This window comes from Rhodococcus globerulus NBRC 14531 (assembly GCF_001894805.1).
GTDB classification, from domain to species: Bacteria; Actinomycetota; Actinomycetes; order Mycobacteriales; family Mycobacteriaceae; genus Rhodococcus_F; species Rhodococcus_F globerula.
The window spans coordinates 171,086-225,962 of the sequence record NZ_BCWX01000004.1; the positions used below are offsets into that span (position 1 = coordinate 171,086).

Consider the following 54,877-nt stretch of genomic DNA (forward strand, 5'->3'; position numbering starts at 1 on the left):
GGCAAGTCGTCGGACACACCGATACCACCGCACATCTGGATGGACCGATCGACGATACGGAAGATCGCCTCCGCTGCATACGTTTTTGCGATCGACGTGGAGTTGCTTGCATGTCCACCCTGATCCAGCTCCCAGCACGCTTGAACCAGCAGCGCGCGAGTGGCCGCGATGTCGATTTCGTTGTCCGCGATCATCTTCTGGATCATCCCGAGGTCACCGAGCTTGGAACCGAATCCTTCACGCTCCGCCACCCGGGCCACGGCGATGTCGTGCCCCCGACGCGCGGCGCCCAGCCACCGCATCACGTGTGTCATGCGGGCGGGGCCGAGACGCACCTGTGCGTAGGCGAAGCCCTGGTCGACCTCGCCCAGAACAGCCTCGTCGGGAACAAAGAGATCTTCGAAAGTGACCTCGCAGTGGCCACCGATCATGGACTTGTCGAGGGTTCCGATATGACGACCGACGATCAATCCCGGGGACTCTGCCGGCGCGAGAAACATTGTGGCACCGCCACGTTGGCCGGGTTCACCCGACGTGCGCGCCATGATGATGAAGAAGCCTGCGCCGTCAGCGCCGGTGATGAACCACTTCTTGCCGTTGATCTTCCAGCCACCCGGGGCCTTCTCGGCGCGGGTGTTGAGGGCCGACGGATCGGATCCGGCACCGGGCGCCGGTTCTGTCATCGCAAAAGCCGAACGCTTGTCACCACGGGCGAGCGGCGCGAGGAACTGTTCCTTCTGCGCCGCGCTTGCCACGTGGGCCAGCATGTGGACGTTGCCCTCGTCCGGGGCGGCGATGTTCAGTGCGGTCGGACCGAACAGTGAGTAGCCGGCCTCCTCGAATACCGGCGCACGATCACTCATGTTGAGCCCGTGCCCGCCGTATTCGATCGGCGCATGGGGAGCGAAGACGCCTGCAGCCTTTGCCGCGGTCTGCATCTCGATGCGAGTTGCGTCGCCGCCTGCAACGGCAATGTCGCCGCCGTGCTTGTCCTCGATCGGGAGAACGACATCCCGAGTGAAGGCGCGCGTCTTCTCGATCAGCGCGGTCACCTCCGGCGCATACGTCAGATCGATTGCCACCATCCACCTCCAAGTGAGACCGACCGAGCGATCGCTCGGTACCAGCACTCTCGCACATGCCGACTCATCGGGTCAACAATCTTCGAGCAATGCCTCCGAATGATCGAGGCGACCGGCAACCACCATGTCCCGGTACAGGTCGTCCTTGTTCATGAGCTCGTCGTGGTTGCCGATGTTGCGAATCCGGCCGGCTTCCATGACCACGATCCAGTCGGCGTCGCGCACGGTCGAGAGTCGATGTGCGATCGTCACTACAGCCCCGGTGCGCGCACGTTCGTTGATCGCATCGACTATCGCGGCCTCGGTGAGAGTGTCGACCTGGGCAGTGGCTTCGTCGAGGAGGAGCAACGCACTCGGCCGCAGAACTGCACGTGCCATCGCGATCCGCTGACGTTGGCCGCCGGACAGCGACGTGGCGGTCAGAGCGGTGTCGAGTCCGTTCGGCAGGGCCTCGATCGCGTCGTCGAGCCGGAGCAGACGTAGTACTGCCTGCACCTCGTCATCGGTCGCGTCGGGATGACTGAAGACCACGTTCTCTCGGATCGTTCCCGGCACCACCGGCGTCTCCTGCTCGACATACGCCAGGCTTTCGCGCACTGCTCGGTGATCGAGCGCGTTGTATCCGACTCCGCGCAGAAGAACCTCACCGGCTCCTGGTTCGACAAATCGCAGCACGGTCGAGAGCAACGTGGTCTTTCCTGCACCCGACGGTCCGACGATCGCCATATGTCCCCGCTGCGGGATGACCAGCGAGACGTCGCTCAGCGCGGGCTCGGTCGAGCCGTGGTAGCTGACCGTGACGTTGCGCAATTCGATCAACGGCGCGACCGGGTCGGTTTTCTGGACAACTCCCAAGGCGACGTCATGCGTCTCCGTAGGCATCGACTGCATCTCTCGAATCCTGATGGCTGCCGCGATTCCCGACTGAACAGAGGTGACGTTCTGCGCAAGCTCCGAGACCGGACCCATCAGCGTGAAGGCGTAGAGCAGAAAAGCGATGAGTGTGGAGACTGCCATTTCACCGTCGGCGACGCGCCAGGCACCGAACCCCAAGATGGCAATGATCGACCCTTGAATGGCGGTCCACGCGACAGTCCATGCGGTCGCGGATACTCGAACCGCTGTGACTGCATGCTTTTTTGCATCGGCCGCATTGTTCGTCACGAGAGCGCCGACTCGGTCCTCCGCGAGTGACACCTTGACCGTCCGGATTGCTCGCAAACCACCTTCGAGAACTCCACCGAGCTTGCCGAGCGATTCCTGGGTTCTGGCCTCCGCTGCGGAAATCCGGGGCATCAGAACGGCAAAGAGGATGGAGGCGAACACGATTGCCACCATGGTCACGCCCAGCAACGGCAGATCGAGAACACCCATCAGGACAATCGTTCCGATGGTCAGGGCGGCGGCATTGAGAATGTTCACCGCGGCTGACGACGCGGCCTCGCGCAACAGCAAGGTGTCCGACGTGACTCGGGTGACCAACTCTCCCACCGACCGCGATTGCAACGAGGGCACGGTCGCGGCCAGGAACCGCCGGACCAGCGAGGACCTGGCGTCGAACACGACCTTCTCGGCGGCAGTGCCGAGCACGATCCATTGAGCGCAGCCGAGCACTGCGCCCACCACGAGAAGGACGACCAGTGTCAGGATCGGCCCTTGCAGCGAAGCGCCGGTGTCGAGCGTATCGAGAACCCACTTGGTGACCATCGGCGTCGCCAGCGTCGCCGCTGAGCCACACAGGGCCAAGACCAACCCGAGCAGGAGCGACGCCAGGTGTGGGCGAGCGAACTCGGCGAGAACGCGGAGATTGCTCCATTTCGGCGTGGATTTGCGAACGTCAGATTCGAGCATGAATTTATGGAACACGAATGTTCCAAAAAGGGCAAGGGAATTCCGATACGGAAAGACTGGATACCGAAACCGGACACGGCTACGCTTCGAATTCGTGACAACGATCCACAGCGCACCAGAACAAAGCGCAACCCGCGAGCGCACTCGCAAGGCAATCCTCGATGCCGCCATTTCAGTGTTCGCGTCCAAACCCGCCGCGACGCTCAGCGAAATCGCATCGGCCGCAAAAGTCGGCCGGACCACCCTGCACCGCTACTTTCCCGAACGGTCAGACCTGGTCGAAGCTGTCGCGTCAGAGGCCACCCACGCCGTCGACAAAGCTGGCGCAGCGGCGAGACTCGGTGATGGCACCGGTGCCGAAGCACTGGTTCGCCTGTGCCACGAGTACTTCGAACTGGCCGACCTTCTGACGGTCCTGTTCTTCACACCCGGTGTGTATCAAGAAGATTCCTTTGCCGAATCCGCATCCAACGACAGCGGAGTCAGCGACGCCATCGAACGTGGACACTCCGACGGTTCCATCGATCCCGACATGAGTTCGGACTGGGTACAGAACCTGCTGTGGTCGCTGCTCTACACATCCATGGACTACGTCAATCGTGGCGCAGGCACCCGACTGCAAGCGTTGGATCTGACGGTTCGCAGTCTCCGTCGCGGAATTACGCCCGATCCCGCGGGCTAGGCCGTCACCGCCCGAACCCAAAGGAGTCAGCCATGCCAACTCACCCGCTCGATCGTCGCGTTCTCCTGAAGACCGCCCCGAACTTCCGCGACCTCGGCGGCATTGCCGTTGCAGGTGGCACCGTCCGTCCGGGCGCGCTCTACCGTTCGGCGACGCTCGCGAAACTCGACGGCGACGACGTTGCCGCGGTCGCCCGCTTGGACATTCGGACTGTGTACGACCTGAGGACCGCCGCCGAGCGCGACGGCGCACTCGACAATCTCCCCGACTCGACACGGACGGTCTGGCTCGACGTACTCGCCGACAATGCCCAGAACGCCGCAGCCACCGGACTACTCATGACGGACCCGGCCGCGTACGCCGAGACGATCAGTGGCGGGCGTGGGATCTCGCAGATGGAGGAAGCGAACCGCAACTTCGTCAGCCTGCCATCCGCGGCCTACCGCACGTTCTACCTCGACCTCATCGACGAAAAACGCACTGGGGCAGCACTTTTCCACTGCACCACCGGCAAGGATCGCACCGGATGGGCCGCAACCTCCTTCCTGCTCCTACTCGGCGCCGACGAAGCCGATGTACGCGCCGACTACCTGCAGACGAACACCGACCTGGCACCCATGACGGCACCGATACTCGACTTCGCCGCAAGCAAAGGCGTCGACGCCGAACTGCTCCGGCCCCTCCTCGGCGTCCGTGACAGCTACTTCGACGCCGCCCTCGACGAGATGCGCACACTCTTCGGCACCGTCGAGGACTACGCAATCAACGGACTCAAGCTCACCGCAGAGCAACTCACCGCGCTCCGCGAGCGGTTCACATCACGATCGGGCTTCATCAGCGCGACGTGATCGGGGCCCTGACCGGACAGGCATCTTCGCCCTCGTCCCGCTCCTTCGGGCGATTGCCCACCCGGGTGACCACGACGACGGCGAGGATGCCCACCGCCAAGCCGAGCGCGGTGAACGGAGTGAAGGATTCCCCGAACATCAGCGCACCCCAGACCGCGGTGACGGGAGCGATCAAGAACATCAACGTATTGACGGACGTAATGCCGACCCGACGGAGCAACAACCAGTACAGGCCGTAACCACCGAAGGTGGACAGCACGATCAACCAGAGCAATGCGATCCAGAATGTGTTGACACTCGGCGGTACGGCATTTCCGGAAGCGACCGCTAGAGCCGTGAAAACTATTGCGCTGGTTGAGCAGTGGATCGCAAGAGCTTGCAGCGGTGGTGTGGACATGGGAGCGCGTTGTTCGACGAAGGTGGATGCAACCAGGCTGAGCATCCCCAGGAACGGGATCGCGTACGACCACCACGGCGCCGCTGTACCGGCTCCGGCGTCGGCGGCGGTGACCATCGCGACGCCGCCCAGCCCGATCACCAACCCGACCCACTGTGTGCGCGGGACTGCGACACCGAGGACCGGGCCGAGCAGCGCGGCTGCCACCAGCGGCTGAATACCGTCGATCAGCGCAGTGGTTCCGGTGTTCACGCCGAGCTCGATTGCCCAGTACACAGACAACAGGTAGCCGCTCTGGGAGAGCATCCCGATCACCACCTGCCTGCCGAGAGTCCGCGGGGTCGGCATCATGTTCTGACGCCGGGCGGACAACCAGACAATCGGGACGAGTACTGCGGCGAGCGGGAGGAACCGCCACATCAGCACCGTGGGGATCTCGGCGCTGCCCGCGCCGAGTTTGGCTCCGATAAATCCCGAACTCCAGCACGCGACGAACAAGACCGACAAGGTAGCCGTCACGGCAGATCTCGGGATCGCGATCCGAGGTATACCGATCTGTTTACTCATGCCTCGACTATACAGATCGGTATACTTTTGGCCATGGCAGAGGAATCCGTACCCGAGTTGACTCCGAAAGCGCGTCGCATCCTGGAGTCGGCGTCGAAGTTGTTCTACGAACAGGGGATTCACGCCGTAGGTGTGGATACCGTCGCACTGGACGCCGGGGTCACGAAGAAGACTCTGTACGAGCGGTTCGGCTCGAAGGACGGTCTCGTCGTGGAATACCTGAAGGACCGAGATCGGCGGTGGCGAGCCTTTCGCGACAAGAAGCTGGCATCAGCCGGCAACACTCGCGCCGAACAGTTGAGTGCGGTGTTCGATGCTTCCGCCTCCTGGTCCAAGGCGAGCGGAGGCAAGGGGTGCAGCATGATCAACGCGCACGCCGAGTTCAGTGATCGCTCACATCAGGTGTTCGCTGTTATCGCCGACCAGAAGCAAGAAATGATGAATCTCTTTCGGCGCATCCTGGCGACAGAAGGGCAGGCCGACCAACGCCTCGTCGAGTCCCTCATGCTGCTTCACGAAGGTGCCCTCGTCGCAGACGGGATCGGTATAGGCACCGACCCCTTCGGCGTCGGCCGGGACGCGGCCCTCGAATTGCTGAAGAACTCCAGGTGATCGCCGCGCTACATCCCCACCCGCTTCGCCCCCACCGTTACTTCCCCACCCGCTTCGCCCCCACCGTGCACCTCGCAATCCCCAAATACCGCTCCACCAACTCCTCCGGCGACAATTCACCATCCGGCCGATACCACTGCGCCACCGCCACGCACATCGTCACGACGGCCCGACTCGCGTCCACTGGATACTCGGCGTCGAATTCACCCGCTCGAACTCCGTCGAGAATGATCCGGTCGACCTGCTTCTGCTGTTCGTCACGCTGAGCGATGTAGCTTGCCCGACCCTCCGGTTCCATACTCCGAAGCTCCGAAGACGCGATGAACGACTGCTCCCGTCGAAACATGTGGAACCGCAACAGTGATTCGATCACCGCGTCGAAGCGATCCGACGGATCTGCGCCGGCTTCGATCTCGGCGGCACGACTGCGTTCGAGCAACTCGCCCATCACCACCGTGGTCAAGCCGACGAGCAAGGCCTGCTTCGACGGATAGTGGTGGTACAGACCTGGCACCGAGAGCCCCGCTCGCGCTGCGATGTCCCGAATCGAGGCCCCGTGGTACCCCTGCTCGACAAACGCTTCCAGTGCCGCCGCGAGAGGCTTGGACAGACCCAGGTCTTCGTAGTGTCGCCAGGATTCGGGCATAGCAGGCTCGTTTGTCATAACCGTTACCGTAGATCCACTTGCGCCGACACCGAACATGTCACCGTCATTGGTTACAGTCGATGTCCACCGATAAACAAGGGACCAGTCATGATCCACGTTCGCCATTCCGCGGTTGCCGCCGTACCCGTTGACGTCGCGTTTGCCTACATAGACGACTACCGGAATGTCGTGAACTGGATGTACGGCGTCTCCGAGTTCTACCCCGACGGCGAGTTCGATCAAGGTCTGGGCGCAACATTCGACGCCGCAATCCAAATTGGTCCGAGCACCGTGCGCTCGAAGCTCGAAATCACCGAGTGGGAGAAAGACCGCATCATCACACTCTCGTCACTGGGAGATGTCGCCAATTCGTCTACCTGGGAATTCACGCGGGTAGACGACACCAAAACCGAGTTGGCGGTCGATTTTGCCTACAAGCTGCCCGACGGTCTGGCCGGCAAAGCCCTCGGCCTCGTAGTGGGTCCGTTCATCGAGAACGCGGTCCGCAACAGTGAGGAAACTCTGCGCCAGAATCTCGAAGCGGAGTTCGCACGCGGAACCCGCTGAGCCGCTGCTACCGCTGCAATCGGAGCGCGTTTGCCCAAATCTGGGTAGCGGTCTTGACCACTTCTTCGAAGGGCACCGGCTTGCCGTCTGAGCCCGGTTCCTCAGACACGAACACGCTGTAGGCGAAGCGGCTCACCATCGACGAGAGTGCCCGCGACGCCAACAACGGATCCAGCGACGTGTCGGCCTTCCCTTCCGTCTGCAACCGCTCGATGGCTTTTGCATTGCGCGTGATGAAGGTTGCACCACGATCGCGTCGTAGTTTCGCGAAGGCCGGATCGATCTGTGCCACCTGCTCGAGCAGACCCATCAATTTGGCATTGCGTTGGAAGGCAATCAGGTACGCGCGGTTGCTCGACTCGAGCACAGCGTAAGGGTTGTCCGCGTCGCGGACGCGACCCATGCCGGGGTGCAGCATGTCTTCCTGCGCGACTTCGAGGACAGCGGCAAAGATCTGCTCTTTGTTGTCGAAGTACGTGTAGAACGTGCCCGTGGAGCAGTTCGCTTCCTTCGTGATGTCGGTCAGCCGGGCGTCCAGGTACCCCGCTCGCTCGAACACCGTTCGGGCTGCCGCAACCAGAGAAGCCCTGGTCCGGACCCCGCGTGCCGTCACCGGGAGGTCACGTAAAAGCTCCGTTGCAGCCATGGACGGCGGCGGACGGTCTTCCCAGTTCTCCGAGGGGTCGGCGTTTGAAGTCACCTGCTACTTATACGGCAAACGGGATGACCTCCCGTCATCGACGTCAGGTGATCGTGATCCCGCCGTCGACGGCAATGGTCTGGCCGGTGACGTATCCGCCGGCCGGGGAGGCCAGCCACACCATGGTTGCCGCGAGTTCTTCCGGATCTCCCATTCGACCCATGATCAAGCGGGGAGCCATCGATTCGAGGTAGCCGTCGTTGTATTGGTCGGTCATTTCCGACTTGAAGAATCCCGGCGCGATGGCATTGACACGGATGCCCTTGCGGGTTCCCCACTGCTGAGCCAGGTCGCGGGTCAATCCGACGATGCCGGCTTTGCTGGCTGCGTAGGCGGCCTGCGGCAGTCCCGCCGTGGTCAACCCGAGAATGCTGGAGATATTGACGATGGAACTGCCCGGCAGCATCACTCGACCGCACGCCTGCGCAGCCCAGTACGAACCGTTGAGATTGATGTCGATGACGGAACGAAACTCGTCGGGAGTTTCACGGGTTGCCGGAACCGCGGTTCCGACGCCGGCGTTGTTGACGAGTACGTCCACGCGACCGAACTTCTCCATGGCTGCGTCGACCATGTGCTGGGCCTGTGCCGGATCGACAATGTCGGTGGCCACACACAACGCTTCACGGCCTGCATCACGCACGAGCTTGGCGGTGTCTTCGAGCTTGTCGACGCGCCTGGCTGCCAGCACGACGTCGGCTCCCGCCTCAGCTGCGGCTTTTGCAAATGCCACCCCGAGACCCGACGACGCACCGGTCACGATGACAACTCGATCTGTCAGAGAGAACTTGTCGAGAACAGACATACGCGGTGATGCTCCTGTGGTCGAAGGGCTCGGGAGGAAATAGCGCTTGCGGTCGAAACTACAGGCCGAGGTCGCGGCCGATGAGTTCCTTCATGATTTCGTTGGATCCGGCCCAGATCTTGGTGACGCGAGCGTCCATCCAGGCGCGAGCAGCCCGGTACTCGGTCATATAGCCGTAGCCACCGTGCAGTTGGACGCAGTGATCGAGGACCTCGTTCTGTACCTGCGCGGTCCACCACTTTGCCTTGGCTGCGTCGATGGCGGTCAGCTCGCCGGCCGCATGGGCGGCGACGCAGTTGTCGACGTAAGCCTGGGTGACCTCGACGCGGGTCACCAAATCTGCGAGCAGGAATTTGTTCCACTGCAGCGAGCCGATGGGCTGACCGAAAGCCTTGCGGTCCTTGGCATATTGCAGCGTTTCCTCGAGAATCGGAGCAGCGTGCGCAATGTTGGACACTGCAGCGCCGACGCGTTCCTGCGGCAGCATTTCCATCATGTGGATGAAGCCGCGGTCGATCTCGCCGATGATGTTGGTGGACGGCACGCGAACGTTCTCGAAGAACAGTTCCGCGGTGTCGGACTCGTGCTGGCCGACCTTGTCGAGCTTGCGTCCGCGCTCGAAACCGTCCATGCCGGTTTCGACGGCAAAGAGGGTGATGCCCTTGGACTTCTTCTCGGGGCTGGTGCGGGCTGCGACGATCACGAGATCAGCGTTGTAGCCGTTGGTAATGAAGGTCTTGGAGCCATTGATGATCCAGTCGTCGCCGTCCTTGACCGCCGTGGTCTTGAGCGAGGCGAGGTCGGATCCGCCGGAGGGCTCGGTCATGCCGATTGCGGTCAGCATTTCGCCGGTGCAGAACTTGGGCAGCCAACGCTGCTTCTGCTCTTCGGTGGTGAGCTGAACGAGGTAGGGAGCAACAACGTCGGCGTGGATGCCGAAACTCGAAGCAACCGCTGCACTTGCGCGCGAGAGTTCTTCTGCCAGCACCGCGTTGAAGCGGTAGTCACCGGCTTCGCTTCCGCCGTACGCCTCCGGGACCTCGAGACCGAGGAAGCCGTTGCGTCCCGCTTCGAGCCAGATCTCGCGGTCGATGAAGCGCTGATCGATCAGCTTCTCTGCGACCGGAAGGATGTTCCGGTTGACGAATTCGCGAGCCGATTCGCGAAACGCCTCGTGATCGGGTCCATACAGAGTGCGACGCATGAGGAGTTGCTTCCTTTCGGTGCGGCGTTCCCGCACGTGACGACCAATCTAAGCGCATGCTTAGAATCTAAGCACTTGCTTATAGTGGTTCGAGAGCGCGATATTGTCAACATCCGACATCCGTGACACCTGGAGGAACTGTGAGCGATTCACCTGACGTGGTGATCAGCCCCTCCAAAGCTGCAGCCCGCATCCGTGCTGCCGCCGTCGACGCGTTTGCCTCCGCCGGGTACGGCGGCACCACTACCCGTGACATCGCCGCGCGCCTCGACATGAGTCCCGCCGCCATGTATCCGCACTACCGCTCGAAAGAAGAGCTGCTTTTCGCGATCAGCTACGAAGGCCACACCGAAGCGTTGAAGGTTGTCGAGAGCGCTGACCGACCGGGTGAAGAACCGGCGGTTCGCCTGCGTGAACTGGTCGACACCTTCGCCAGTTGGCAGGCCGGGCACCATTCACTCGCGCGCGTCGTCCAATACGAACTCACCGCACTCACCCCCGAGCACTACCGGACTGTCGTCGCCCTTCGCCGCAGCACGACGCGAGTGGTCAGGGAAGTCGTCAACGCCGGAGTGCAGTCTGGCGATTTCACGATCCCCGACGCAGAAGGTGTCACGCTCGCACTGATGTCCCTGTGCGTCGACGTGTGCCGCTGGTTCCCGGCCGGCAACTACACGAATCCGGAAGACATCGGAAAGCTGTACGGAGACTTGGCCTTACGGATGGTCGGCGCGAGCGCGAAGTAGCTACTCCACTATCTCCCCGAGCCGACGCTCCAAGTAGACCCGCTCCGGTTCGGTACCAACCAGTTTCAGAGCTCGCCGGTACGCGGATTCGGCTGCATCGATGCGCCCCAACCGCGCGAGTAGTTCGGCGCGCGCGAGGTGATACGGGTGATAGTCGACAAGTTTAGGCTCCGCGGACAGCTCCTCCAGAGCCATCAATCCCGCCTCATCGCCGTCGCGCATCGCCAGTGCCACTGCTCGGTTGACTGCGACGACGGGCGAAGGCGTCAGCGTGAGGAGTACTCCGTACAGCGCGCAGATCTGCGGCCAGTCGGTGCTCTCCACATCCGCTGCCTCGTCGTGCAACGCCGCGATTGCGGCCTGCACTCCGTACGGACCAGGCGCTCCCCCGGTCAACGCGACCACGACGAGGTCGCTGCCTTCCTCGATCATCGGCTGGTCCCAGCACCCGCGATCTTGATCGTCGAGGAGCACGATCCCGCCACCGGTGTCGGTGCGGGCATCCCGACGCGCGTGGACGAGAAGCATCAGCGCAAGCAATCCGGCAATCTCGCGCTCATCGGGAAGCAATGCGCGCAAGATCCTCGCCAGCCTGATCGCCTCTACCGCCAAGTCGATACGTTGCAGATCCGGACCCGAGCTGGCGGCGTACCCCTCGGTGAACACCGAATAGATCACCTGCAGAACACCAGGAAGACGCTCCGGGAGTTCTTCGGCGCTGGGAGTTCGGAAGGGAATCCGAGCCTGACGGATCTTCTTCTTCGCGCGCACTATCCGCTGCGCCATCGTCGCCGAAGGCACCAGGAAGGCGCGGGCAACTTCAGGCGTCGTCAACCCGCCGAGGCAACGCAAGGTGAGGGCGATCCGGTCATCTTCCGCGAGTGCGGGATGTGAGCAGGTGAAGAAGAGCTGCAACCGCTCGTCGGGAAGTTCCCCGTCGACCACGGGCGGCGCCGGGTCGGCACGATCGGCGTCCACCTGCATCACGGCCAATCGCGCCGCATAGGCCTGATCACGCCGAAGCCTGTCGACGGCTTTGCGACGCGCTGTGGTCAGCAGCCACGCGCCGGGTTTTGCGGGCACTCCGTCCACCGGCCAATGCACCAACGCAGCCTCGACGGCTTCGGAGGTGACCTCTTCGGCCAGATCCAGATCACCGAAACGGCGGACGAGCGAGGCCAAGAGTCGTCCACGTTCCTCCCGGAACACGGACTCGACCGAGTTCTCAGCCTGCTCGTCCACGGCGAATCAGTCCCCGAACCCGGCCAGCGGACGCACCTCGACGCTGCCACCGTCACGGGCGCCGGGGCACCGCGCGGCCCAGGCCAGGGCAGCATCCAAATCAGGAACGTCGATGACGTCGTAGCCGCCGAGGATCTCGCGGGTTTCGGCAAACGGCCCGTCGGTGACGGTCTTTTCCCCGGACGGCGAGACCCGAACCGTCGTCGTGGTGGTCAGGTCAGCGAGGGCATCGCCGGACACCCAGATGCCGGCGTCCTTCATTTCCTTGTCGTAGATCTCCCAGTCCTCCATCGTGCACTGAGGTTCGGTGTCTCCGCCGGGTGCGGTGTAGATGAGCAACATGTACTTCATGGCTGAACTCCCTGGTCTGTTGTTTCGCTTCCGGCTTTCTTGCCTTACAACATGACGACGAACGGTTCTTCCTCAAATCGACAGACGACGCGAAAAAACTTTTGGCAGGCACTCCGACGAGCTGCCGCTAGGCTGAAGTTTATGTCCGAACGCGACCGCGATGTCGGCGGAAAGCCACTCAACGCACGCCCGCGCGACGGTCTCGGGCGCCCACTGTCCCGCGATTCCACCGAAGGTGTTCCCCGAATTCCGGACGACGTGCGTTTACCGCCGGACGAGGCGATCACCGAGGCACAACGCCTCCTCGATCACGGGATGCCCTTTCATGCACACGAAATTCTCGAAGGAACGTGGAAAAACGCACCCGCCGAGGAGCGCGACCTGTGGCAGGGAATGGCCCAACTTGCCGTCGGGCTCACGCACTTGCTGCGCGGCAACACCACCGGCGCGGTATCGCTGCTGACTCAAGGGCACGATCGGATCAGGCACTACGAGATCGAAAGTCCCCACGACCTCGACATTGCAGGTTTACTGACATGGTCCGAGCATTTGATCGCAGAGATCGATCGGCCCGGAGATTTCCCTGCCCCTCCGATTCCGAGGTTGAGAATTCCCTGATGCCTATCTTCCCGATGTTCCCGCTCGGCTCCGCGTTGCTACCGGGTGAATTGCTGCCGCTCAACATCTTCGAGCCCCGGTACCGGGCGCTGGTCGAGAACGTTCTCGCGGCCGCTGACGGTCCACTGTTCGGAGTTGTCCTCATCGCTCGAGGTCACGAGGTGGGCGGAGGGGAATCACGCCACGATGTCGGCACATTGGCACGCATAGAATCCCATGTCGAGATGGGTGCCGGGCGGTATCAGTTGTACTGCCGGACGGAAGACCGAATTCGCGTCAAACAGTGGCTACCGGACGATCCTTATCCGCTTGCGGAGGTCGAATTATGGCCGGACGAGAACAACGGAACACCGGTCACCGCCTACGAATACGACTCTTTGCTCGAGCGCATCGAGTTCATGTACGGAATGTTGGGAAAGCTTGCGCTGCGGGCCGGGGAACAGACTCCACGAATGCCTGCCCCACCGTCTGCATTGGATCCGTTGGGTTCGCGGCTGTACGCCCTGGCCCGCAGCATTCCGATGGGCGACGCCGACCGCCTGGCGATATTGACCGCGCCAGGCGCCGACGAACGTATCCGCACACTGTCCGAAGCAGTCGAAAACACCATCGAGGTGGCGCAGTTCAATCTGCTCTGAGTGCGATTACGCCATGGTCTGACCCATATCGATGACGATCTTCGTTCCGGTGACTGCGCGGGAGAGATCTGTCGCGAGGTAGACCACCGCATTGGAGATGTCCTCGACCGTCGTGCGCGGAACGGAAGTGAGGGGCCACTTGTAGGAATTCATGTACTCGGGATGCATTGTGAGCACCTTGCCGACGTTGGGATCGTTGCCCATCTCGGTCTCCACTGCGCCGGGGTGAATGCTGTTGACTCGAATGTCGAAGCTACCCAATTCCGTTGCTGCAGTGCGGGCCAAGCCCACGAGGCCGTGCTTGGCCGCCGAGTAGTGCGCACAACCGGGCGCTTCGGCGACGCCGGCAGCGCTGCTGACAAGCACAATGGAACCACCGTTGCCGGCCTCGATCATCGCGGGAACCGCAGCAGTCATCGTGCGCCAGACACCATTGAGATTGATGTCCACCAGCGTCGACCACTGCTCTTCCGGCATCTCCCAGAACCGGTTCCACGTTGCGATACCGGCATTCGCGATCACGACGTCGAGGCGACCGAACTTCTCGACGCCTGACGCCACTGCCGCGCGCAGAGCCTCGAGGTCACGCACATCCGCTACCGCGGTGACGATCTCGCGCCCCTCTGCTCGAACGAGGCGCGCCGTTTCTTCGAGGTCGGCCTCGGTTGCAGCTGCGTAACCCACATCCTCGGAGACGGACGCGCACACGTCGACGGCGATGACGTCGGCACCTTCCTGAGCGAGTCGAATCGCATGATTGCGGCCCTGACCCCGCGCTGCTCCGGTGATGAAAACGACCTTGCCTGCCAACAGTTGTGTCATTCCACGGACGGTAATGCGACTGCGACTGGGCGAGGTCGTCGACTCCCGGACAACGGGAGCGGGAAAGGAAGTCGAGACGACGTCCTCTGCGCCGCACCTCGCACTCGACTTCCGAACACCGGGACTGACGTTTGAATGTGTCCTGCATCACCGCCACTGTTGTCAGCGAGTGGCGGGATACTCCCTGCCTCCGACGCAGTTGAGGACACCAAAGTCGTGAATGGAACGGTCACAACCTCCAAGGTCAGGCGAGCTACCCGAGAATCCATGCTGGCTCGCGTGACGTCGATTGTCGATGCATACACCTCACCGCACGAGCGGCTCAACCTCGAAGAACTGGCACTGCGGACCGGTTTGCCGCGATCGACTACCCACCGGATTCTCCTGGAGATGGTCGAACTGGATTGGCTCATGCGACACGATCGTGCGTACCGCCTCGGCCCTCGGGCGCTGGGCACGGTCGGCCCGGAAGTGGCGCAAGCGCATGTGCGTATTGCGGCCAACGACATCATTCGCGAGCTCTATCTGCGCACCGGCATGGTGATTCATCTCGGTGTTCTCCACGGTGGACACGAGTACTTTCTGGACAAGATGGGTGGGCCGCTTGCCGCCGCGTTGCGCTCACGCGTCGGTGCACGATTTCCCGCGCACCGCGGCGCGGGTGGGCGTTCCATGCTGGCTCTGCTTTCCCCGGAAGAAGTCGATCCGATGATCGAGAGAAACCTTGCGGCTGTACCTTCCGACGACCCTCGAGAATTGGATGCCCTGCACGCCGAACTTGCACGTATTCGTACGTCGCACGGCATCGCCTATCAATCGACCGGGAGGGTCCCGGGGTTCGGTTCCGGAAGAATCTCCAGCTTGGGTTGCGCGATAAGAACTCCCGACGGCGCGGTGGTGTCACTGTGTGTCGCGGGCGAGGCTGAGAAGGTTCATCTCGACCGAGTCACGCCACTGGTCAGGAAGGCCGCCGACGACCTAGCAGCAGCCGTTTGACCTGCTCCATCTCGATAGTCGAGATGCACCGACTGTCCATACAGCGGCTTTGGCTTACTGATTCGAGTACGGCACTAACTGCCCAAGAGGTCGAGAGGAATCACCGTGGACGAATTCGAAGGCAAAGTTGCACTGATCACGGGAGCCGCACGAGGCCAAGGACGTTCTCACGCAGTGTCTTTTGCCGAGCGAGGCGCCGACGTCGTCATTGTCGATCGGTGCGAAGATCGTGAGACCGTCACATACCCCATGGCAACTGTCGAGGACCTGGACGAAACCGCACGGCTGATCGAGAAGACCGGACGCCGCGCGCTGATCGTACGGGCCGATGTGGCTGATCGAGCTGCGATGGACAGCGCGGTAGCGCAGGGAATCTCAGAATTCGGCCGTATCGACATCGCTGTCGCCAACGCCGGAGTGTCCGCAATGGGTGCCGTCCAAGCAACCTCGACAGCGCTGTGGGACGAAACAATCGGAAGCAATCTCACCGGGGTGTTCAATACCATCGGCGCCGTAGCACCGGGGATGATCGAACGCGGATACGGCCGGATCATCACCATCTCGTCGATGCTCGGCCGCCAAGGTGCGACAAACACCGCAGCCTACGTCGCGTCCAAGTGGGGCGTCATCGGGCTGAGCAAGAGTTCTGCGCTCGATCTCGCGCAGCACGGAATCACCGTCAATGTTGTTGCGCCAGGGAATATCAGCACTCCCATGATCCACAACGACAAGCTCTATCGGCACATGCGCCCCGACCTCGAATCCCCCACCGCCGACGATGTGGAACCCATCTTCCGGTCACTGCACAGCCAGCCTGTTGCCTGGCTTGATCCCTTCGAGATCACGCGCGCGGTGCTCTTTTTCGCTGCCGCGGGCAGCGCCCACATCAGCGGAACAGTCATGCCGGTCGACGCCGGTAACGCTGCCCGCGTCACCGGCTGATCACGCATCGCTCGAACAGTATTCGACCAAAGGAGCCTCACAATGACAACATCAGTACCCGACTCAGACGACGCTATCCGCGAGATTCAGGCCGGCGACGCCCCCACCCGATTTGCTCGCGGCTGGCACTGTCTTGGCCTCTCTCGCGAATTCAACGACGGAAAACCACACTCGATCAACGCTTTCGGCACCAAGCTGGTCGTCTTTGCCGGCGAGAGTGGTGACCTGAAGGTGTTGGACGCCTACTGCCGCCACATGGGTGGCGATCTGTCGCAAGGTGAGGTCAAGGGCGATTCGGTAGCGTGCCCCTTCCACGACTGGCGTTGGGGCGGCAATGGTAAATGCACAGGAATCCCCTACGCCCGCCGTGTACCTCCGCTGGCCAAAACTCGCTCCTGGCCGACGCTCGATCAGGACGGAATGCTGTTCGTCTACAACGACCCCGAAGGCAATCCTCCGCCGCCAGAGGTAGCACCGCCGCGCATTCTCGGCGCACTGTCCGACGAGTGGACGGATTGGAAGGGCTTCAAGCAGATCGTCGTCAACACGAACTGCCGCGAACTCATCGACAACAACGTCGACATGGCCCACTTCTTCTACATCCACAAGTCATTTCCGACGTACTTCAAGAATGTCTTCGAAGGCCACGTCGCGGCTCAGTACATGAACGGCGTTGGCCGTGACGATTTTCGTCGGCCCGCCGCGGCCGGTGAACCGAAACTGTCCGGAAACAGTTCTTCGGCAGCGTATTACGGCCCGTCGTTCATGATCGACGAGTTGACGTACCACTACGAGAACTTCGATATCGAGTCGATTCTGCTTAATTGCCATTACCCGATCGACGAGAACAGTTTCGTGTTGACGTACGGCGTGATCGTCAAGAACTCCGAGCATCTCGACGGTGAAGCCGCGACCAGTATGGCCGAGAGCATGAGCGGGTTCATCAGCACCGGTTTCGAGCAGGACGTCGAGATCTGGAAGAACAAGGCACGCATCGACAATCCGCTCCTCTGCGAACAGGACGGGCCGGTGTACCAGCTTCGCCGTTGGTACGAGCAGTTCTACGTCGACGTCGCCGACATCAGCCCGGACATGGTGGCCCGCTTCGAATACGAACTCGACACCACACGTCCCGTCGAGTCGTGGCGACAAGAGGTTGCCGACAACATGGCAGCACGTCAGTGAGCGAGGCTGTTCAGATCACCTGTGGGACATGCTCGGCCGAGGTTGTGGTGGAGAAGTTCAGTTGGCACCACACAACGGTGCAGTGGGACGCGGCGACGCTGTCCCACTGCACTGAACTCGGCGTTCCCGCAACCGCGACGCATGACATCGCCCCGATGCGCAGCTGCCCACGGCTACGCGACGCGATCAACGTGGCGGCAGTCGAAGGGAAGTTCGGCGACCTCGACTGACCCCCTCAGTCGACGATCACGACATGCAGATTTCGTGGGCCGTGAACACCTTCGACGCGTTCGAGTTCGATATCGGAAGTTGCCGACGGCCCACTGATCATGGTGGTGGGCCGTTCGGGGGTCAGCTTTGCCATCGCCTCGGGCACACCAACTTCCACGCTTGCGCGATGAACGACGCAAATGTGGGTATCAGGCACCAGAGTCAATGCGCGACGCCCCTGATCCGGACCGGCATCTAGAAAAATGGTGCCGGTCTCGGCGCAGGACACTCTGGACCCCGTAACCACCGCGTCCAGTCTCTCGAGCTCCGGCGCAGGCACCTCGGAGCTGTCGACCACCAGTTCGCCGCTGAAGCCTGCAACCCAGGAGCGGTCAAGGCCGACAGGTATACCCACGGTTTTCAGATCGTTCGCGATGAGAATGCCGTTGATCGTCTCCACGATATCTGTTGTGCTGCACTGATAGACATGCGCCTTGTAGTCCACCAAACGGTCGACAAGAAGCTCGATGCGCTCGGTATCGGGCAAGGTTCTGCCGGTGCGGTAGTGGCGCGGGATTTCGGCATCGCGAGCCGGAGCCAGTGTGATGGCGTCACGGATACGTCCGAGCACCACTTCGCGTGAGTTCATTTGCCTGCCTTACCTTCGCGACGAGCCTCGTCCAGCGCTGCTCGGCCTTCGTCGGAGTCCCACCAGGACCGGAAGGTCTGCTTGGGCGGCGCCGGGATATCCCTGGCCGCGGTCCAGCCGTTCAGCGGCGGCGGAAGCGTCGAGATCTTGCCCTTCTTGCCGGCTACGATGCGGCCCAGCCCAGCGGCCTTCTGCGCGGCAGTCCAGCGCGTCGACGAGGACATCGCGAACGAGGCTGCCTTCATCGCCACCGATTCAGCCGTCACACCGGCCTGTTCCACCTTCTGGTGTCTCAATTCGACAAGCAGCGAAGGGATATCGATCTTGACCGGGCAGGCGTCGAAGCATGCGCCACACAGGCTCGAGGCAAAGGGAAGCGTCGAGTTGGGGTCGTCTTTGCCGTGCATCCCGGCCAGCTGCGGTGTGAGCACTGCGCCGATCGGTCCCGGATACGTTGATCCGTAAGCGTGTCCACCCGTGCGCTCGTAGACAGGGCACACGTTGAGGCAGGCCGAGCATCGAATGCAGTTGAGTGCCTCGCGGCCGATCTTGTCGGCCAAGGCCGCGGTACGTCCGTTGTCGAGCAGCACCAGGTGAAACTCCTGCGGGCCGTCACCGGGCGTGACACCGGTCCACATCGAGGTGTACGGGTTCATCCGCTCACCCGTCGAGGATCGCGGGAGAAGTTGGAGGAAGACTTCGAGATCCTGATATGTCGGCAGGATCTTTTCGATGCCCATCACGGTGATCAGAGTTTTCGGCAGCGTCAGGCACATGCGTCCGTTGCCCTCGGACTCCACGACGGTCAGCGTGCCGGTGTCCGCGATCCCGAAGTTTGCACCCGAGATAGCTACCGGGGTGGTCATAAACTTGTGGCGCAGGAACTTTCGCGCAGCGCCGGCAAGGTCGGCCGGATTGTCCCCGAGATCGGGGTCCACATCGGGCATCTCACGCAGGAAGATCTCCCGGATCTCGGATCGATTGCGATGGATCGCGGGAACCAGAATGTGCGACGGTTTGTCGTGGCCGAGTTGGACGATCAATTCCGCAAGATCGGTCTCGTACGCCAAAATTCCCTGGGTTTCGAGGTGTTCGTTGAGTCCGATCTCCTGCGTTGCCATCGACTTGACCTTGATGACCTCGTCGGAGCCGGTAGCTTTGACAAGCTCGGACACAATAAAGTTGGCCTCGTTGGCATCTGCCGCCCAGTGAACGTGTCCGCCGCGAGCGATGACCGCAGCTTCGAACTGTTCGAGGAGTTCAGGCAACCGCGCCATGACGTCGGTTTTGATTGCAGATCCGGCGTCGCGCAACTCTTCCCAGTCCGGAAGCTCACCCGTTACATTGAGGCGCTTGGCGCGAATGGTGTGCGTGGCCTTGCCGATATTGCGTCGTAGTTGCGCATTGGCCAGCTCGTGATGCGCTGCGACGGGGAACTTTTCGGTTCCTCGCAGAAATCCCGCACCTTCGGGCGACCTCGGGGGAAAGCTGGGTAGACCCAGCGTCACGGCGCTCATGCGTGCACCCGGCTTTCCACAGATGCCAGGATCTCAGCGAGGTGAATGGTCTTGGCACCCATCTGCAGTCGCGACATTCCGCCGCCGATATGCATGAGACAGGACGAATCTCCGGCGCTGCAGAACTCTGCGCCGGTGTCGGCCACATGGCGAATCTTGTCGGCCAACATGGCCGTCGACGTCTCGGCGTTCTTGATGGCAAACGTGCCGCCGAATCCGCAGCAGGAATCGGCTTCGGGGAGTTCCACCAGGTCGATGTCGCGAACGTTGCGCAGCAACTGGAGCGGCTTGTCGCCTACTCGCAGCATGCGCAGTGAGTGACAGGTCGGGTGATAGGTGACCCGGTGCGGGAAGTACGCGCCGACATCTGTGACATCGAGAACGTCTACGAGGAATTCGGAGAGTTCGTACGTCTTTGCCTTCACCGTCTGCACCTGCCCACACAGTGACGCTGTGCCGTAGCGCTCGGCAACAATCTCATGCTGATGCCGGACCGAGCCCACACACGAACCCGACGGCGCGACAACAGCGTCGATCGACGTGTCACCGAACGTATCGGCGTAGTTCGCGACCAGCGGCAGCGCGCCCGGCTGATAGCCGGTGTTGACGTGCATCTGCCCGCAGCAGGTCTGTCCGGGCGGAAACACGACGTCGTGCCCAAGACGGGTGAGCAGGAGGGCGGTGGCCTTGGCCGCATCAGGAAACATCGTGTCCCCGATGCAGGTGGCGAACAGCGCTACTCGCATGTGATCTCCGCAATCTTTCGGTGTGGTCAGACCACAGTAAAGCACGGTCAGCGCCACAAGGAACCCGAATACCCGAAAAAACAAAAATTCCACACAATGCTCGATTGTGAGCCGGGTCATGGTGTACGTTCCTGTGGTCCGACCACACAAACCGTCATTCAGACCGTCTGTCAGGAGATACCAGTGGCTACCGAGCTACTCGCGGTGACTTTCACACCGTCCACTACCGCGATCGGCGGGTCGTTGACCGCGTCGGCGCTCGTCGGGCTGCTTCCCCTGGCGACGTTCTTCGTCCTTCTGACCGGATTCAAACTCAAAGCCTGGTACTCCGGACTCGGCGCGCTGGCAGTTGCCGCGATCGTGGCTGTCGTCGGCTTCGACATGCCCACGTCGCTGACAGCACTCTCGGCTCTCCAAGGCATCACCTTCGGACTCTTTCCGGTCATGTGGATCGTGGTCACCGCCATTTGGTTCTACGAATTGACAGTCGTCAGTGGACGTTTCGAAGACTTGAGACGCGTCTTCAATACCGTGGGCCGGGGCGATATGCGCGTGCAGGCAATGCTCATCGCATTCTGCTTCGGCGGAATGCTCGAAGCGCTCGCAGGTTTCGGAGCTCCCGTCGCTATTACCGGCGCCATGCTCATCGCACTCGGCATGCCGCCGATCCGCGCGGCCGTGACCGTCCTGGTCGCCAATACGGCACCGGTTGCCTTCGGCGCCATGGCAATTCCGATCACGACGGCCGGTAACCTGACGGGCATTCCCGCTACCGAGATCGCAGCCGTCGTCGGTCGTCAGACTCCGATCCTGGCACTGTTCGTACCGCTTCTGCTTCTGTTCCTGGTTGACGGAAAACGCGGAATGAAGCAGGTCTGGCCCATCGCATTGGTCACCGGTGCCGTTTTTGCGCTCGCACAGTTCTGGTGCTCCAGCCACTTCTCGTACGAATTGACCGACGTCGTCGCATCTCTCGCCGGTCTCGCAGCTGCGGTGACGATGCTCCGCTTCTGGCATCCCGCCACTCCCGACGATCAGCGTTCCAAGGTCGAACCCGAAAAGCTCAGTCCGTCAAGAACCTTCCTGGCACTTTTCCCCTACCTTCTCGTAGTCGTGGTCTTCGGCGTCGCCAAACTATGGACCGCCGGATTCGACCTCCCCGCCTGGCTGAGCAAGACCGATCGCAAGGTCGAATGGCCAGGTCTGTACGGAAATCTGCTGACCGACACGGGAACTCCCTCGTCGAGCGCGATCTACACGTTCTCGTGGCTGTCGAACCCCGGCACGCTGCTCTTGATCTGCGGCATTATCGTCACAGCCGTGTACGGATTCTGGACTCACGGCGGACGATTCCCGTTGACCGCCAGGCAATCGCTGACCACGTTCGGTACGACAGTCGTGAAGATGCGTCTGGCCATTGCGACGGTCGCCACTGTGCTCGGCTTGAGCTACGTCATGAACCAGTCCGGACAGACCGTCTCGATCGGCACCTGGCTGGCCGGCACCGGCGCTGCATTTGCCTTCTTCTCTCCCATGCTCGGCTGGCTCGGTACTGCCGTGACCGGTTCAGACACCTCCGCAAACGCCCTGTTCGCCAAGCTGCAGCAGGTTGCTGGACAAACCGCGGGCATCGATCCGACATTGTTGGTCGCGGCCAATACATCGGGTGGTGTCGTAGGAAAGCTGGTCAGCCCGCAAAACCTGACGATCGCCGCGACCGCAGTCGGCCAGGTGGGCAGCGAGCCCATCCTGCTGCGCAAAGTCATCGGATACAGCCTCAGCATGCTGCTTATCCTCTGCACGCTCGTGTATCTGCAGTCCACACCGGTCCTGTCGTGGATGCTCCCGTAAGCGCCACCTAGGCTCTTGGCTCATGCCCTCCGATTCGAGTCCACGCGCGTGGGAACAAGTACTGACGCACCTGGAGAAGCGGCTGACCTCGGGAGAAGTCGTCCCGGGTCAGCGGCTTCCGGGTGAGCGCATTCTGGCGGCCGAACTCGGCGTCGGCCGATCATCGGTACGCGAGGCTCTACGCGTCATGGAAGCACTCGGACTACTCAAAGCCCAGACGGGATCCGGCCCGACCTCCGGCGCGATGATCGTGGCCCGCCCTACCGGCGGCATGACCATGCTGATGCGGATGCAAGTTGCCGCACAAGGGTTTCCGGTGACAGATGTAGTGAAGACGCGCCTGGTTCTCGAAGCCGAGGTCATGCAGGAACTTGCGCGGACGCAACCCACACCGGACCTGGGAGCCGCTGTCGAATTACTCGACTCCATGGACAACCTTGATCTCAGCGCACACGAGTTCCTGATCCTCGACGCACAATTCCACGTTGCGCTGGCCGATGCTGCCGGCAACCAGGTTGTCGCGGCCATGATGACGGGGCTGCGCGAATCCATCGAGGCGTACGTCCTCTCCGGAGTGAACCTGGAGTGCTGGCCAACCACGTGCTGCCGGCTCCGGAATGAACACCGCGGAATAGTCGACGCCGTGCAGGCCGGAGATCCTGAGTTGGCGCGCGAACGTATCACCGGTCACATCCGTGGGTACTACGCGGAGAGCACTCACACCGGGGCCTGAACGTGGGTTGGTAATTGCACCCGTTTTTGTAGTGTAAGGTTGGTTTCACACCGACGCGGGGTGGAGCAGCTCGGTAGCTCGCTGGGCTCATAACCCAGAGGTCGCAGGTTCAAATCCTGTCCCCGCTACAAAGTGAAGGCCCGTAGGTTGCGCAAGCAACCTACGGGCCTTTTGCTGTGCGCGCCAATTCAGGAACGAGCCACCCGGCCCATCAGATAGAACTCCGGATTCGGCATCATCCCCGAGAAACTGGCCATTCTGTTGCTCAGGCCGAAGAACGCGGTAACAGCAGCGATGTCCCAGGCGTCCTCGTCACCGAAGCCATGCTTGTTCAACGCCTCGAAATCCGCATCGCAGATCTCGTGCGACGCGGAGTTGACCTTGGTTGCGAAGTCGAGCATCGCCCGCTGACGATCGGAGATGTCCGCTGTCCGATAGTTCACTGCCACCTGATCGGCAACCAGCGGCTTCTTTTCGTAGATGCGCAGGATCGCACCGTGCGCGACCACACAGTACGTGCATTTGTTCGCCGCTGAGATGGCGGTAACGATCATTTCACGATCACCCTTGGTGAGCGCCGAGTCTTCCTTGAGCATGATCGCGTCGTGGTAGTCGAAGAAGGCCCGAAACTCTGCCGGACGACGCGCGAACATCAGGAACACGTTGGGCACGAACCCTGATTTTTCCTGAACAGCAAGGATTTTGGCAGCGATATCCTCGGGCACGTCGGCCAGCTCTACTTGCGGAAAACGGTCGGTCACAGTGCCTCCTGGGCTGTCAGCCAATGATCAAATTAAGATAATCACCATTAACTGAGTTGTCCAGGGGCTCCGACGTGCATCGCACCCGGATCCCCTAGTTCGCCATGCAGTCCGCTCAAGAAGATCTGCAACAACTCCGTAAGTTGCGCCTGCTGGGGAGCAGACAGTACCGAAACCAAGTCGGCCTCGCGGCCGAGCACACGGTCGACCAATTGCTCCACCACCTCATGCCCCGCGGCCGTCAGCGACACGTCGACAACCCTCGATCCCGACTTCGCCGACCGCTCCACCAAACCGGCAGCTTCAGCCCGAGCCAGCCTTTGCGAAATTGCGCCTGCCGTCACTCCGGTCCGTTCGGTGATCTGACGGGTCGTCAATCGGTACGGCTCCCCAGCTCTCCGCAAGACGCTCAGCAGATCAAGCGTTGCCGTATCTGCGCCCGCGGCGGCAAGGATTCGCCGTCGGTCCTCACCGAGGAGTTTTGCGCACGCCCACAGCCTGGTCACGATGCCGATCCCCTCGACCGGAGTTCCCGGACGCTCACGCAACCAGGCCAAGGCAATCGCGTCGACGTCGTCGTCAGGGTCCAAGCCACCAGTCACATTGCACCTCATTTAGATCTAAATGATACGTTCTCGTATAGACCTAAACGTAGCTCACTGGAGGAAGACATGACACGCACAGTTCTGGTCACCGGCGGCGGAACCGGCATCGGCCGCGCCGTAGCAGCCGCATTCGCTCAGAGTGGCGACACAGTGTTCATCACCGGACGACGCACCGGACCGCTCGAGCAGACAGCAAGCGAACTGAACTCGAACGTTCACGCCGTAACCTGCGACAACTCTGACCCGAAGGATCTGAAGCGGCTACAAGACACGCTCCCGGCAAACCTCGACGTCGTAGTGCATTGCGCGGGCGGTAACACGGACTTCGATCGAGAGGCGCCGTCGGATCTCGATACCTTGGCCGCCGGATGGCGAGCCAATCTCGATTCCAATCTATTGTCGGCGGTTCTGACCACTGCTGCCGTCCGCGATCGCCTCACCCCCGGCGGCCGCGTCATCACTATCGGATCCATCGCCGCAGACAAAGGTGCGGGCGCCTACGGCGCAGCCAAAGCTGCTGTCGCAAACTGGAATATCGACCTTGCCGCCGAATTGGGCCCACTGGGAATCACCGCGAACATAGTTTCTCCCGGCTACATCGCCGACACCGAATTCTTCCGTGACGTTCTCACCGACGCTCGACGGGAGGCACTGATCGAATCCACGAGCACCAAGCGCGCCGGGACTCCGGAAGACGTCGCTGCCGCAGTCCTCTTCCTGGCCTCGGCGGGCGCCGGACAGATCACCGGTCAGGTAATCGCGGTCAACGGCGGAGAACGAACAAGTCGTTGATCTAGCCGCCGCTGATCTAGCGCAGATGACGGCCGAAGAACGCGTCGATTCTCCTCCAAGCATCTTCTGCCGCAACCGGATCAGGGCCCATCCCGAGGATTCGCTCCAGCGGACGCAACACCTTGGGGCCGGCTTCGGCATCGTTGAGGAACGCGTGTCCGGCCGTCGGATATTCCTTGATGTCGTGTTCGACGCCGGCCCTGTTCAGGGCGGTTTCCAGTTTCAGCGCCGCACCCCGCAAGGTGACGTCCTGGCCGCCGAAGCTACCCACCAGCGGGCATGAATCTGCCACTGCCGCATCAAGTTTTCGCGGGAGCTGTCCGTAGTTGACCGAAGCGACGTCAAAATCTTCGGCGCTGATCAGCGCGAATCCGCCGCCCATACAAAATCCGATGACACCGATCTTCCCGGTGCAGTCCGCTGATTCGACCAGCCAGTTTCGTGCGACCCCGATGTCGGTAAACGCCCGCCCCTGCCCGCGGAGCATCGACGTCATCGTCGGTACGAGGCAGCGCCTCGCCCCACCCGCGCTGTACAGATCCACGGCCAACGTCAGAAAGCCGGCGGCAGCGAGGCGCTGCGCTTGCCGCCGCATGACGTCGTCGAGCCCGAAAGCCTCGTGAATCATCACCACACCCGGCCACGGGCCAGGGGTGTCGGGAGTTTCGAGGATGCCACGGAGCGGTTGGGATCCGCCGACAACTGCGGCGCGGGCCGTCAGATCGATGTCCACCATTACCCGATCGTAAGCATTTGCCTGGTAAATGTGCCCGATTCACCCCATCTGAAGTGCGTTTTCGCACGCGGGCGTGCGCCCTGTTGCGCGGCATGGGAGGATGGGGGAATCGAGATCGGGACTTCGATGTGAAACCCGGATCGATTTTGTAGGGAGTATTTGTATGGCACAGGGCATCGTGAAGTGGTTCAACGGCGAAAAGGGCTTTGGTTTCATTGCTCCCGACGACGGAACACCGGACGTGTTCGTTCACTACTCTGAGATCTCAGGCAACGGCTACAAGTCGCTCGACGAGAACCAGCGTGTGGAGTTCGAGGTTGGCCAGGGCCAGAAGGGCCCCCAGGCCACCAATGTGCGCGCTGTCTAGTCAGTGACACAAGAAGAGGGTCGTACCCGCAAGGGTACGGCCCTCTTCTGTTTCTCCTACTGCTCTTGATCGTCCGCACGGGCTTTGATCACAGCAGCCACCGCGGCCTCGATATTCGATTCCGCGACAGCTTTGTCGACGCCGAGGTCGCTCAGAACACCGGAACCGTCCTCGAGTTCCAGCAGCGCTAGCAAGATGTGTTCGGTTCCGATGTAGTTGTGCCCCAAGCGAAGAGCCTCACGGAAAGTCAGTTCGAGAACCTTCCGTGATTGAGCGTCGTATGGGATGAGTTGCGGCAACTCCTCTGATTCGGCCGCAGGCAAAGCCTCTACGATGGCCGTGCGCACTGCGGCAAGTTCGATCCCCTGCGCTGCAATTGCCTGCGGTCCTAACGCTTCCGGTTCGGCCAGGAGCCCGAGAACAAGATGTTCGGGTCGAATCTCCGCATTACCGGCCGCTCGGGCTTCGTTCTGCGCAGCCATCACCACATTCTTGGCACGAACCGTGAACCGACTGAAACCGTCTTCGGGAACCATCAGCTTGCCCTCACCAGCCGCTTTCGGCACAAAACGCTTCTGCGCGGCTTGTTTGGAGACGCCCATGCTCCGACCGATGTCGGTCCACGACGCGCCTGAGCGCCGCGCCTGGTCTACGAAGTGACCGATCAGGTGATCAGCTACTTCACCGAGATGATCAGCGGCAACCATTGCGTCGGACAATTGATCCAACGCGTCGGTGTGAACTTTCTTGATGGCGGCGATGAGGTCGTCGAGACGGACTTGGTTTGTCATCTTCACTGGATCACCCATGCGTCAACCATAAGTTGACGCACGAGAATCGTCAACCCTGGGTTGACGATCGGCGGCTTCAGGAAAAGAACTCGCGCAACACCGGCACCATTGCATCGTCGGACACACCGTGTGCCTGCCCTGGAATCTCCAGCGCCTTTGCTCCCCCGATCCTTTCGCTGATTCGCGCCGCCGAGGAGCGGCCCCACTGGCCACTGTCACCGCCGTGCATGACCAAGGCGGGGACGGCGGCCGAGGTCAGCCAATCGAGCGACTGACTGCCGTGGTTACAGATGGCTACGTCGTACGGCAGGGTGTGAGCTATGGCGCACATGCCTGGCCAGTCCGAACTCTGCTTCATCTCCTCGACCATGTGCGACGACGCACCGGTCAGTGAGAGGAACCGGACCACCGCCCCCTCCTTGTCTCCGGCGGCAACCAATCGCCAGAGGTCACCTAGCGCGGCCGCATCCGACTGACCTTCGTCCATGTACGGCGCCTCGTAGACGGCAAGCTTCCTCATCGGAACGCCCTGCGCCGCAGCTTCCAACGCCAGTGCGGCGCCCGACGAAAGCCCGTAGACCAGCGGCACCTCCCCGGTAGCGGCGATAACGGCGCGCAAGTCCTCCACCTCGGCCCCGATGGAATATGCACTGCCGTCGCCGCTGTCTCCGCGACCACGCCTGTCGTAGGAGTACACGGTGAAATCTGCTGCCAGCTCTGCGGCCAGGGAGTCGAACCACTGCCGATCGCAGAACGCTCCGGCGACAAGAACCACTGCTGGTCCTGCGCCGGAGCGTTCGTACGCGATCATTGTTCCGTCCGCGGAGTGCACTGTGTCCATGACCATCTCCTAGGGTTGGAGGATATCTCCTCCCTGATTAGACCGCCGCAGACTCCAGAAGTCACCGATTCGGCATCAGCTGATTTTGGCGTACAGAGCATCCCACCCCTGGGCGACGTACGAAATGGTGTAGATCGAACCGTAGAAAGTCGATCCGCCGAGGTTAGTGACGTTGCCCGCCTGCACCGCTGGGAGCCGCTGCCACAGCTTGCTGGCCACCAACGCCTGATACGCCGCACTGTCCTCGTCCTCGGTGATCATGAAACCGTCGACGCCGGCCAGTACGTCCAAACCCTCGAGGCTGACGCCGCCTTCCGGATCCAGACCTTCCGCAGTGACGGTCTTTCCGCCGATATCGCCGAGCGTCATGTCACTGGGCTTGTCGCCCTTTTCCGACGTACGAATACTGGTGACGTACAGAGTGTTGGTGTCCGGCAGGAATGACACACTCGCAACCGTCTTCGACGCGATCTTCTCGGCATGACGCGATTGAATATCCGCAATGAGGTTGTCGTAATCGAGAATCAGCTGGTCGAGCGTCTCGGTTCGGCCGAGCCAGCCCGACAGCCTGGTGAGGTTGGTTCGCCAGTCGTCGGTGAACTCGGTGGTGAGAACCGGTGCGATGGTCTGCATTTCACCAACGGGCCACCACTCACTTTCATAGTTCAGGCACACGATCAAGTCAGGTTCGAGCGCAAGAATCTGCTCACGATTAGGGATTTCGGACAGGAAAGGCACCGATGCGTCGACGGGCACCCAGGGCGTGGCCTGTGCATAGGTGTATCCGACCAGCGGAAGCTCCAGCGCCACAGCAGGTTCGAGATCGAGCCGAGAGTCGATCGCGACCACACGCTTGGGCTCGACGGGAATGTCGTACGTTCCGAGCGGGGTGGTCACCGAGCGCATTTCGTTTGCGGCGGCACTACTTCCGCTCTCGCCGCACGCCGCGAGAAAAGCACCCAATCCGGCGATGCCTGCACCGATTCCGAATTGGCGTCGAGTCAGATTCGAGACGATGCGATTATCGGTGTACCCCCGCGGGAGTAGCAGGGTAGATGAAGCGGGCATGTGCGCGGACCTTCCAGAAGAACGTGATCATCCACCCTTCGCGGGCGAATAAGGATGCCCTAATAGCGTACGTACCGTGCATCGTCGCGACCGGCCCAGAAGTGTTCGGTTCCGGCCACTGATCTCAGTTTGCCCCCAGCACCTGCCCGGACCACTCGACCAACGGCGTCAATGCGCGCCACGCTTTGCGGACTTCCTTCAGCGTCCGAGGACTGTCCAACCACGACGGACTGGGATAGCTGCGGCCTGCTGTCAACGACTTGTGCCGCAACAGTTCGATGCGCGGATGATCAACGGTGTACCCGCGCGGCGCCGTCTTGAGCGTGTCACCACCCACCGTGAATCCGGCCTTGCGCACACCTGCGAGAATCTTCTCGAGTTCCGCACCTCGGACGTCGTCGTCGACCGCCGCTCGGTACCGCGCAATCGTTTCGGACGTGCTGGCGTAGAAGCCCCCGGCAACCATCAGGCCCGCCGCATCGATCTGAACGTAGTAGCCACAACTCTGCGCAAGGCCCACAAAAGCACCTTGGTGCGTCTTGTACGGAATCTTGTCCTTCGAGAAACGCACATCGCGGTACGGCCGAAACAGTTTGGCTGTGCCGAACTCGTCTTCCAATTCCGTGACCAACGCCGCCATCGGTCGACGAACGATCTCGTCGTACGTCTCCTTGTTGGCCGCCCACCACACCTTGCTGTTGTCCGCTTCGAGATCCTCGTAGAAGTCGAGTGCAGCAACAGGTATTCCAGTGAACGCAGCCATGCGTAAAGCGTAGTCGTACCGGTTAGAGAGGCCATCACCTCCCGATGTGAGCCATGCGCTGCAGTGATGCCCCGATCGGGCAGAATCCGTAGACTGCGTGGGGATGATTTCCGAAATGCAGGCCTGGCAACTGACCGATACCAATCGAGACTGGCTCATCCACCGACCCATCGAAATCGCGATCTATGTGGTGCTGGCGGTAATTCTGCGATTCGCTCTGCACCGTGTGATCGATCGAATGTCGAACGGGCGCAAGCCTTCGGTGAACGCACGCAGGACACAGCGTGCCCGCACCATTGGTTCCGTCCTCAAATCGACCGTCTCCATTGTCATCCTGGTCTGGTGTGTGCTGCAGATTCTCGGGATCCTGGGTGTCAACGTTGCACCGTTCATCGCCTCGGCCGGCGTCATCGGCCTGGCCATCGGTTTCGGCGCACAAAATCTGGTGCGTGACTTCCTCTCCGGAATCTTCATGCTGCTCGAGGATCAGTACGGCGTCGGTGACGTCGTAGATCTGGGTGATGCGGTGGGCACGGTAGAGACCGTCGGTCTGCGGGTCACCACGGTCCGAGATGCAAACGGAACCTTGTGGTACTGCCGTAACGGTGAGATTCTCCGAGTCGGAAACATGAGTCAGGGCTATGCGACCGCTGTACTCGATCTCCCCATCGCTCACAACGCCAACGTGCACCGAGCATGCGAAGTCGCAACACGAGCGGTTCTCGAGGCCGCTGAATCCGACTCCATCCGATCGGACATGATCGAAAAACCGGAGATGCTGGGAGTCAATTCCGTTACTGCAGAATCGATTACCATCCGGGTTACCGCGCAGGTCAAACCAGGCCGGCAGTGGGCAGTCCAGCGTGCATTTGCCCGCTCTGCCCTGACTGCGTTCGAGCAACACGGGATCGAGGCGCCATACCTACCGATCCTCCGCTGAGCAAAACTATTGACGCCGGTGCCTTCGACAGATGCAATTACTCGAGCACAGAGGGAGTTACGTGAGTACAGCGTCGGAGTTGATGGTCGACATACCCGGCGGCGTGGTCGATCTGCGTGACGACCGCAAGGCCATCCATTGGAGCGTCGACATCGCTCCCTTCCGGATGGCTCGATACGTCACGACCGTGCGCGATTCAGCGAATCCCAAGGTCAACGTGTCCTGGATCGACGCGATCGCAGCGTGCAACAGCCTGTCAGCGCAGGACGGACTGACACCTGCCTATCACGACATCGACAGTGAATCTCCGACGTGGGATCGCACATCGAATGGCTACCGGCTCCCCACCGAAGCGGAATGGCAGTACGCCTGCAAAGCCGGGACTCCCGGGTATCGCTACGGCCCGATCGATGAAATCGCCTGGTACGAAGCAAACTCCGGTGACACTTGCCATCCTGTCGGATCGAAGGCCCCGAACGCGTGGGGACTTCACGACATGATCGGCAACGTCTGGGAATGGTGCTGGGATCTCTACGACCCGGAGGTATACGGCACTTACCGCATCTTCCGCGGTGGCAGTTGGGCGGAGGTGGCGCGGGGTTGTGGCGCTAGCGTTCGGCGTCGTAGCCACCCGAGCTTCGCAATCGACGACTTAGGGTTCCGTATCGCCCAATCTGCCGGTCCCGGCGCATAACATGTGAAGAATCCGCACACCGGAACCGGTGGGGAGAGAGGGCACAACAATGCAGCGTGAAGAGTCGTCGTTCACCGGAGTGTCCGGCACCAAGATCGTTTACGACGTGTGGACGCCGGACCGTGAGCCCACCGGCATCCTTGTCCTGTGCCACGGACTCGGGGAGCATGCTCGGCGCTACGACCACGTGGCCGCGAGACTGGGTGAACTCGGTCTGGTCGTGTACGCACCTGATCATCGTGGGCACGGACGTTCCGGCGGCAAACGCGTCCACCTCAAGGAGTTCTCCGACTTCACCGACGACGTCAACACCCTGTTCGGTATCGCCACCGCCGCCTATCCCGGCAAGGACAAGTTCCTTCTCGGCCACAGCATGGGCGGCGCGATTGCACTCTCGTACGCCCTGGATCATCAATCGGACCTCAAGGCATTGGCTCTCTCCGGACCTGCCGTGATCATCGCCACCGGTACTCCCAAAATCGTCATGCAGGTGGGCAAGTTCCTCGGCAAGTACCTCCCGGACGTTCCGGTCGAGAGCCTGGAAGCTGCGGCGGTGTCTCGCGATCAGAAGGTTGTCGACAAGTACAACGCAGATCCGCTGGTCCATCACGGCAAGGTTCCGGCCGGCATTGCGCGCGGAATGATCACGGCGGCAGAAGGATTCCCAGCCCGCCTGCCGTCGCTCACCATTCCCGTTCTACTGCAGCATGGTTCAGCCGACAGACTGACCGACCCGGCCGGAAGCAAGCTGGTCGCTGACCTCGCAGGCTCCCCTGATGTGACCCTGAAGGTCTACGACGGCCTGTACCACGAAATCTTCAACGAGCCTGAGCAGGAAGAAGTTCTGGACGATCTTGTCGAGTGGCTGCGCCCTCGCGTTAGCGGAGCTTAGGTTCGATGACACCGTGCGGGATCCTCTTGGCCGCAGGCGGAGGATCCCGCATGGGTACACCCAAGGCCTTGAAGTTCGACGCCGACGGCCGATCATGGCTACGCCGCGGTGTATCGACTCTCCGCGACGCGGGCTGCTCGCCGGTCATCGTGGTGCTCGGAGCTCGAGCAGCCGACGCCGCAGCACTCCTTCCACCTGAGTTCACCGATACCCTTGTGGTGGAATCAGACTGGCAGAAAGGCATGAGCGAATCACTACGCTCGGGCCTGGAGGCGGCACAGAACCTGGATGCTGTTGCCGCCGTCATCACCCTCGTCGACCTACCGGACCTCGACACCACGACCATCACCCGAGTGACCGGCCCGACGGTTCAGTCAGATGACCTCCGACGCGCTGTATTTCACGGCACCCCAGGACATCCCGTTGTCATCGGCCGCAATCACTGGCCGGCCCTGATCGCTTCCCTGGCGGGCGACAGCGGCGCCAACGCGTATCTGCGCGCGCACCACGCCGATCACGTGGAATGCTCAGACCTGAGCACCGGCCGGGACGTCGACTACCCGCAGGCCTGAGAGCGGTCGGAGCCGTGTCCCGCCATTTCGACAACGCGTGGCGTACGCGGGCACTCCGTCCGCGTCCATCTGAGCAGCGGATGCCCTGCTGCTGTGCGCCTCCCGAGCTCACAAACCGGCCGGGGCGATGTTGGGATTCGCCCATGCAGGCGGTTCCCGGCGCGGCATCGAGCCCTGACCGTTCAGCGTCTTCACCTCGAGGCCCTGGTGCCAGGGAAAGTGCAAGCTGAACGCCACGAGCCCCGTCTGTTCATCGGCAGGAACCGTGCACATCGCGAGGACTGTCTCCACGAGGTATTCGACTGGTTCCGTCTCGTAGCCTGCAGGAAGGAGCGCCTCGGCGCCAGGCGTCGAAATAGCTGTCGACGGTCCAACCGCGTTGACTGCGATGTTGTCCTCGAGTAGTTCCGCTGCGAGGCCCTGAGTCAAGCGATGCAGGGCAGCTTTGGCTGCCGCATAGATGACGTCACCCGATGTCTTGTTGTACTCGCGGAACGGCCTGATCGGACTCAGCCCTGTTGACGATCCGATGTTCACGATCCACCCCGCGCCACGAGAACGCATATGTGGAATTGCATTGTGCACCAATACAAAAGGTGCGCGAATATAGTGCTCCATGGTTCGGTCGAACGTCTCGAGCGACATCTTGTCGATGGTCGAGTAGTCTGCAAACCCCGCATTGTTGACCAGGATGTCGATCCCACCGGTAGCCTCGACAACGCGGTCGATCAGGGTGTCACGGGCGTCGACATCTTCGAGATCGGCCGGAATAGCCAGCGCTCTACCACCATTCGCCTCGATCATCGCGATGGTCTCGGCAAGAGAGCCTTCGACTACGACGCTATCCCCGCCTCGAATCGACGATGTCGGGCCGGACGATCGCGCGGTGACCACCACCGTCGCACCTTCGGCCGCAAGTCGTCGAGCAATAGCACGTCCGATACCGCGACTACTTCCGGTGACCAACGCCGTCTTGCCCGTCAATGACTTTGTCATTTTGGTTCTCTCAGTCGTAGGTTTCGAGGGCGCAGGTGGTTAACGTGAATCTCATATCTTCAGGCTCGCTTGGTCCCTCGACAGGTTCCGCTTACCAGGATGATGCAATGGAGGCCGAACTGGTTGCCACTCTCCCGCGTGGCGGGAAACGACACTGTCCTGGCTTACCGCCGACAGACTGATACGAGAGATCAACTCACGCAAAACATCTACTACAGAATGCATCGTTGGCCTGCGGTACACCAGCAATCGGATACTTTGTCTCCCGGTACGCGAGACAAGCACTACTGCAGGGGTTTTGATCAGAAGTAGTCTAGAAATATGGCAGGCGAAAAGATATTCGTGATAGACCGAATCCTCACAGAACGGGGGTGTGGGAAGAGGTTCGTCGATGCATACACAACTCAGTACGTACCCCGCGCACAGCTCCGCGGCATGACACTGACAAATATTCTCGTCAGTCCCCCGCTCTGGATCGAGGACGAAACCAACATCGTGACGATTACCTGGACAGTGGACGGCACGTCCGGTTGGTGGAAAATGACACGCCAAGGTCGAGCCGATCAGGAGTCCAGTCAGTGGTGGGAACGGCACTCTGCGCTGACAATCGAGCGCAGTCGCACCATGGCTGCTGACGCAGCCGATATCGAGGGACTCTCCGATGTATAGCGTCACACGAATCGTCCACGCCGCCGAAAATGCATCGCGCGAGACCTGGGACGACGCCGTGGCCTCTGTGACAGTGGCGGCTGAAGCAGCGGGTGCCACCCGCCTGGTTGTGTCGAAAACGCTGCCGGGAGTGATCAACGGTGGAGATTTGATCGTCCACTTACAGTTCACCGACGAAACGTCGTGGCAATTGGCGAGCGACGCACTCGACGCCAGCTTCGAGCATCCGGCCATCGAGCGGTTCCACGGCGTCGAGTACACGTCCGGATCGACCGGACGGTCGGCGATCGACACCCGTAACAGTGTCTACCGAACATTGCTCCTGCGAGTTGTGCCCGGCACCGAGGCAAGCAAGGTCGAGCATTTCGAACGCGATTTATTACGGATGCCGGCGCTGATCTCGTCCATCGGTGCATGGCGACTCAGCCGTGTCAGTTCTGCCGTTGGCCCGACTCCATGGACGCATGTGTGGGAGCAGGAATTCACTGACCAGGCTTCATTACTCGGGCAGTATCTCGATCATCCGATCCATTGGGCTGTCGTGGACCGTTGGTTCGATCCGGAGTGCACCGAGGTCATCGTCCGCGATCGGATCTGCCACAGCTTCTGTTCGATCGACGACGTCGTTCTCGCGAGCGATTAGCCACAGGCCCGGCCCCCTCGAGGGCCGGGCCTGCACCCATGCGCGATCGCCTATCTCTTTTCGAGCACTCCGCGAACCATTGCCCAGATGTCACGTCGAGCGGGTTCCGTGAACGAGAGCGAGGTGAATGTCAGAAAACCGTGAAACAGTCCATCGAACCGGTGATGGACGACGGGCACATCGGCCGCCTCCAACATCTGCGCATATGTGTCACCCGACGTACACGGCGGATCGAGTTCGGCGGTGATGATGACAGCCGGCGGTAGGCCCGTAAGACTTTCTGCCCGCGTCGGAATCACACGAGGATCGTCGGTTCCGTTGGGTGCATATTGCTGCCAGTACCACTTCATCGCCGAAGTGGTGTTGTAGTAGCCGGTGCCGTACAGCCGATACGATTCCGTCTCGAAATCGTCGTCTATCACCGGGTACAGGAGAACCTGCGCCGCAATTGCCGGGCCCCCTCGATCTCGCGCCGCAATGGATACAGTGGCTGCAAGATTTCCACCGGCGCTGTCCCCAGCGAGGACGATGTTCGACGGATCTGCGCCGTAGTCACCCGCATTTTTTGCCGCCCATTCCAAGGCTGCGTACACATCATCATGCGCTGCCGGAGCCTGATGCTCAGGAGCAAGCCTGTAGTCAACTGCAACCACCACAGCGCCAACACCTTCCGCCATCGAGCGACAGAGTTCGTCGTGACTGTCGAGATCGCAAAATACGAAACCTCCGCCGTGTGCGAACACCACGACCGGCAGATCATCATGATCTGTGTGCGGCCGGAACACCCTCAACGACAGATCTCCTCCCGGACCGTCGATCGTGAGATCGTGAACATCGCGCATGCCCGGTAGCCCCTGCAGCGGAGCACGCCGACTACGAATCAGCTCACGCAGTTCGACTGGCGGGAATTTCGTCACGTCCGGGAATCCGGATTCCAGCGCGGCCAGCATTGCCGCAACTTCTGGATGGACTGTCATGAATGATCTCCTGATCGTCTACGAATTCTGTTATCTCGGTGCGGAAATCGCCATTTCCTGAGCCTCCGCTGCGTCCCGTTCAAATCCGTTGCATCCGGACTCCGCCACTTCGCGCCCACGCCATGTGCGGCACTCACGATGTGACACCCCTCTCGAAATCCGTCGCCGATACCCGACAACCGGAACACTTGCGTGCTGCCACGATAAGTCGCCCACCTGGCGATGAGAACCGACTCTCCCGTCCAGTGGTCGCTTATGACAACGAACTCCCAGCCGTGAACTGCTATCCGAATTTGGCCCCGGCCGTCCACTAAATCCTGACGCAAATGCCTAAGCCAGGTTTGGGAAGCGATTCAGCGAAACAGGATCGACGCCCGGGTCTCGGCCGTTCTGGCATTCCTTACCCGTGCAGAAGCCGACCAATAGAGAAAAGTCAGGCGCTGATCTTGCGCTTCGACGCCAAGGTGCGTTCCAGGAACGCGACACTCAGATCAACGATCGTGCGCCCTTCGCGCAGCGCCTTGCCGATCACCGGGAAGGCATGGATCTGCCCACTCCAGATGTGGGTTTCGACGGTTTGCTCTGCCTTGATGAAGTTTTCGGTCATTATTTCCACGTCCGGGCGCATCAGTTCGTACTCAGCGCACACCAGAAACGAGGGCGCAAGCAACTTCGGATCGGCGTTGATCGGTGACTGCTCGCCGACAATGTTGTCCGGTCCGTTCAACCATCGATCCTTGAGTTTCTCGACCTGCGACATCGGCAGGTACGCATCGCGTTTCATGAAATCAGGATCGTGCTCTTCGAGGTCTACGTTGAGGAGCGGCGAGTACCCGACAACGGCGGCCGGGCGTGTGATTCCGCGCAGCGCTGCTATCTCGGCGACCTTCATTGCCAGGTAGCCGCCTGCCGAATCACCGGCAACCACAATCTTGTTCGGGTCTTCCGCGGTCTCGAGAAGTGCCGTGTACGCGGCCATGGCGTCAACCACGGACGTGCCGATCGACCCTTCGGGCAACTGCCGGTACCGAACGGAGATCACCGGGACGCCGGCTTTGGCGGACAGGAGGCCACACAGTGCTCGGTGGGTGGCAAGTCCGCAGAAGATGAATCCACCGCCGTGGAAGTAGAGAATCGTGGCTCCCTCGAGCGCGCCGGTAGCGCGGCGCGGGTGCGTGACCTTCTCGCAGGAAACCCCGCCCATCGTCAGCGGTTCGATGTCGAGATTCTTGGGCTTGGGCAGGCGGTCGGCAAGCGCGTCGAGCTTTTCGAGTTGCCGGATCCCGCGGTCACTGGTCGGCCAGTAGGTGAATGCGGGCTTCACAAATGTCCTGGTCACAGCAAAGATGAACCGTGCGCGCGGGCTCACGTTCCAGTGCCATACCGTCGAATCTCGCGTCCGCATAGCGTCCTCCCAGGTCAAGGCATTTTGTGTATCCGAGTTACACATACCTTGACTGAACGATAACCGACGCAATTTCGACAGGACAGGCTGGCGCCCGAACTCAGTATCCGAGCTCTTCGAGCCGTCGCAGAATTTCCTCCACTATCTCGACTGGACTACCACCGACGTCGATGATGATCGCCTGTTCATCCGGGTCGATCGGCTCGAGCGTGGAGATCTGCGAGTCCAGCAGTGACGGCGGCATGTAGTGGTCGAGGCGCGCGGTCAGCCGCTGGCCGATCTGATCGCGCGAACCGGCAAGATGAACGAACACGACGTTCTCACCCCGCAGTATGTCGCGGTAACTGCGCTTGAGTGCCGAGCACGTGACGATGCCCGGCTGCCCTGCATCGGTATGTTGCGTGATCCACTGCGCGATCTTGTCCAACCACGGCCAGCGGTCGTCGTCGTTCAACGGATGCCCGGTAGCCATCTTCTCGATGTTGGCCTGCGGGTGCAGATCGTCGCCCTCTTGGAGATCCCAGCCCATCGCGCCGGCAATCATTCCGCCGACAGTCGATTTGCCGGAGCCCGATACACCCATCACGACAAGCACGGGATTCTTCTGTGCTGCTTTCTCAGTCATGCCAATCCCCTAGATAATTGCGCTCAGGACAAGGACACCGGCAAGTCCGGACACCGAGATAATGCACTCCATCACCGTCCACGTCTTGAGGTTCTGCACAACGGTGACGCCGAGGTATTCCTTGACCAACCAGAATCCTGCGTCGTTGACGTGTGAAAGGAAGAGCGAACCCGCGCCGATTGCCAGCACCATCAACGAAACGTGAGTCGAAGAGAGCTCGGCGGCAACAGGAGCCAGGATCCCGGAAGCCGTGACTGTCGCCACGGTTGCCGAACCTGTTGCGACGCGGATCAATACAGCGACCAGCCACGCGAGGAAGAGCACCGGCAAGCTGCTGCCCTTGATCGCGTCGGCAATCACGTCAGCGATACCGGTGTCGATAAGCACCTGCTTGAAACCACCACCGGCGCCGACGATCAGCAGGATGCCGGCAATCGGCGGCAGTGAACTCTCGAGTGACTTCGAAATGGCCTTGCGATCCATTCCGCCGCCGCGTCCGAGCAGCACCATGCCGACCAGAACTGCGAGTCCCAAAGCGACAACCGGGGTTCCGAGGAAGTCCAGTACCGATTTGGGGAGCGATTCGGAATCAGGGGCGATGACCTCGGCCAGAGCTTTGCCGAGCATGAGCACCACGGGAAGCATGATCGAGGCAAGAGTGGCCGCAAAACTGGGGCGCTGCACCTTCTCCTCTTCGCCCCGATCCTCGCCTGTGACAAAGAGATCGGGAACTTTGACATCTACCCAGCGGGCAGCGATCTTGCCGAAGACCGGGCCGGCCAGGATCACCGTCGGGATGGCAACGAGTACACCAAGCGCCAATGTCAGACCGAGGTTGGCATTCAACGCGGAAACGGCGACCAGCGGTCCGGGGTGCGGTGGAACCAAACCGTGCATCGCAGACAGACCCGCGAGGGTGGGAATCGCGATACGAATCAAGGACTGCCCGGACCGCCTGGCCACCAGAATGATGACGGGCATCAACAGGACGAGGCCGATCTCGAAGAACATCGGCAGACCGATGACGGCGCCAACCAGAGCCATCGTCCACGGCAGCGCCCGGTCACTGGATCGACTGACGAGGGTGTCCACTATTCGATCAGCACCGCCGGAGTCGGCCAGTAGTTTGCCGAACATGGCACCGAAGCCGATGAGAATGCCGACGCCGCCCATCGTCGAGCCGAACCCTGTCGCGAAGGCCGCAACGGACTCAGCCGATCCGAGTCCGGCAGCCAATCCGACGCCTACCGCTCCGATCGACAGAGCAAGAAAGGGGTGCAGATCGAGCCAGGTAATGAGCGCGATGATCACGGCGACGCCCGCAACGGCGGCGATGATCAGTCGAGCATCGCTTCCAGCCGGGACTACCTCGGCTGCCAGCAGTGCTGTGGTGTTCATAGGGACTCCAGTCCAACGAGTGATGGAGGTCACTGTTCCTCAATTAACCTACAATTTCAAGACCAGACACTAATTTGTAGTATTTATCGGACTTTCATCGGGCTTAATCCATACACATGGGACGATCTACGCATGGCCTCACTCCCGTTTCAGCAACTGCATGACTCGATGCTGGAACAACTGGGTCAGGACATCGTCAGTGGTGCCCTCGCGCCGGGCACCACGATCTCCGCGGATGAAGTCGCAACCCGCTACGACGTGTCCCGCACAGTCATCCGGGAAGTCGTGCGAGTACTCGAATCACTCGGCCTCGCATCGGTGCGTCGACGCGTCGGAATCACGATCCTCGGATCGGAGCATTGGAACGCGCTCGATCCCACTGTCATCCGCTGGCAATTGGCCGGCCCCGGTCGATTCGAGCAACTGTCGATCCTCAGCGAACTACGCTCGGGAATCGAACCTCTGGCCGCTCGCTTGGCCGCGACCCGGGCCACCCCGCAGCAGTGCGGCGCGCTCACTGCGGCTGTGATCGGAATGTCAGCTACCTCACGGGCTGCAGACACCGACGCCTATCTGGGGCATGATTCGGACTTTCATCGCACACTGCTCGCAGCGTCCGGAAACCCGATGCTGCGTGCGATGTCACAGATCGTCGTCGAGATCCTCGAGGGCCGAACCCGCCACGCCCTGATGCCCCACGAAGCTGATCCGGAAGCCATTCACCTGCACGGAGTGGTCGCGTCGGCAATCCAGTCCGGTGACGCCGACGCCGCCGAAGCCGCGATGCGGTCGATAGTCGCGGAGTCCGCCGACGCCGTCGAAACCATGCGCACATCCGCGCCGCCGAGCACGACGTAAGTAAGCCGAGCCACAGACTCTGCTGATTTGCTCCGCAACCGCTCCGCAAGTGGAACGCTTGGAACCATGACATCACTCGCTACGCCCGAGAGCGCACTCTGATGGCCCGCCCGGTACGCGTCGTTGTACTCGGCGCAGGATCCTGGGGAACCACGGTTGCCGGGCTGGCCGCCCGCAACACCCCTACCTTGTTGTGGGCACGCAGTGCGGACACCGCTGACGAGATCAACTCCCAGCGCACCAACAGCAGGTACCTCGGTGAACGCAGGCTTCCGAAAGGGTTGAAATCGACATCCGACCTGGTTCAGGCAGCGCGCGAGGCCGACGTTCTGGTCTGCGGCGTTCCGTCGCATGCCGTTCGTTCCACACTTGCCGAGATCTCCAACGAGGTTCGCGCGTGGGTACCGATCCTGTCGCTCGCGAAGGGTCTCGAACCCGGTACGCGTCAGCGACCCACCGAGGTGATCGCCGAGTGCCTGCCCGGACACCCTGTCGGGCTTCTCGCCGGACCCAATATCGCCAAGGAGATTGTCGACGGCATGGCCGCCGCCTCCGTCGTCGCGACGCAGGACGACCGCGTTGCCGCAGCACTGCAGCCACTCTTTGCGTCGTCGGTGTTCCGCGTCTACCGCAACACCGACGTCCTGGGATGTGAACTCGGCGGCGTCCTCAAGAACATCGTCGCGATTGCGTCCGGAATGGCCGACGGTCTTGGCGTCGGCGACAACACCCGCGCCATGGTGTTGGCTCGTGGGCTCGCGGAGATGACCCGGATGGGCGAAGCGATGGGCGCCAATCCGCGAACCTTTGCCGGCTTGACCGGCGTCGGCGATTTGATTGCCACCTGCATGGCTCCCACCTCCCGCAACCGCCGAGTGGGCGAAGCACTCGCGCAGGGCCTGACAGTCGAGGAAGCCGTCGAGAAACTGGGTCAAGTTGCCGAGGGCGTGAAAACCGCTCCGACGGTCATGGCTCTGGCCCGCGAGTACGGCGTGGACATGCCGATCGCGGCGGAGGTCGAGGCGGTCATCGCCGGCCGTCAAAGCGCCAACGACGCTTACCGAGGTTTGCAGAGGGTGGCTGCAGGCGACGAGGAAGACATCGCGTGATCAATATCTACAGGTATCTAGCCCATTAGCTAGATACCTGTAGATAGATCAATCGATACTCAAGCAATCACTGGACGCAGGATCCACCAACCGCCGACAGCCAGCACTCCCACGTTCACCACGAAGAACAACGTGACCCACACGATCGCGGGTATCGGCGAGAGTCTGGACAGTTGATCCGCGTCGGAATCCGGCGCACCGCCGCGGCGGCTCCGCTGACGCTGCAGTTCGACGACCGGGCGGGGTCCGGCAAACAGCAGGAAGAGCGTCAAGAAGTATGCGGCAGCCACTTGCAGTTCCGCCGATCCCCACCACACGAGAGCAAACAGCGCCGCCCCCACTACGGCAAGCGAAAACACTCCGTACAGATTGCGGATCAACACCATCATCACCGCAACAACAAACAGTCCGATCCACAACACCAACACCGCCCGTTGCGCACCCAACAAGGCGGCCGCTCCCAGTCCGAGAATCGACGGACCCACATAGCCCGCGAACGTCATCACGATAACGCCGAATCCTGTCGGTTTACCCGAGGAGATGGCAACCCCCGACGTATCCGAGTGCAGCCGAAGACCTTTCAACCGTCGGCCGACCAGGACAGCAACAATGAGATGAGCACCCTCGTGCGCGATGGTCACGACGTTGCGGGCAACCTGCCACAGGTGTGGTTCGAGCACGATCACCACGGCGACAAGCGCTGCCAGCGGAACTACCCAGGCTTGCGGAGCAGGGCTGATCGCCGTAACCCGATCCCACGCGGTCTCGAGCGCGTTCACTCTGCCTGCCCACGCAAGTAGCGGCCGAAGTGCGGCACCGTGAATCCGATCGAGCCGCGCTCCGCGGAGTAGATCAGTCCCTTCTTGATCAGCCCGTCACGCGCCGGCGACAACGACGCGGGCTTGCGTCCGAGTTCAACCGCGATCGCTGCCGTCGCCACCGGCCCGTCGTCACCGGACAGGTCTGCCATGGCACGCATGTACTCCCGCTCTGCCGGAGTTGCTCTCTCATACCGTGATCCGAAGAATCCGACCGCCAATTCCTCCTCGGCCGTCGGAGCACCCACCCGCACATCGTCTTTCGTGATCGGACTCGACGCGGCCACATCCCACGTGGCTTTTCCGTAAGCCTGAACAAAATACGGGTAGCCGTCCGCCGCGTCGTACAGAGCGTCGAGCGCTGCGTCTGTGAACTCGACATCCTCACGTGCGGCGGGTGCGATCAACGCCTGGTCTGCCGCATCACGTTCGAGTCGATCGATCCGGTGGTAGCTGAACAGCCGCTCCGAATAGCTTTTCGATGCCGACAACACTGCAGGCAGGTGCGGAAGTCCCGCTCCGACCACGATCAAAGGTGCTGCGTCCTGACTCAATTCGTGGCAGGCCCCACAGATCGCCGATACGTCCGCTGCACCGAGGTCCTGCATCTCGTCGATGAAAATCGCGATACCGACACCGACGTCCCGCGCCAACGACGACGCATCCATCAGCAGTTCGACCAAGTCGATTTCGATGTCGCCGCTGTCGGCCCGCCCCTTGAGCGCCGGGGCGTCAATACCTGGTTGCCACCGCTCACGCATCCCCTTGTCTGCCGTCGCCCGGAGCGCAAACGATTTCAGAACACCGAGAAACTGCTCGACCCGCTCAGGATCGCGATGCGAGACCGCAATCTCCCGGACGGCCATGTGCAGGGCCGACGACAGTGGGCGTCGTAGGTCTTGGTCGGGGCGAGCCTCGATCTTGCCCGTCCCCCAACTCTTCGAGATGGCCGCCGACCTGAGCTGGTTCAGCAGCACAGTCTTTCCCACACCGCGGAGCCCGGTCAGGACAACACTGCGTTCGGGTCGACCGCGGGCAATGCGCTCGAGCACGACGTCGAACGCGTCTATCTGCTTGTCTCGACCGGCCAGTTCTGGCGGCCGTTGGCCGGCGCCAGGGGCATATGGATTGCGTACGGGGTCCATGCCCATCGACGGTACAAGTCAGCTAGCCGAATATGCCGTCATCTAGGGCGTGTCCTAGAGAGAACTAGTAAGCGCAATATCGGCGGGAGCTCGTCGGAGGAGTCCGCCAACCGTTGCCTTTGAGCTGACTGAAAAACTCAGTGTGGACGGCCTGGGTACTGCGAGAGCACTTTGTTCCGATACGCGCGGAACTCGTCGAAGCTCCCGGTGAGGGCCTGTAAAAGTTCGGCGGGGCTCTCCACCCAAGCCGCGTCGTCGAGTTCCGGAAGGTCTTCAGGCGCGTGGTTGCGCTGCGGCACAAGAAACGTCGGATCACCAGAGGGGTTGACGATCATGAAACCGGCGGCGACACACAGCTCGTAGATGAACGCGCACTCTGCAGCAGAAAGGCTGGCGTGGAAGATGCCGCCGCTCAAAGGATCGCCCTGGTCCAGTGGGTCGAGGTACAGGTCAGAGAAACGATCGTCGAAGCTCAGAGGCTTGCCGTCGAGATCGAAGATCTCTCCTCCGTACCGGCCCGCAACGAGTTGCAGGCCACGCCGTTCGAGGAAGTCGGCGACGCCGCCGCGGTCGGCATCAACCTGCTCGTCCTGCTTGATGCGCATGAAGGTCAACGAGAAGCCCATGTCGGCACACTAACCCGAACGCGCCGACTAACCGGCGCATTCGATCACGACCTGGACCGCGCCTTTGTCGGTGCCGATATGGCTGAGCCAGTACCCCCCGACATCCATTCGGTGAGCAGGGTTTGCCACGACCCGCAGTGGCAGCGCAGGTAGGTGACAGTCCCTTCGCTGGTCCGATGACGCGATTCGATTTCCCACCGGTGGATGCACCTGACGCTGGCAAGTTCTGTTTTCTTCATACGACAACCATGATGTAATGCCATTATGCATCTCAACCCTTACGGCGAATATGCGGTGACTTTGGCCGCCGACCTGGCCAATCGCCATCCCCAGAACCTGAATGAACTCGTCGAACGTTGCGTCGAGGCGGGCATCATTCTCGATTTCCCCATCGCCGAGAAAGACCTCGGAGAGACGCTCGACCTCCTGATCGAATGGTCGAAAATCGTCGACGTCACAGATGAGAATGCCCGTGCCGAACTGGTGAACGTCATGTTGGAGCAAGCGTCGGCCTACCCGCGCATGACCAATCACGCGGGCGATGGCTGGCATCTGCACTACCGCGATCCACAGCAGTCGCTTGCCGAGGTCCTGAAAGCCTTGTTTTCAGTTGGGACGGCACTACACCTCGTGGGCCGCGGAATGCATCGTCTGGGCCGATGTTCCCTCGAGGAGTGCACCAACATCTATGCCGACACCTCACGCAACGGCAGACAACGGTACTGCTCCCCGACCTGTTCAAATCGAGACGCGGTACGACGCCATCGCGCGCGAACCTGAACTCGCTACGAGGTGGGCACGACTACATCTATGCCCGAGCCGCCGTGGAAGTCGAAGCTCCCGAGATTGGCGCCGAGGCTCTCGCTGTTGCTGCCGGTGTTGACGGCACTGCCGTTACCGCTACCCGAATCACTACTTCCGGCGGAGATCCGCTCCCAGGCCTCGATGAGATCGTTCACACTCTCGAACCCGAGACCTTCCAACGAGCCTGAAACACTTCCCGTTCCGAGCCCTTCGAAGAATCCGCCGACAACCACAACTTCGGGCAAGCTTATTGCCGGAAGCGTCGTGATCGGCGGAATGAGACTCGGAATGAACACGCAGGCACCGACAACCGCGTAAACCCCGGTGGGAATATCGGTGACAGTCTTGGTCAGCTCTCGCTGCGGAAGGACTCCGAACAGATCACCGATGTTCGTAACCTGTGGATAGACAAGGACACCGGGATCGAGCAACGACGCCGGGTCACTGATGACGGCGGGCAGATTCCTGATATCGACAATCGCCGGTGTGCAGTTGATCAGGCTCAGTCGCGGATTCGGATTCTTGATAGTGAACGTAATGTTGTTGCCCGACACACTCACCGAGAGCGGGGGTGGCAATACAACCCGCTCTGCCGACGCAGCGGCCGGCGTCAGAAATGCCATTCCGATCGCCGCAGCGGACGCCAGTGCAATTCCGCTGAGAATTCTGGTGAATCCACGTGTGGCCATAACCTTCTCCGCTCAGCTGCCGAACAGTCCTGTGAGACTACCGGTATTGATGCCGCCGAGGGGACCGCCGATGATAACCACGGCGGGAGTTCCGACTGTCGGGGTGAGTCCACTTCCGTCGCGGAAGTCGACGCATCCGCCGACAACGGCGTACGTACCGTCGGGAAGATCAGGTGCAGTCTTGGTAACGGTCGAGCCCACTCCGACTCCGAAAAGCGTGGGCGGATCCGAAACATCCGGATAAACAACAACATTCGGATCGAGTAGTTTGCCGGGCTCCTGGGCAACAGCCGCCGCGTCCGCCGCGTTCAGGACAAATACCTGGCACCACGAGGTGATCGTCGTGTTGGTATTGCGCACCGTCAGCGTCAGGTCGTTACCGTCAACCGAGTACGACACCTCGGGAGCCGTCGTTGCTGCCGACGCGACTGCCGGGTTGATCAGCACCCCGACACCGAGCGCTGCCGCTGCTACAGCGACGGTCCCGACTACACGACGAACTGCACTTCGGCGCTGAATCAGCATTGACATCCCTCTCGATCACGTTCGACGGCAACCAGCAAAGGGTAGAACCACCCATCCTGCCGGGTCGTTCGAACCGCCGGAGTCGCATGGACCGAAGGCAGATCAAGGACCAATGTCCCGCATGCGGTTACACCCGAGTCGCCACTGCGCCGCGAACCAGACCACGACGCTCGAGGATGGGACGAACTCCCTCACCGAACTGGTAGGTCTCCTCGAGATGTGGATAGCCCGACAAGATGAAGTGGTCCAACCCGATTGCCGCGTATTCCGCAATTCTGTCGGCAACTTCCTCGTGCGAACCGACCAGAGCGGTACCCGCACCACCGCGCACCAATCCGACTCCCGTCCACAGGTTGGGCGCAATTTCCAGTGAACGCGCACCGATGCCTTCCCGGTATGCGGATCCACCGCCATGCAGTTCGTTCATCAGGCGCTGGCCCTCCGAATTCGACCGGGCGAGGTTCGCCTGCGCACGCTCCACCGTCGCCGGATCCAGAGCGCCGAGCAGACGATCAGCCTCGGCCCAGGCTTCTTCGGCCGTGTCACGACTGATGACATGCAAACGAATTCCGTAATCGAGCCGCCGCCCCTGGATCTCCGCCAAGTCCCTGATCCACGCGATTTTCGCGGCAACAGCAGATGGTGTTTCACCCCAGGTGAGGTAGGTATCGGCAAAGCGCGAAGCGACGGTTCCCGCAGCGGGCGACGATCCGCCGAAGAAGACGGGCGGAACCGGGTCCGGAAGGCGATGCAGCTCAGCATTTTCCACGCTGACGTACTCGCCGGAGAAATCGACCGGACCGTTGCCTGCCCACAGTTGACGGACGACGTCGAGGTACTCGCCGCAACGCGCGTAACGCTGATTCTTGTCCAGGAAGTCGCCGAACGTCCGCTGCTCGTAGTCCTCGCCGCCGGTCACGACGTTCAGGAGCAACCGTCCACCTGATTGCCACTGAAATGTTGCTGCCATCTGAGCTGCCAACGTCGGACTCGTCAGGCCGGGCCGCAGAGCGACAAGGAATTTCAGGGTTTCGGTGGTGTCGATCATCATCGCCGTCGTCAGCCAGGCATCCTCGCACCAGGCTCCCGTGGGAGTGAGGACTGCTTCGAAGCCGTTGGCCTCGGCTGCGGCGCCGATCTGATTGAGGTACTTCAGTGTGGCCGGTCGATCTCCGGACATGCCACTGCCGTGGCCACCGGCCATCAGATTCCGGGAATCGCCATAGGTGGGCAGGTACCAGTGGAAGCGCAAGGACATGGCAGTTCCTTCGGATCGACAACAACAAACAGGGGCAAAGACTCCATTAGACCGTTCGAGCGCGCCCGGCAACAGGGTTGAAATCGCGATGATTCTTACCGTCAGCCACCGCACATATACAGATATTCGTTAATCTTGTGAATTTTCTAGATACGGATAGAAACACCGGTCAAAGGCAAATTTATCGATACGCGATCGCATCGGATACATCCGTGTATCGTTTAGGAAACCAGCACAAGGAGGTACCGATGACGGATGTTGACACCTCCCCTACAAAACGTGTCACTAAACGTCGAGGTCAAACGCGTCAACGACTTCTCGACGCCGCCGCTGAGGTTTTTGGCGACCAGGGATTCGGACACGCAACCGTCGAGCAGATCTGCGAACGAGGCGGATACTCACGTGGCGCCTTCTACTCCAACTTCGACTCCCTTGACCAACTGTTTTTTGCCATGTGGGAACAAAAGTCCGCCGCAATGCTCGCTGACCTGAAGTCAGCCACCGCCGCAATCAGTACCGACTCCCTCGACATGACTGCCGTCGTCGGACGGATTGTTTCCGTAGTCCCGGTAGACGCGCAGTGGTACCGGATCAATGCCGAGTTCACGGCGCACGCACTCCGCAACGATGCACTGCGAACTGCAGTGGCCGACCGCGAAGACGCGATACTCCAGACTTTGCTTCCCCTGGTGCAGTCCGCACTCGGTGACGTCGGACGGCGCATCGTGGGAGATCCGACCACATTGGGGCGCGCCCTGGTCGCCGTTCACGACGGCACCAGCGTGCAGTGCCTGGTCGATCCCGACACCGACGCCGCGTTTGCCCTTCGCCTCGACATCTTTACTCGAATCCTGCTGTCCTACACCGAACCAATCCCGCCCCACCCATCATCAGAGGAGTCCCCATGAGCGAACATGCCGACGTCATCGTTGTCGGGGCCGGGCTTGCCGGCCTTGTCGCCACGTACGAACTGACCCGGGCGGGACGCAAAGTCCTTGTCGTAGAACAGGAAAATGCAGCCAACCTCGGCGCTCAGGCGTTCTGGTCACTCGGCGGACTGTTCCTCGTCAACAGTCCGGAACAACGCCGACTCGGCATCAAGGACTCACTCGACCTCGCCATGCAGGACTGGATGGGTACCGCGGCCTTCGATCGGGATCGCGAAGACCACTGGCCTCGTCAATGGGCAAAGGCGTACGTCGAATTCGCGGCCGGCGACAAGCGTCAGTACCTGCACGACTTGGGGCTTCGGTTGATGCCCAACGTCGGCTGGGCCGAGCGCGGCCGCGGAATGGCTCTCGGACACGGCAATTCCGTACCGCGATTCCATCTCACCTGGGGAACTGGCCCCGGCGTCGTCGACGTGTTCCTGAGCCGAGTGATCGCCGCCCAGAAACGCGGACTGGTCACGTTCAAGCACCGCCACCAGGTCGATCAACTGGTGGTCACCGACGGCGCTGTCACCGGCGTCCGCGGCACCGTTCTGGAACCTTCCAACAACCTTCGCGGAGTTGAGAGTTCCCGGACCCCGGTCGGCGAATTCGAGTTCGCCGCACAGGCCGTCGTGGTGACCTCCGGCGGAATCGGCGGCAACTACGAGCTGGTGAAGAAGAACTGGCCGGAACGACTCGGCAAGGCGCCGAAGCACATGCTGACCGGCGTACCCGCACACGTCGACGGACGGATGCTCGAAATCACCGAATCAGCGGGCGGAAACATCGTCAACCGCGACCGCATGTGGCACTACACAGAAGGCATCCAGAACTGGAATCCCATCTGGCCCAACCACGGAATCCGCATCATCCCCGGACCGTCGTCGATGTGGTTCGACGCTACCGGCAAGCGTCTTCCGGTACCCAACTTCCCCGGGTTCGACACGATGGGCACCTTCAAGTACATCCTCGACAGCGGCCACGAGTACACGTGGTTCATCCTCGATCAGAAGATCATCGAGAAGGAGTTTGCACTCTCGGGATCGGAGCAGAATCCGGACTTCACCAATCGAGATTTCAAGCTCCTCCTCGAACGCATCAAGAAGGGTGCACCCGGCCCTGTCGAAGCCTTCAAGCAGAAGGGCGCGGACTTCGTGGTGCGCAACAACCTTCGCGACTTGGTCGACGGCATGAATGCCCTGACCGACACGCCACTACTCGATTTCGAGGACATCGAGCGCGAAATGATCGCCCGCGACCGCGAGGTAGACAACAAGTACAGCAAGGACTTCCAGGTCACCGCCATCCACGGTGCCCGTAATCTGCTGGCAGACAAAATCGTGCGCGTCGTTGCTCCGCACAAGATCCTGGACCCCAAGAACGGCCCACTGATCGCTGTTCGCCTGCACCTCCTCACCCGAAAGACGCTCGGCGGCTTGGAAACCAATCTGGACTCGCAAGTGATCAAGGCCGATGGCAGCGTCTTCGACGGCCTCTATGCAGCTGGCGAGGTTGCCGGCTTCGGTGGCGGTGGCGTCCACGGGTACAGCGCCTTGGAGGGAACCTTCCTCGGTGGTTGCATCTTCTCGGGCCGCGCGGCAGGCCGAGCGCTGGCCCGAGACCTGTAGCGAGCTGGTGACGCCGGCCTCGAGATCGTGCGGCCTCGAGGCCGGTGCTCTACAACGATGTCCCGAACAGCATTCCGAGTAGATATGTTGCCGCCGCGGCGCCGTAACCGATGGCAAGCTGACGGAGCGCCCGCTTGAAAGGCGGCCCGCCGGAGAGCAGTCCGACAACAACGCCGGTGCCCAGAAGGGCAATACCCACCAGCAGCGAAGCCACAATCAGGGCCGTCACACCTTCCAGCCCGAACAGGTACGGCAGCACGGGAATGATTGCGCCGGAGGCAAAGAAACAGAAGCTGGCGGCTGCAGCTCCCAAACCGGTGCCGACAGACTCGTGAGTGTCTTCGACATCTGTCACACCGAAGTTGTTGTGCTTCAGGACCTCCGCCGCTCTCACTTCGGCTTCCTCTGCCGTCATACCGCGGGCTCGGTACACCAGAGCCAACTCGTTGGCGTCGACGTCGAGCAATCCGACGGCATCGCGCGCGTCGGTACCTGGAGTGGACGCTTCCAACAATTCACGTTGCGAGCGGACGGAAACGTATTCACCGGCACCCATCGACAGTGCGCCTGCAAGCAGTCCGGCCATGCCGGTGAGCAACACGATCTGATTCGAGACGCCACTACCACTGATACCGAGAACCAGGGCCAAGTTACTCACCAGACCGTCGTTTGCGCCGAACACGGCCGCGCGGAAGGTCCCCGAAAGCCGATTGCGCCCACGAGTTGCCAGCGCGCGCACCACTTCTTCGTGGATCTTCTCGTCGGCACCCATCGAGGCAGTTGCATCCGCGTCGTTCGGGTAAGGCGATCGGGTCTCTGCACGTTGAGCGAGCGCAAGAACGAAAACCGAGCCGAATCGTCGGGCGAGGAACCCGAGGATACGAGTGCGTATGTCGCCGGGCATCGGCTTTCCGACGTGTTCGCCGAGGAGGGCACGCCAGTGTGCCTCGTGCCGACCCTCAGCTTCGGCGAGCGCAAGGAGGATCTCGCGTTCCTCACCGGTGCGCCGCCCTGCGAGGTCGCGGTACACCGCGGCTTCTGCCTGCTCGTCGGCGAGATAGCGTCGCCAGCGCTTGATGTCATGTGGGTCGGGATCAGGCCTCGCGTTCGGAACTGTCGGCATCGAATCTCCTCACGTTCGGTGCGTGAAATGGCGCACTCAGTTGCCGCATTCCCGCACATCCCAGCCATGATTCGGATATACCGGACACACATGTCGGCTGGCCGGAGGAGCGAACCATGAATCCCACAGTAATACGTCGGATCGTCCTGCTCGCAGCACCGCTGACCGCAATTGCCCTCGTCAGCGGTTGCGGATCCGACAGCTCCGACACAGCCACCAGCACTACTGTTCCCACCACTACCTCGGCGCTACCGACATCCGCAGCGCCCGGCCCGGCTCCGGCAACAACTACGCACGCGACCCACTCGGCAGCATCGAGTACACAGGTCAGTCCTGAGAACTGCACGGTCGCAGAACTCAGCGTCACCCTCGGACAGGCAAGCGGCGCCGCCGGTTCCACCGAACTACCGGTGGTCTTCACCAACACCAGCACGCGCACCTGCACCCTCGACGGGTTTCCCGGCGTTTCCTACGTAACCGGCGCAGACGGCAGCGAGGTGGGCGCAGCGGCAACGCGCACTGGCTCCGGATCTGCGGTCTCCCTCGCACCGGGTTCCGCTGGAACCGCCTTGGTTCGCGCCACCAACGTCGAGAACTATCCGGCCGACCAGTGTGGTGTCACCGACGTCGCCGGACTACGTGTGTACCCGCCCAACTACTACGATGCGGTGTTCCTCCCCTACCCCACCGAGGGTTGCTCGATGACCGGCGCGAACATCAATCAGCTGAGCGTCGCACCGGTCACCGGCTGAGCATTACGGCTTGAGGCGTCGTAGACCCCAGAGCGCGGGGATCAAGAACAGTCCCGAAAGAACGAGAGTCAGAGCAGCTTCCGTCAACTGGAATCGGCGGAACTGATCGGCCGAATGGTAGCGGACCTCGTAGTGGTCTGCTCCTTGCTCGTGCAAGCAGACCTCCATGTCCCGATCCTGCTGGGCCAAGACCGCCTCCATACGAACGTCGTACTGGGCGCCGGTCTCCTCGGACCGCTGTTCGTACGGGTCGTTCCCGTCGTCCGATCCACTCCAGGTGCATTCGTCGTAGCGAACGTCCACAAAATTGCCTTGGATATCGACGTAACCCTGCTCGATTTCCCAATTCAGTCCGGGAACAAATGCACCTTCAACAGCCGTGTAAATTCTTCCCCCGGACAGGGGTGACTTCTCGATCCCCACCGGCGCGTAGTGCGGCCTGGCAACAAACTGAAACATCACCAGTACACCAACTACGCCGACCATAGTCAGCGCCATTGCGCCGATCGAACTGTGCACCAGCAAAGCAAGCGCCGCTCCGAGCACTAGAGCCATGAAAGTGTAAGCACCCAAGGCCAATCCGCTCGATTGAAAGAGCGGATATGTCAGACTTGACACACCGAAGGGCTGCCCCCCGCCACTGACGAATGCGTAGCTGTCCCTCCCTCCGACAGCGCGGGTCCATTCGAGAACGAACCCGAGGACAGCAGCAGCCATGGCGATGGGGACAAAGACAACCAGCACTCTTGTCCAGAACCAGCGAGCCCGGCTGACCGACTGGGTAAGCCCCAGCACATGTGTTCCCTGCTCGATATCCCGCGAGAACACCGTTACGCCAACCAACGCTCCCAAAAACACCGGCAGCATCGTTGCAATGACGGTGGTTGCCGTGAGAGCAGTTTCAGCCGCACAGACCGTCGTTGTGTTGCCGAAACATTCGAGAAACGATCCGATGGGTCGAGCACTGCTGTCACTCATGACGAATGCGCCACCTACCAAGGCTGTAACAGCCAGCACCGCAATGATTCCCAGCGAGACAATGAGTGACGTCCGATGATGACGCCAGGTAACCCAGATCATGCCGACACCTTCGCTTCCGCACTCAGATGCCCGAGCACCAGGTCGTCCAGAGTTGCATCGTCGACAGTCCAACCTGGTAGTTCGTTCGGTCGACGGCCGGCTACGAGGTGAGAATTTCGACGCAGCCCGACATCGGTGTGAACAACAGTGCCGCCACCCACCACGTCCGACGGATCGCCATCACCAACCAATACGTAATGGGCTGAGACCAATTCATCCAACGATCCGGAGAGTCGAGCATTGCCGTCGCCGAGAAGAAGTAACCGATCCGAGACGTCTGCCAATTCGGAAATGATGTGTGAAGACAATAGGACGGTTGTGCCGTGCTCTGCGACATCTTCGAGCAGCGAGGTAGCGACAGACCGCCTGGCAAGGGGATCCAGATCTGCCAACGGTTCGTCGAGAAGCAACAGCTTCGGCCTACGTCCGAGTGCCAAAGCCAGTGCCACCCTGGTTCGTTGACCGGGAGAGAGCGTCTTGGCCTTCGCATCGAGCGGAATGTCCGCACGTTCCACCAAGGCAAGCGCGTACTTCGCATCCCAGCTGTCATTGGTGTAGGCGCCGAACCGAAGTAGTTCCGCGACAGTGAATTTCGGGTACAGCGGTTTATGCTGGGCCAGATAGGCCAGGCCCGGGCTGATGCCGTCACGACTCGGAGCGGCGCCGAGTACGGAAATCGCGCCGTGATCCGGCGTCGTCAATCCCACTGCCAAGGACATGAGTGTCGACTTGCCGGCACCGTTGACGCCGACAAGCGCGGTGATGCTCCCTGCCTCGACTTCGAAGGTGCATGCGTCGAGCACCTTCTTGCGCCCGAAGCGCTTGTCCACGTCAGCCATGGTGAGCGCTGATTCTTGCTCGGTCACGATGTCTCCCCCTCACTCTCGGACGAATCAGATTTGACGAACTCACGCTCGAGTTCCATGTCGACCAGTGCCTCGATATCCGTGCGCTCGAGGCCCGCCGCCACTGCGTCACGCACCCATCGAGAAAGCTCTGCCCGCAGAGCGGAGTTCTCCGCCATGCCCGGCTTCGCGAGCGACTTGGTCACGAACGTCCCCAACCCCGGCCGCGGCGCAACAAGACCGTCGCGTTCGAGTTCCTTGTAAGCCTTCAGAACAGTGTTGGGGTTGATGGCAAGAGCCCCCACAACATCCTTGGCGGTAGGCAGACGGTCACCGACCTGTAGGTCACCGAGCCGTAGTGCCTGCTTCACCTGGACGACCAATTGCACGTAGGTGGGAATGCCGGATCGGCGGTCGATACGGAAGTCGATCATCCGAACCCTTTCACTAGTTCATTAGTGGAAAAGATATTTACCGTGCCTTTGCCGCTCGAGTCAAGAGTGGCCGCCCCTGTAAAGTGCAAATGCCCCGGGTTTCCGGGGTGCCACGCTGCTTGTGAAGTCCGGTGAAAGCCCGGCACTGTCGACGCAACTGTGAAGTTGTCCGTATACCCACGGATGAACGAGTCAGGTCACCCAGCCTCGTGGCGACACGATGGTCCTCGGACGAAGGACGCTCGTGCAGCCCAGCCCTCCGGCCGCGCCGCATGGCGACTTTCTCCGCACTGATGGAGGGGTGGCTGTGAACATTCGGCCGACACGCACGTTCCGATCGATCTTTGCGGCGCTGGCGGTGAGTACGGCGCTGTTGGCCGGTGCCTGCAGCAGTTCCACCACCTCCGACGCCCCCACCACGTCAGCGGTCTCCGACGGCTCATTCCCCGTGACGGTGGAATCCGGTCCCACCGGTTCTGGCACCGACATCACGATCGCGGCGCGTCCGA

The 54,877-nt window shown here is 61.4% G+C and carries 63 protein-coding genes and 1 tRNA gene (2 of these 64 cut by a window edge); 29 read left to right on the top strand and 35 right to left on the bottom strand.

Going from position 1 to position 54,877, the window contains the following annotated elements; translation table 11 throughout:
• Positions 1-1,082, bottom strand: partial view of an acyl-CoA dehydrogenase family protein gene (locus RG2_RS21300; protein WP_033233836.1) — the 5' portion only. It extends 130 nt beyond the left edge of the window; 1,082 of the gene's 1,212 nt are visible here — the first part of the coding sequence; it begins with the start codon at positions 1,080-1,082; its stop codon lies off the left edge, out of view.
• Positions 1,083-1,154: 72 nt separating this feature from the next.
• Positions 1,155-2,933, bottom strand: a complete 1,779-nt coding sequence (locus RG2_RS21305; RefSeq protein ID WP_051730404.1) for an ABC transporter ATP-binding protein — start codon at positions 2,931-2,933, stop codon at positions 1,155-1,157.
• 94 nt (positions 2,934-3,027) lie between these two features.
• Here RG2_RS21305 and RG2_RS21310 point away from each other — a divergent pair, with 94 nt between their 5' ends.
• Both RG2_RS21310 and RG2_RS21315 read left to right on the top strand, forming a co-directional pair.
• Complete coding sequence (locus RG2_RS21310) at positions 3,028-3,615, top strand: TetR/AcrR family transcriptional regulator (RefSeq protein WP_033233415.1); 588 nt, start codon at positions 3,028-3,030, stop codon at positions 3,613-3,615.
• Between the two features lie 32 nt (positions 3,616-3,647).
• On the top strand, positions 3,648-4,463 hold the full coding sequence (locus RG2_RS21315) for a tyrosine-protein phosphatase (protein WP_033233417.1): 816 nt from the start codon (positions 3,648-3,650) through the stop codon (positions 4,461-4,463).
• Here RG2_RS21315 and RG2_RS21320 read toward each other — a convergent pair.
• Positions 4,450-5,427: a DMT family transporter gene (locus tag RG2_RS21320; protein WP_230590085.1), complete on the bottom strand. Its 978-nt coding sequence runs from the start codon at positions 5,425-5,427 to the stop codon at positions 4,450-4,452. The two genes, RG2_RS21315 and RG2_RS21320, sit on opposite strands and share 14 nt — an antisense overlap.
• Before the next feature lie 33 nt (positions 5,428-5,460).
• Here RG2_RS21320 and RG2_RS21325 point away from each other — a divergent pair, with 33 nt between their 5' ends.
• Positions 5,461-6,039, top strand: coding sequence for a TetR/AcrR family transcriptional regulator (locus RG2_RS21325; protein ID WP_033233419.1), 579 nt, complete (start codon positions 5,461-5,463; stop codon positions 6,037-6,039).
• Positions 6,040-6,076: 37 nt separating this feature from the next.
• Here RG2_RS21325 and RG2_RS21330 read toward each other — a convergent pair whose 3' ends face one another.
• The gene (locus RG2_RS21330; protein WP_033233838.1) at positions 6,077-6,703 is read right to left on the bottom strand and encodes a TetR/AcrR family transcriptional regulator; all 627 of its coding nucleotides are present in this window, start codon (positions 6,701-6,703) and stop codon (positions 6,077-6,079) included.
• A 90-nt stretch (positions 6,704-6,793) separates the two neighbouring features.
• Between RG2_RS21330 and RG2_RS21335 the strand changes: the two genes are divergently transcribed.
• Positions 6,794-7,252, top strand: a complete 459-nt coding sequence (locus tag RG2_RS21335; RefSeq protein ID WP_033233420.1) for an SRPBCC family protein — start codon at positions 6,794-6,796, stop codon at positions 7,250-7,252.
• A 7-nt stretch (positions 7,253-7,259) separates the two neighbouring features.
• Here RG2_RS21335 and RG2_RS21340 read toward each other — a convergent pair whose 3' ends face one another.
• The 3 genes from RG2_RS21340 to RG2_RS21350 form a co-directional block, all read right to left on the bottom strand.
• On the bottom strand, positions 7,260-7,898 hold the full coding sequence (locus RG2_RS21340) for a TetR/AcrR family transcriptional regulator (protein WP_045065096.1): 639 nt from the start codon (positions 7,896-7,898) through the stop codon (positions 7,260-7,262).
• A 97-nt stretch (positions 7,899-7,995) separates the two neighbouring features.
• Positions 7,996-8,757: an SDR family NAD(P)-dependent oxidoreductase gene (locus RG2_RS21345; protein WP_033233423.1), complete on the bottom strand. Its 762-nt coding sequence runs from the start codon at positions 8,755-8,757 to the stop codon at positions 7,996-7,998.
• A gap of 58 nt (positions 8,758-8,815) precedes the next feature.
• On the bottom strand, positions 8,816-9,961 hold the full coding sequence (locus RG2_RS21350; protein ID WP_033233424.1) for an acyl-CoA dehydrogenase family protein: 1,146 nt from the start codon (positions 9,959-9,961) through the stop codon (positions 8,816-8,818).
• Positions 9,962-10,101: 140 nt separating this feature from the next.
• Here RG2_RS21350 and RG2_RS21355 point away from each other — a divergent pair, with 140 nt between their 5' ends.
• Positions 10,102-10,707, top strand: a complete 606-nt coding sequence (locus tag RG2_RS21355) for a TetR/AcrR family transcriptional regulator (RefSeq protein ID WP_033233425.1) — start codon at positions 10,102-10,104, stop codon at positions 10,705-10,707.
• Here the strand turns inward: RG2_RS21355 and RG2_RS21360 are convergent, their stop codons facing one another.
• Both RG2_RS21360 and RG2_RS21365 read right to left on the bottom strand, forming a co-directional pair.
• On the bottom strand, positions 10,708-11,949 hold the full coding sequence (locus tag RG2_RS21360) for an RNA polymerase sigma factor (protein WP_033233426.1): 1,242 nt from the start codon (positions 11,947-11,949) through the stop codon (positions 10,708-10,710).
• A 6-nt stretch (positions 11,950-11,955) separates the two neighbouring features.
• Positions 11,956-12,300, bottom strand: coding sequence for a YciI family protein (locus tag RG2_RS21365; protein ID WP_033233427.1), 345 nt, complete (start codon positions 12,298-12,300; stop codon positions 11,956-11,958).
• A gap of 141 nt (positions 12,301-12,441) precedes the next feature.
• Here RG2_RS21365 and RG2_RS21370 point away from each other — a divergent pair, with 141 nt between their 5' ends.
• Both RG2_RS21370 and RG2_RS21375 read left to right on the top strand, forming a co-directional pair.
• On the top strand, positions 12,442-12,918 hold the full coding sequence (locus RG2_RS21370; protein WP_033233428.1) for a DUF309 domain-containing protein: 477 nt from the start codon (positions 12,442-12,444) through the stop codon (positions 12,916-12,918).
• On the top strand, positions 12,918-13,556 hold the full coding sequence (locus RG2_RS21375; RefSeq protein WP_033233429.1) for an LON peptidase substrate-binding domain-containing protein: 639 nt from the start codon (positions 12,918-12,920) through the stop codon (positions 13,554-13,556). The genes RG2_RS21370 and RG2_RS21375 overlap by 1 nt, the downstream gene beginning before the upstream one ends.
• Before the next feature lie 6 nt (positions 13,557-13,562).
• On the opposite strand, the gene RG2_RS21380 is transcribed toward RG2_RS21375, so the two are convergent.
• Positions 13,563-14,378, bottom strand: coding sequence for a mycofactocin-coupled SDR family oxidoreductase (locus RG2_RS21380; protein WP_033233430.1), 816 nt, complete (start codon positions 14,376-14,378; stop codon positions 13,563-13,565).
• 216 nt (positions 14,379-14,594) lie between these two features.
• Between RG2_RS21380 and RG2_RS21385 the strand changes: the two genes are divergently transcribed.
• The 4 genes from RG2_RS21385 to RG2_RS21400 all read left to right on the top strand — a co-directional run bounded on the left by RG2_RS21385 (position 14,595) and on the right by RG2_RS21400 (position 17,731).
• Positions 14,595-15,374, top strand: coding sequence for an IclR family transcriptional regulator (locus RG2_RS21385; protein ID WP_033233839.1), 780 nt, complete (start codon positions 14,595-14,597; stop codon positions 15,372-15,374).
• 105 nt (positions 15,375-15,479) lie between these two features.
• On the top strand, positions 15,480-16,316 hold the full coding sequence (locus tag RG2_RS21390) for a mycofactocin-coupled SDR family oxidoreductase (RefSeq protein WP_033233431.1): 837 nt from the start codon (positions 15,480-15,482) through the stop codon (positions 16,314-16,316).
• 42 nt (positions 16,317-16,358) lie between these two features.
• Positions 16,359-17,501, top strand: a complete 1,143-nt coding sequence (locus RG2_RS21395; RefSeq protein ID WP_033233432.1) for a 3-ketosteroid-9-alpha-monooxygenase, oxygenase component — start codon at positions 16,359-16,361, stop codon at positions 17,499-17,501.
• Positions 17,498-17,731, top strand: a complete 234-nt coding sequence (locus RG2_RS21400; RefSeq protein WP_033233436.1) for a hypothetical protein — start codon at positions 17,498-17,500, stop codon at positions 17,729-17,731. Before RG2_RS21395 ends, RG2_RS21400 begins: the two co-directional genes overlap by 4 nt.
• Before the next feature lie 5 nt (positions 17,732-17,736).
• On the opposite strand, the gene RG2_RS21405 is transcribed toward RG2_RS21400, so the two are convergent.
• The 3 genes from RG2_RS21405 to RG2_RS21415 are packed head-to-tail and all read right to left on the bottom strand — an operon-like array spanning position 17,737 to position 20,623.
• Positions 17,737-18,360, bottom strand: a complete 624-nt coding sequence (locus RG2_RS21405) for a LutC/YkgG family protein (protein WP_033233438.1) — start codon at positions 18,358-18,360, stop codon at positions 17,737-17,739.
• Positions 18,357-19,877, bottom strand: a complete 1,521-nt coding sequence (locus RG2_RS21410) for a LutB/LldF family L-lactate oxidation iron-sulfur protein (protein ID WP_033233440.1) — start codon at positions 19,875-19,877, stop codon at positions 18,357-18,359. The genes RG2_RS21405 and RG2_RS21410 overlap by 4 nt, the downstream gene beginning before the upstream one ends.
• Positions 19,874-20,623, bottom strand: a complete 750-nt coding sequence (locus RG2_RS21415; RefSeq protein ID WP_033233840.1) for a (Fe-S)-binding protein — start codon at positions 20,621-20,623, stop codon at positions 19,874-19,876. Before RG2_RS21415 ends, RG2_RS21410 begins: the two co-directional genes overlap by 4 nt.
• Positions 20,624-20,806: 183 nt before the next feature.
• Between RG2_RS21415 and RG2_RS21420 the strand changes: the two genes are divergently transcribed.
• The 3 genes from RG2_RS21420 to RG2_RS21430 all read left to right on the top strand — a co-directional run bounded on the left by RG2_RS21420 (position 20,807) and on the right by RG2_RS21430 (position 23,335).
• The gene (locus RG2_RS21420) at positions 20,807-22,474 is read left to right on the top strand and encodes an L-lactate permease (RefSeq protein WP_033233442.1); all 1,668 of its coding nucleotides are present in this window, start codon (positions 20,807-20,809) and stop codon (positions 22,472-22,474) included.
• Positions 22,475-22,496: 22 nt separating this feature from the next.
• On the top strand, positions 22,497-23,207 hold the full coding sequence (locus tag RG2_RS21425) for a FadR/GntR family transcriptional regulator (protein ID WP_033233444.1): 711 nt from the start codon (positions 22,497-22,499) through the stop codon (positions 23,205-23,207).
• 54 nt (positions 23,208-23,261) lie between these two features.
• Positions 23,262-23,335: transfer RNA gene (locus tag RG2_RS21430), tRNA-Met, on the top strand.
• Between the two features lie 60 nt (positions 23,336-23,395).
• Here the strand turns inward: RG2_RS21430 and RG2_RS21435 are convergent.
• Positions 23,396-23,968, bottom strand: coding sequence for a peroxidase-related enzyme (locus RG2_RS21435; RefSeq protein ID WP_033233446.1), 573 nt, complete (start codon positions 23,966-23,968; stop codon positions 23,396-23,398).
• Positions 23,969-24,015: 47 nt separating this feature from the next.
• Complete coding sequence (locus RG2_RS21440; RefSeq protein WP_230590086.1) at positions 24,016-24,570, bottom strand: MarR family winged helix-turn-helix transcriptional regulator; 555 nt, start codon at positions 24,568-24,570, stop codon at positions 24,016-24,018.
• A gap of 69 nt (positions 24,571-24,639) precedes the next feature.
• Between RG2_RS21440 and RG2_RS21445 the strand changes: the two genes are divergently transcribed.
• Positions 24,640-25,365, top strand: a complete 726-nt coding sequence (locus RG2_RS21445) for an SDR family NAD(P)-dependent oxidoreductase (RefSeq protein WP_033233450.1) — start codon at positions 24,640-24,642, stop codon at positions 25,363-25,365.
• A 16-nt stretch (positions 25,366-25,381) separates the two neighbouring features.
• Here the strand turns inward: RG2_RS21445 and RG2_RS21450 are convergent, their stop codons facing one another.
• Positions 25,382-26,101, bottom strand: a complete 720-nt coding sequence (locus RG2_RS21450) for a dienelactone hydrolase family protein (RefSeq protein WP_051730405.1) — start codon at positions 26,099-26,101, stop codon at positions 25,382-25,384.
• Positions 26,102-26,264: 163 nt separating this feature from the next.
• Here RG2_RS21450 and RG2_RS21455 point away from each other — a divergent pair, with 163 nt between their 5' ends.
• Positions 26,265-26,468, top strand: a complete 204-nt coding sequence (locus RG2_RS21455; RefSeq protein ID WP_003939930.1) for a cold-shock protein — start codon at positions 26,265-26,267, stop codon at positions 26,466-26,468.
• A gap of 56 nt (positions 26,469-26,524) precedes the next feature.
• On the opposite strand, the gene RG2_RS21460 is transcribed toward RG2_RS21455, so the two are convergent.
• From RG2_RS21460 to RG2_RS21475, 4 genes are all read right to left on the bottom strand, one after another.
• Positions 26,525-27,277 (bottom strand): Clp protease N-terminal domain-containing protein, encoded by a 753-nt coding sequence (locus RG2_RS21460; RefSeq protein ID WP_033233454.1) that lies wholly within the window; start codon positions 27,275-27,277, stop codon positions 26,525-26,527.
• Between the two features lie 58 nt (positions 27,278-27,335).
• Positions 27,336-28,100, bottom strand: coding sequence for an alpha/beta fold hydrolase (locus tag RG2_RS21465; protein WP_033233841.1), 765 nt, complete (start codon positions 28,098-28,100; stop codon positions 27,336-27,338).
• 75 nt (positions 28,101-28,175) lie between these two features.
• Positions 28,176-29,168, bottom strand: a complete 993-nt coding sequence (locus RG2_RS21470; protein ID WP_033233456.1) for an ABC transporter substrate-binding protein — start codon at positions 29,166-29,168, stop codon at positions 28,176-28,178.
• A 124-nt stretch (positions 29,169-29,292) separates the two neighbouring features.
• Positions 29,293-29,931 carry a DUF2461 domain-containing protein gene (locus RG2_RS21475; protein ID WP_033233457.1) on the bottom strand — a complete coding sequence of 213 codons (639 nt, stop codon included), beginning with the start codon at positions 29,929-29,931 and terminating at the stop codon, positions 29,293-29,295.
• Positions 29,932-30,034: 103 nt separating this feature from the next.
• Between RG2_RS21475 and RG2_RS21480 the strand changes: the two genes are divergently transcribed.
• The 4 genes from RG2_RS21480 (at position 30,035) to RG2_RS21495 (ending at position 33,029) form a co-directional block, all read left to right on the top strand.
• On the top strand, positions 30,035-30,871 hold the full coding sequence (locus tag RG2_RS21480) for a mechanosensitive ion channel family protein (protein ID WP_033233458.1): 837 nt from the start codon (positions 30,035-30,037) through the stop codon (positions 30,869-30,871).
• 82 nt (positions 30,872-30,953) lie between these two features.
• On the top strand, positions 30,954-31,565 hold the full coding sequence (locus RG2_RS21485) for a formylglycine-generating enzyme family protein (RefSeq protein WP_207787509.1): 612 nt from the start codon (positions 30,954-30,956) through the stop codon (positions 31,563-31,565).
• A gap of 49 nt (positions 31,566-31,614) precedes the next feature.
• The gene (locus tag RG2_RS21490) at positions 31,615-32,457 is read left to right on the top strand and encodes an alpha/beta hydrolase (RefSeq protein ID WP_033233460.1); all 843 of its coding nucleotides are present in this window, start codon (positions 31,615-31,617) and stop codon (positions 32,455-32,457) included.
• Between the two features lie 5 nt (positions 32,458-32,462).
• The gene (locus tag RG2_RS21495; RefSeq protein ID WP_033233462.1) at positions 32,463-33,029 is read left to right on the top strand and encodes a nucleotidyltransferase family protein; all 567 of its coding nucleotides are present in this window, start codon (positions 32,463-32,465) and stop codon (positions 33,027-33,029) included.
• A gap of 108 nt (positions 33,030-33,137) precedes the next feature.
• On the opposite strand, the gene RG2_RS21500 is transcribed toward RG2_RS21495, so the two are convergent.
• On the bottom strand, positions 33,138-34,025 hold the full coding sequence (locus RG2_RS21500; RefSeq protein WP_033233464.1) for an SDR family NAD(P)-dependent oxidoreductase: 888 nt from the start codon (positions 34,023-34,025) through the stop codon (positions 33,138-33,140).
• Positions 34,026-34,460: 435 nt separating this feature from the next.
• Between RG2_RS21500 and RG2_RS21505 the strand changes: the two genes are divergently transcribed.
• Entirely contained in the window at positions 34,461-34,694 is a 234-nt protein-coding gene (locus tag RG2_RS21505; protein ID WP_230590087.1) for a hypothetical protein, read from the top strand.
• Positions 34,687-35,337 carry a Dabb family protein gene (locus RG2_RS21510; protein ID WP_033233468.1) on the top strand — a complete coding sequence of 217 codons (651 nt, stop codon included), beginning with the start codon at positions 34,687-34,689 and terminating at the stop codon, positions 35,335-35,337. The genes RG2_RS21505 and RG2_RS21510 overlap by 8 nt, the downstream gene beginning before the upstream one ends.
• 50 nt (positions 35,338-35,387) lie before the next feature.
• Here the strand turns inward: RG2_RS21510 and RG2_RS21515 are convergent, their stop codons facing one another.
• The 4 genes from RG2_RS21515 to RG2_RS21530 form a co-directional block, all read right to left on the bottom strand.
• On the bottom strand, positions 35,388-36,314 hold the full coding sequence (locus RG2_RS21515) for an alpha/beta hydrolase (RefSeq protein WP_033233470.1): 927 nt from the start codon (positions 36,312-36,314) through the stop codon (positions 35,388-35,390).
• A 433-nt stretch (positions 36,315-36,747) separates the two neighbouring features.
• Positions 36,748-37,719, bottom strand: coding sequence for an alpha/beta hydrolase (locus RG2_RS21520; RefSeq protein WP_033233472.1), 972 nt, complete (start codon positions 37,717-37,719; stop codon positions 36,748-36,750).
• Between the two features lie 100 nt (positions 37,720-37,819).
• On the bottom strand, positions 37,820-38,344 hold the full coding sequence (locus tag RG2_RS21525) for a gluconokinase (protein WP_033233474.1): 525 nt from the start codon (positions 38,342-38,344) through the stop codon (positions 37,820-37,822).
• Between the two features lie 9 nt (positions 38,345-38,353).
• Complete coding sequence (locus RG2_RS21530) at positions 38,354-39,742, bottom strand: GntP family permease (RefSeq protein ID WP_033233479.1); 1,389 nt, start codon at positions 39,740-39,742, stop codon at positions 38,354-38,356.
• A 132-nt stretch (positions 39,743-39,874) separates the two neighbouring features.
• Here RG2_RS21530 and RG2_RS21535 point away from each other — a divergent pair, with 132 nt between their 5' ends.
• Positions 39,875-40,600 carry a FadR/GntR family transcriptional regulator gene (locus tag RG2_RS21535; protein WP_033233481.1) on the top strand — a complete coding sequence of 242 codons (726 nt, stop codon included), beginning with the start codon at positions 39,875-39,877 and terminating at the stop codon, positions 40,598-40,600.
• A 101-nt stretch (positions 40,601-40,701) separates the two neighbouring features.
• Positions 40,702-41,709, top strand: coding sequence for an NAD(P)H-dependent glycerol-3-phosphate dehydrogenase (locus RG2_RS21540; RefSeq protein ID WP_033233483.1), 1,008 nt, complete (start codon positions 40,702-40,704; stop codon positions 41,707-41,709).
• Positions 41,710-41,768: 59 nt separating this feature from the next.
• On the opposite strand, the gene RG2_RS21545 is transcribed toward RG2_RS21540, so the two are convergent.
• The 3 genes from RG2_RS21545 to RG2_RS21555 all read right to left on the bottom strand — a co-directional run bounded on the left by RG2_RS21545 (position 41,769) and on the right by RG2_RS21555 (position 44,298).
• On the bottom strand, positions 41,769-42,488 hold the full coding sequence (locus RG2_RS21545) for a M50 family metallopeptidase (protein ID WP_033233485.1): 720 nt from the start codon (positions 42,486-42,488) through the stop codon (positions 41,769-41,771).
• Positions 42,485-43,672, bottom strand: a complete 1,188-nt coding sequence (locus tag RG2_RS21550; protein WP_033233842.1) for an ATP-binding protein — start codon at positions 43,670-43,672, stop codon at positions 42,485-42,487. The genes RG2_RS21545 and RG2_RS21550 overlap by 4 nt, the downstream gene beginning before the upstream one ends.
• Before the next feature lie 137 nt (positions 43,673-43,809).
• Positions 43,810-44,298, bottom strand: a complete 489-nt coding sequence (locus RG2_RS21555) for a hypothetical protein (RefSeq protein ID WP_033233489.1) — start codon at positions 44,296-44,298, stop codon at positions 43,810-43,812.
• Between the two features lie 264 nt (positions 44,299-44,562).
• Between RG2_RS21555 and RG2_RS21560 the strand changes: the two genes are divergently transcribed.
• Positions 44,563-45,078 (top strand): CGNR zinc finger domain-containing protein, encoded by a 516-nt coding sequence (locus RG2_RS21560; protein WP_033233491.1) that lies wholly within the window; start codon positions 44,563-44,565, stop codon positions 45,076-45,078.
• 5 nt (positions 45,079-45,083) lie between these two features.
• Here RG2_RS21560 and RG2_RS21565 read toward each other — a convergent pair whose 3' ends face one another.
• From RG2_RS21565 to RG2_RS21575, 3 genes are all read right to left on the bottom strand, one after another.
• Entirely contained in the window at positions 45,084-45,791 is a 708-nt protein-coding gene (locus tag RG2_RS21565; protein ID WP_051730408.1) for a hypothetical protein, read from the bottom strand.
• 12 nt (positions 45,792-45,803) lie between these two features.
• Positions 45,804-46,316, bottom strand: a complete 513-nt coding sequence (locus tag RG2_RS21570) for a hypothetical protein (RefSeq protein ID WP_051730409.1) — start codon at positions 46,314-46,316, stop codon at positions 45,804-45,806.
• Between the two features lie 127 nt (positions 46,317-46,443).
• Complete coding sequence (locus tag RG2_RS21575; RefSeq protein WP_033233493.1) at positions 46,444-47,574, bottom strand: LLM class flavin-dependent oxidoreductase; 1,131 nt, start codon at positions 47,572-47,574, stop codon at positions 46,444-46,446.
• 248 nt (positions 47,575-47,822) lie between these two features.
• Here RG2_RS21575 and RG2_RS21580 point away from each other — a divergent pair, with 248 nt between their 5' ends.
• Positions 47,823-48,482, top strand: a complete 660-nt coding sequence (locus RG2_RS21580) for a TetR/AcrR family transcriptional regulator (protein WP_033233495.1) — start codon at positions 47,823-47,825, stop codon at positions 48,480-48,482.
• Positions 48,479-50,134, top strand: a complete 1,656-nt coding sequence (locus RG2_RS21585; RefSeq protein WP_033233497.1) for an FAD-binding dehydrogenase — start codon at positions 48,479-48,481, stop codon at positions 50,132-50,134. Before RG2_RS21580 ends, RG2_RS21585 begins: the two co-directional genes overlap by 4 nt.
• Before the next feature lie 49 nt (positions 50,135-50,183).
• On the opposite strand, the gene RG2_RS21590 is transcribed toward RG2_RS21585, so the two are convergent.
• Entirely contained in the window at positions 50,184-51,257 is a 1,074-nt protein-coding gene (locus RG2_RS21590; protein WP_033233499.1) for a VIT1/CCC1 transporter family protein, read from the bottom strand.
• A 116-nt stretch (positions 51,258-51,373) separates the two neighbouring features.
• On the opposite strand from RG2_RS21590, the gene RG2_RS21595 reads away from it, so the two are divergent.
• On the top strand, positions 51,374-52,009 hold the full coding sequence (locus RG2_RS21595; RefSeq protein ID WP_033233501.1) for a DUF4232 domain-containing protein: 636 nt from the start codon (positions 51,374-51,376) through the stop codon (positions 52,007-52,009).
• A 3-nt stretch (positions 52,010-52,012) separates the two neighbouring features.
• Here RG2_RS21595 and RG2_RS21600 read toward each other — a convergent pair whose 3' ends face one another.
• Genes RG2_RS21600 through RG2_RS21610 form a run of 3 tightly spaced genes read right to left on the bottom strand, consistent with a single transcriptional unit; the run spans position 52,013 to position 54,368 of the window.
• Positions 52,013-53,089: an ABC-2 membrane transporter-related protein gene (locus RG2_RS21600; RefSeq protein WP_033233503.1), complete on the bottom strand. Its 1,077-nt coding sequence runs from the start codon at positions 53,087-53,089 to the stop codon at positions 52,013-52,015.
• Entirely contained in the window at positions 53,086-53,955 is an 870-nt protein-coding gene (locus RG2_RS21605) for an ABC transporter ATP-binding protein (protein WP_080711672.1), read from the bottom strand. Before RG2_RS21605 ends, RG2_RS21600 begins: the two co-directional genes overlap by 4 nt.
• Complete coding sequence (locus RG2_RS21610) at positions 53,952-54,368, bottom strand: GntR family transcriptional regulator (protein WP_033233505.1); 417 nt, start codon at positions 54,366-54,368, stop codon at positions 53,952-53,954. The genes RG2_RS21605 and RG2_RS21610 overlap by 4 nt, the downstream gene beginning before the upstream one ends.
• A gap of 307 nt (positions 54,369-54,675) precedes the next feature.
• Here RG2_RS21610 and RG2_RS21615 point away from each other — a divergent pair, with 307 nt between their 5' ends.
• Positions 54,676-54,877, top strand: the 5' end (the start) of a protein-coding gene (locus tag RG2_RS21615) for an ABC transporter substrate-binding protein (RefSeq protein ID WP_033233510.1). Its footprint extends 761 nt past the window's final position; only the first 202 of its 963 coding nucleotides appear in the window; it begins with the start codon at positions 54,676-54,678; the stop codon falls past the right edge of the window.

Coding starts and splice junctions, on each gene's coding strand:
- RG2_RS21305 (WP_051730404.1), bottom strand. CDS start 2,933: ATGCTCGAATCTGACGTTCGCAAATCCACGCCGAAATGGAGCAATCTC.
- RG2_RS21315 (WP_033233417.1), top strand. CDS start 3,648: ATGCCAACTCACCCGCTCGATCGTCGCGTTCTCCTGAAGACCGCCCCG.
- RG2_RS21320 (WP_230590085.1), bottom strand. CDS start 5,427: ATGAGTAAACAGATCGGTATACCTCGGATCGCGATCCCGAGATCTGCC.
- RG2_RS21325 (WP_033233419.1), top strand. CDS start 5,461: ATGGCAGAGGAATCCGTACCCGAGTTGACTCCGAAAGCGCGTCGCATC.
- RG2_RS21330 (WP_033233838.1), bottom strand. CDS start 6,703: ATGACAAACGAGCCTGCTATGCCCGAATCCTGGCGACACTACGAAGAC.
- RG2_RS21335 (WP_033233420.1), top strand. CDS start 6,794: ATGATCCACGTTCGCCATTCCGCGGTTGCCGCCGTACCCGTTGACGTC.
- RG2_RS21340 (WP_045065096.1), bottom strand. CDS start 7,898: ATGGCTGCAACGGAGCTTTTACGTGACCTCCCGGTGACGGCACGCGGG.
- RG2_RS21345 (WP_033233423.1), bottom strand. CDS start 8,757: ATGTCTGTTCTCGACAAGTTCTCTCTGACAGATCGAGTTGTCATCGTG.
- RG2_RS21350 (WP_033233424.1), bottom strand. CDS start 9,961: ATGCGTCGCACTCTGTATGGACCCGATCACGAGGCGTTTCGCGAATCG.
- RG2_RS21365 (WP_033233427.1), bottom strand. CDS start 12,300: ATGAAGTACATGTTGCTCATCTACACCGCACCCGGCGGAGACACCGAA.
- RG2_RS21370 (WP_033233428.1), top strand. CDS start 12,442: ATGTCCGAACGCGACCGCGATGTCGGCGGAAAGCCACTCAACGCACGC.
- RG2_RS21375 (WP_033233429.1), top strand. CDS start 12,918: ATGCCTATCTTCCCGATGTTCCCGCTCGGCTCCGCGTTGCTACCGGGT.
- RG2_RS21380 (WP_033233430.1), bottom strand. CDS start 14,378: ATGACACAACTGTTGGCAGGCAAGGTCGTTTTCATCACCGGAGCAGCG.
- RG2_RS21395 (WP_033233432.1), top strand. CDS start 16,359: ATGACAACATCAGTACCCGACTCAGACGACGCTATCCGCGAGATTCAG.
- RG2_RS21405 (WP_033233438.1), bottom strand. CDS start 18,360: ATGAACTCACGCGAAGTGGTGCTCGGACGTATCCGTGACGCCATCACA.
- RG2_RS21410 (WP_033233440.1), bottom strand. CDS start 19,877: ATGAGCGCCGTGACGCTGGGTCTACCCAGCTTTCCCCCGAGGTCGCCC.
- RG2_RS21415 (WP_033233840.1), bottom strand. CDS start 20,623: ATGCGAGTAGCGCTGTTCGCCACCTGCATCGGGGACACGATGTTTCCT.
- RG2_RS21425 (WP_033233444.1), top strand. CDS start 22,497: ATGCCCTCCGATTCGAGTCCACGCGCGTGGGAACAAGTACTGACGCAC.
- RG2_RS21445 (WP_033233450.1), top strand. CDS start 24,640: ATGACACGCACAGTTCTGGTCACCGGCGGCGGAACCGGCATCGGCCGC.
- RG2_RS21450 (WP_051730405.1), bottom strand. CDS start 26,101: ATGGTGGACATCGATCTGACGGCCCGCGCCGCAGTTGTCGGCGGATCC.
- RG2_RS21455 (WP_003939930.1), top strand. CDS start 26,265: ATGGCACAGGGCATCGTGAAGTGGTTCAACGGCGAAAAGGGCTTTGGT.
- RG2_RS21460 (WP_033233454.1), bottom strand. CDS start 27,277: ATGGGTGATCCAGTGAAGATGACAAACCAAGTCCGTCTCGACGACCTC.
- RG2_RS21465 (WP_033233841.1), bottom strand. CDS start 28,100: ATGGACACAGTGCACTCCGCGGACGGAACAATGATCGCGTACGAACGC.
- RG2_RS21470 (WP_033233456.1), bottom strand. CDS start 29,168: ATGCCCGCTTCATCTACCCTGCTACTCCCGCGGGGGTACACCGATAAT.
- RG2_RS21475 (WP_033233457.1), bottom strand. CDS start 29,931: ATGGCTGCGTTCACTGGAATACCTGTTGCTGCACTCGACTTCTACGAG.
- RG2_RS21480 (WP_033233458.1), top strand. CDS start 30,035: ATGATTTCCGAAATGCAGGCCTGGCAACTGACCGATACCAATCGAGAC.
- RG2_RS21485 (WP_207787509.1), top strand. CDS start 30,954: ATGGTCGACATACCCGGCGGCGTGGTCGATCTGCGTGACGACCGCAAG.
- RG2_RS21490 (WP_033233460.1), top strand. CDS start 31,615: ATGCAGCGTGAAGAGTCGTCGTTCACCGGAGTGTCCGGCACCAAGATC.
- RG2_RS21495 (WP_033233462.1), top strand. CDS start 32,463: ATGACACCGTGCGGGATCCTCTTGGCCGCAGGCGGAGGATCCCGCATG.
- RG2_RS21500 (WP_033233464.1), bottom strand. CDS start 34,025: ATGACAAAGTCATTGACGGGCAAGACGGCGTTGGTCACCGGAAGTAGT.
- RG2_RS21505 (WP_230590087.1), top strand. CDS start 34,461: ATGACACTGACAAATATTCTCGTCAGTCCCCCGCTCTGGATCGAGGAC.
- RG2_RS21510 (WP_033233468.1), top strand. CDS start 34,687: ATGTATAGCGTCACACGAATCGTCCACGCCGCCGAAAATGCATCGCGC.
- RG2_RS21515 (WP_033233470.1), bottom strand. CDS start 36,314: ATGACAGTCCATCCAGAAGTTGCGGCAATGCTGGCCGCGCTGGAATCC.
- RG2_RS21520 (WP_033233472.1), bottom strand. CDS start 37,719: ATGCGGACGCGAGATTCGACGGTATGGCACTGGAACGTGAGCCCGCGC.
- RG2_RS21525 (WP_033233474.1), bottom strand. CDS start 38,344: ATGACTGAGAAAGCAGCACAGAAGAATCCCGTGCTTGTCGTGATGGGT.
- RG2_RS21530 (WP_033233479.1), bottom strand. CDS start 39,742: ATGAACACCACAGCACTGCTGGCAGCCGAGGTAGTCCCGGCTGGAAGC.
- RG2_RS21535 (WP_033233481.1), top strand. CDS start 39,875: ATGGCCTCACTCCCGTTTCAGCAACTGCATGACTCGATGCTGGAACAA.
- RG2_RS21540 (WP_033233483.1), top strand. CDS start 40,702: ATGGCCCGCCCGGTACGCGTCGTTGTACTCGGCGCAGGATCCTGGGGA.
- RG2_RS21550 (WP_033233842.1), bottom strand. CDS start 43,672: ATGGACCCCGTACGCAATCCATATGCCCCTGGCGCCGGCCAACGGCCG.
- RG2_RS21555 (WP_033233489.1), bottom strand. CDS start 44,298: ATGGGCTTCTCGTTGACCTTCATGCGCATCAAGCAGGACGAGCAGGTT.
- RG2_RS21560 (WP_033233491.1), top strand. CDS start 44,563: ATGCATCTCAACCCTTACGGCGAATATGCGGTGACTTTGGCCGCCGAC.
- RG2_RS21565 (WP_051730408.1), bottom strand. CDS start 45,791: ATGGCCACACGTGGATTCACCAGAATTCTCAGCGGAATTGCACTGGCG.
- RG2_RS21570 (WP_051730409.1), bottom strand. CDS start 46,316: ATGCTGATTCAGCGCCGAAGTGCAGTTCGTCGTGTAGTCGGGACCGTC.
- RG2_RS21575 (WP_033233493.1), bottom strand. CDS start 47,574: ATGTCCTTGCGCTTCCACTGGTACCTGCCCACCTATGGCGATTCCCGG.
- RG2_RS21580 (WP_033233495.1), top strand. CDS start 47,823: ATGACGGATGTTGACACCTCCCCTACAAAACGTGTCACTAAACGTCGA.
- RG2_RS21585 (WP_033233497.1), top strand. CDS start 48,479: ATGAGCGAACATGCCGACGTCATCGTTGTCGGGGCCGGGCTTGCCGGC.
- RG2_RS21590 (WP_033233499.1), bottom strand. CDS start 51,257: ATGCCGACAGTTCCGAACGCGAGGCCTGATCCCGACCCACATGACATC.
- RG2_RS21595 (WP_033233501.1), top strand. CDS start 51,374: ATGAATCCCACAGTAATACGTCGGATCGTCCTGCTCGCAGCACCGCTG.
- RG2_RS21600 (WP_033233503.1), bottom strand. CDS start 53,089: ATGATCTGGGTTACCTGGCGTCATCATCGGACGTCACTCATTGTCTCG.
- RG2_RS21610 (WP_033233505.1), bottom strand. CDS start 54,368: ATGATCGACTTCCGTATCGACCGCCGATCCGGCATTCCCACCTACGTG.